This is a genomic window from Ensifer canadensis, assembly GCF_017488845.2.
Classification (GTDB): Bacteria; Pseudomonadota; Alphaproteobacteria; order Rhizobiales; family Rhizobiaceae; genus Ensifer; species Ensifer canadensis.
Genome location: NZ_CP083371.1, coordinates 1,600,116 through 1,657,786, shown reverse-complemented (window position 1 = coordinate 1,657,786; position 57,671 = coordinate 1,600,116). Strand labels below are relative to the sequence as shown.

The window sequence follows — 57,671 nt, the reverse complement described above, 5'->3', positions numbered from 1 at the left end:
ACGAGCAATATGAAGAAGAGGCGTGCGCGGATCGATCGCATCAGATGTTGCTGCCGAGCCGGTAGCCGATGCCCCTGACGGTTTCGATCAGGCTTGAGCCGAGCTTGCTGCGCAGGTGATGGATATGCACCTCGACCGCGTTGCTTTCGACCTCTTCCTGCCAGCCGTAAAGCTTGTCCTCCAGCATCGCCTTCGAAAAGATCGCGCCCGGCTGCGACATCAGCGCATGCAGGATGGAATATTCCCGACGCGAGAGCCGGACCGGCGCGCCTGCCTTTTCCACCGATTGCCGGGCTGGATCGAGCCGGATCGTCGACCATTCGATGAAGGCGGTCGATCGACCGGCGGATCGGCGCGCGAGCGCGCGCAACCGTGCTGCCACCTCATCGAGGTCAAAGGGTTTACCGAGATAGTCGTCGGCGCCCATGTCCAGCCCGCTGACGCGATCGGCGACCGTGTCGCGGGCGGTCAAGAGCAGCACCGGCGTGTCGTTGCGTGCGTCGCGCAGTTTTTTCAGCACGTCCGCACCGGAGCCGTCCGGCAGCATGAGATCAAGGACGACGGCGTCGAACTTGCCTGCGGCCAGCGCCGCGTCGGCGCTCTCCCGGGTGGCGACGGCATCGGTGGTAAAACCGGCGAGCGCCAAACCGACCTTCAGCCCGTCGCGCAAAATGTCATCGTCTTCGACAATCAGTACCCGCACTTAGGTCTCCACGAATTAACCGACGGCGGTTGTTTAGCACCTCCCTTAAGGCAGCCTTAAGGTAGCGCATTCCTTTGGGCGTCATCGTAACAAGCCCCGAGTCGATGAATGTCCGATATAGATGAACTGAACCCGTTACCATCAGCCAGAACCTATTTGCGATCCGGCGGCTCGCTGACGCGCCGCAGCCTTTTCGTTGGCGCGACGGCCATCCTGCTTTCAGGTTGTGCAGCAACCGCGCGCCCGACACCGAAGCCGACGGTGGTCGAGATGACGCCGCCGCTCAAGGGCACCGTTCCGCCGATGTACGACGCGATGCCGGATGAGCAATTTCCCATTCCCGCGGTCGATGTCTCCCAGGTCGATCCGAAGTTCTGGCGCCAGGAAGTCGACTATCCGACACAGGAGCGGCCGGGCACGATCATCGTCGATACGCCGGCGAAACACCTCTACCACGTGTTGCCCGGCCAGCGCGCCATGCGCTATGGCATCGGTGTCGGCCGCGAGGGTTTTGCCTGGTCCGGGCGGGCGGTGGTCGCCTATAAACGGAAATGGCCGCGCTGGACGCCGCCCGACGAAATGGTGGCGCGGCAGCCGAGGCTCGAGCCCTACAGCATCAAGAACGGCGGCATGGGGCCGGGCCTGAAGAACCCTTTGGGCGCGCGGGCGCTCTATATCCATAAGGACGGCAAGGACACGCTCTACCGCATCCATGGCAGTCCCGAGGCACGGTCGATCGGCAAGGCCGTCTCGTCCGGGTGCATCCGCATGCTCAACCAGGATGTGGTCTATCTGCACGCTCAGGTCCGAGACGGTAGCCCGATCGTCGTCATTCCCGATCCGTCGAAGGCGCATCTCGCCACGAGCTGATCGCGGCTTGTCCGGTCGGTCAATATCGACCGATCAGGGAACATGCATGTCTCTGGCCCGGGCAGGGCCAGAGCGTGGCGGCGCCAATGATGCGAGGTCAGTGGCTCGCAGGTCTCAGTCGTCCCCAGATCGGCGCGACGATGTTGCCCATGACGGCGATGGTTGCAGCGCCGACGACGATCGCCAGCAGGGCCTGCTGCGCCGACGTGGCAATCCAGCCGATCAGACCCGGGGCAACTGGGAGCGCGTGGACCACGGCTTCGGAGATGTCGTGGATGATGTGTTCCGGGCCGGCATATCCCATCTGGGCAAGGCCGTGGACGAGAATGCTGCCGCCGACCCAGAGCATCGCCGCAGTGCCGATGGCGGCGAGAACCTTCAGAAAGATCGGCATGCCGACGACCAGGCCGCGGCCGATGGCGCGTAGCGCCGATACGGAGGTCTTGGCCAGCGCGACGCCCGCATCGTCGGCTTTGACGATCAGGCCGACGACGCCATAGACGGCAAGCGTAATGGCGATGCCGACCGCGGCAAGCACCACGCCCTGCATATAGATGCTGGCATCGGCGACGGTTGAGAGCGTGAGCGCCATGATCTCGGCCGACAGGATGAAATCGGTGCGCACGGCGCCGGCGACCTTCTCGTTTTCAAGCGCGACGGGATCGGTCTTTTCTCCGAGCACGGCGGTTTCGTGCTCATGGGCCGCGTGCGGAAAGAAGACGCCATAAAGTTTCTCGGCGCCCTCGTAGCAGAGGTAGATGCCGCCCAGCATCAACAGCGGGGTGATCGCCCAGGGGGCGAAGTAGCCGAGCAGCAGTGCACCGGGCAACAGGAACAGGATCTTGTTCTTGAGCGAGCCGAGCGCAATGCGGCCGATGATCGGCAGTTCGCGTTCCGGTGTCAGCCCGACGACGTAGCGCGGCGTCACGGCTGCGTCGTCGATGACCACGCCTGCTGCTTTTGCGCCGGCCTTTGCGGTCTGTGCGGCGACGTCGTCAAGCGAGGCGGCCGCCATTTTGGCGATGGCGGCAACGTCGTCGAGCAGGGCGATGAGACCAGTAGCCATTGAACGCGAACCCTTTGCGCTGAAATTCCATGGGGCGGGTGCTCCAGGATTCGGCAGTAACCACCGCCGCGTGCCGAGTCAACGACATGCAAATTCTCTGGCGAGCGGACACCATAACGTGAGGCGAAAAGTGGCTCGTTTCGGTTGACGTAGGTCCGCTTTCGATTTACGACTGACGAAATATGAAAATCGTCAGTCGTAAATCGAAAGCGGACTTACATGGATGACAGCATCGACAGCCAGCTGGACGCGACGCGTCAGGAAAACGTCTCGCGGATCCTGGATGCGGCCGAGCGGCTGTTTCGGCATTTCGGCTATTCGAAGACCAATGTGGCCGACATCGCCCGCGATCTCGGCATGTCGCCCGCCAATATCTACCGTTTCTTCGCTTCGAAGGCGGAGATCCATCAGGCGATCTGCGGCCGCATGCTGGCTGCCAGCTATCAGCAGGCTCAGGACATCTGCCGGCAGTCGCTGAGCGCGACCGAGCGCTTGCGGCAATATATCCGCGCGCAGCATCAAATGACGGTGGAGGTCATGCTCGACGACCAGAAGGTGCACGAGATGGTCGTCATCGCGATGGAACGCGACTGGCACGTGATCGACAAGCACATCGATCGTCTGCACGCCCTTGTCGCCGATGTGATCCGCGAAGGCATTCTCGCGGGCGAATTCCCCGAACAGGACGCCGACGCGGCCTCCAGATGTTTCGGCGCCGCGACCGTGATCCTCTGCCACCCGCAGATGGTGGCTCAATGTCTCTCGAAGGAAAATCGGGCGACGCCGGATGAACTGATCGAATTTGCGATCAAGGCACTGAAAAACTGACCAGGCCGGGTAGCGGCCCCCGATGTGTACCGTGTGGCTGATGCCGCCGAGGAGTGCGGAAATGTCTATGCCCGTTCAAACCCGTAGCCGTTTCGCGTTGAGCGCAAGGATGGCTCTTCTTGCCGCGATGTCCCTGGTGCTGGCAGCCTGCTCGCAGGAGCAGGAGGAAGCCAAGCCGGTCGTGCGGCCGGTCAAGGTGGTCGAAATCAGCGATGCCGGACAAGCGCGGCAGATGAACTATTCCGGTGTGGTGCGTGCCCGAACGGAAATGAACCTCGGCTTTCGCATCAACGGCAAGATCACCGAGCGCCTGGTGAATGTCGGCGACCGGGTGAAGTCCGGCGATCCGCTCGCCCGCATCGATGCGACGGACTATGATCTTTCAGTCAAGAGTGCGGCCGCGAACCTTGAGGCCGCCGAGCGCCAGGTCGAGACGACCGCATTGGTTCGCGCACGCGCCGAACAACTCTTTGCCCGGAAAGTCGCCTCCCAGGCGCAGCTCGACCAGGCAACACTCAGCCATAACCAGGCCGTGGCAACGCGCGATGCCGCAAGCTCGGCGCTGTCCCAGGCGAAGAACCAGGTGACCTATACCGAACTGGTTGCTGACCGTAGCGGCATCGTCGCTGCAATTGCTGCCGATGTCGGACAGGTGGTCGGCTCCGGCACGCCTGTCGCCACCGTCGCCGTCGACGGCGAGAAGGAAGTGCTCATCGCCGTCCCGGAAGTCGATGTCGCCAATTTCAAACCGGGCATGGCGGTAAAGGCCGGCTTCTGGTCCGATCAGGGCCTGATCCTCGACGGCAAGGTGCGCGAGGTCGCGGGCAGTGCCGAACAGCCGTCGCGAACTTTTGCCGTGCGCGTCAGTCTGCCCAACGATCCGCGCATTCTGCTCGGCATGACCGCAACCATCCTGGCTTCGGCTGATGACGCCGAGCGCCACATGTCCGTGCCCTTGAGCGCTTTGGCTCAGAAGGACGGTGAAACAACGGTGTGGGTCGTCGACCGTGACAGCGAGACCGTGAAGAGCAGGACGATCACCGTTGCCGACTTTACCGGCGAGGGCGTGCGCGTGGTCGACGGGCTGAAGCGCGGCGATCTGATCGTTGCCGCCGGCACGCAGTTCATGACCGAAGACCTGAAGGTTGCGATATCGGGCGATATCGCCCGCCAGTCCGCCGCGACCGACAAGACCGCAGCCGCCGAAATCGTGCGCTGAACCAACCCAACCGCGGAATGATGCCGATGTCCCTACCGTCAGAAGAAAAACGGCCTTTCAATCTTTCGCGCTGGGCGATCGCCCATCCCAGTATCGCGCGGTTCCTGTTCGGCCTGATCATCATCACCGGCGCGCTCGGTTTGATGCGGATGGGGCAGAAGGAAGATCCGGACTTCACCTTCCGCGTCATGGTCGTGCAGGCTTTCTGGCCGGGCGCCTCGATCCAGGAGATGGAGGATCAGGTCGTCAACAAGATCGAGCGCAAGCTGCAGGAAACCCCGCATCTCGATTTCGTGCGCTCCTATACCCGCGCCGGAAGCGCGATCATCACCCTGCAGGTCGAGGGTGACACGAATGCCCAGCAGGTGGCCGACGCGTTCTATCAGGTCCGCAAGAAAGTCGGTGATATCGCCAGTGAGCTGCCGGAAGGGCTGCACGGGCCCTATTTCAACGACGAGTTCGGCGACACCTTCATCACGCTGCATTCATTGAGCGGCGACGGTTACAGCTATCCCGAACTGAAGAAGTTCGCGATCCAGGCGCGCGACATGCTGCTGACGACACCCGGCGTCGAGAAGGCGGTGATCCTCGGCGATCAACCCGAAAAGATCTATATCGACGTTTCTTCCAAGGTGTTGGCTGCGCGCGGGCTGACGCTCAACGACCTCAGGAATACCATCGCCGGTCAGAACAATGTCGATCCCGCAGGTTCGGTCGATACCGGTTCGCGCTCCGTGCGCATTTCCGTCGAGGGCGGCCTCGACAAGGTCGAGGATCTGCGCAACCTCAGCCTGACGGCCGGTGGGCAGGTCACCCGCCTCGGCGATATCGCCACCGTCTCCTCGGGGCTGGAGGATCCCTATTCTCGCAAGTTCCGCTTCAACGGTCAGGACAGCGTGCAGATCGGCGTGGTGATGGCCAAGGGCTTCAAGGTGACCGATGTCGGTACGGCCGTCGAAGAGACCTATCAGCGTTTCGAGGCGGCATTGCCCTATGGCATGGTCGTCGATCAGATCTCCAACCAGCCGGAAGTGGTCACGGAAGCCGTCGGCGAATTCATGAAGGCGCTCGGCGAGGCGCTGGTGATTGTGCTTGTTGTCTCGTTCCTGTCGATCGGCTGGCGCTCCGGCCTGGTGATCGCCATCACCATTCCGCTGGTGCTGGCGGCGACCTTTGCCATCATGTACGAGCTTGGCATTGACCTGCAGCGCATCTCGCTCGGGGCGCTGATCATCGCTCTCGGGCTCCTGGTCGATGACGCGATGATTGTTGTCGAGATGATGGAGCGCAAGCTGGAGGAGGGGCTGGTCAAGGTCGAGGCAGCAAGCTTCGCCTATTCTTCGACGGCCTTCCCGATGCTAACGGGCACGCTGATTACCACCGCCGGCTTCATCCCGGTCGGTTTTGCCGCCTCGACGGCGGGCGAATATGTCCGCTCGCTGTTCTACGTCGTCGGCATCGCGCTGGTGGTCTCGTGGTTCGTCGCCGTCTACTTCACGCCCTGGCTCGGCAACATGATCCTGAAGCAGCGCTCCCATGCCGGCGGCCATCACGATGTCTTCGACACTCGTTTTTATCGGCGGCTGCGCTCGACGGTCTCCTGGGCGGTTCACCATCGCATCATCGTGCTGTCGATGATGCTTGTCGCCTTCTTCGTCAGCCTGTGGGCGTTCCAGTTCATACCCAAGAACTTCTTCCCGCAATCCTCCCGTCCGGAAATCCTCGTCGATCTCTGGCTGCCGGAAGGCACCAGCATCAAGCAAGTCGAAAGTGAGGCCAAGGCGCTCGAAGCGCGGATGATCGACGATGCGGACAAACGCTTCATCGCGACCTATATCGGCGAGGGCGCGCCGCGCTTCTTCCTGCCGCTTGACCAGCAATTGCGCAATCCGAATTTCGCCCAGCTCCTCGTGATGGCCAATGACGAGCCGGCACGCGAACGGCTGATCGTCAAGCTGCGCAAGATCCTTGCCGAGGATTTCCCGTCGATCCGCTCCAAGGTCGATCGCCTCTTCCTCGGCCCGCCGACCGGCTGGCCGGTGCAGATGCGCGTCATGGGTCCGGACCGCCAGGAGGTGCGCCGCATCGCCGACCAGGTGAAGGCGAAGTTTGCCGAAAACCCGCAGCTTGGTGCCGTGCACGACGATTGGCTGGAGCCGGTGACGGCAATGAAGCTGGTTATCGACCAGGATCGCGCCCGTGCGCTCGGCGTCACCTCGCAGCGCGTCCGGCAGATGCTGCAGGCCACCATGTCCGGCGTGCCGCTCGACAACTTCCGTGATGGCGAGGAGACGGTCTCGATCGTCGCCCGTGAGCCGGATGCGACCCGTGCGCTGCTCTCGTCGGTGGAATCCGTCTACATCCCGACCGATTTCGGCAGCTTCGTTCCGTTGTCTCAGGTGGCCAAGGTCGTGCCCGTGCTCGAGCAAGGCATCGAATGGCGCAGGGACCGGCTGCCGACGATTACCGTTCGCGGCACCTTGCCCGACGGCGTGCAGCCGAACGATGTGGCGTTGAAGATGTATGGCGACATGCAGACGCTGCGCGATGGTCTTTCGCCCGGATACAGCATCAGCATCCAGGGCGGCGCCGAAGACGCGGCCGAAAGCCAGGGTTCGATCGCCGCCAAGGCGCCGATCATGCTGGCGGTCATCGTCGTGCTCTTGATGGTCCAGCTGCAGCATTTCGGCAAGGCGATGCTGGTTCTGGCAACCGGTCCGCTCGGCATAATCGGGGCGGCGGCGGCGCTGCTGATCAGCGGCGCCCCCTTCGGCTTCGTCGCCATCCTCGGGGTTATCGCGTTGCTCGGCATCATCATGCGCAATTCGATCATCCTGGTGGACCAGATCGATCAGGACATTGCCGCGGGCATGGATCGCTCCGAAGCTATCATCGGCTCGGCCGTGCGCAGGTTCCGCCCGATCACGCTGACAGCACTGACCGCGGTTCTGGCGCTGATCCCGATCTCGCGCGGCGTCTTCTGGGGGCCCTTGGCCTATGCGATGATGGGCGGCATCCTTGTCGCCACCGTTCTGACAATTCTGGTGCTGCCGGCCGGTTACGCGCTCTTCTTCGGCCGGGAACCGAAGAAGCAGACATCAGAACCGGAATCCGGTGAAGCGGGCAAGGCCGAGTCTGCGGCGCCGATGATCTATCCGCCTGCGGTTGCTGCCGAGTAGCACTGACCTCCGCCATAGCAGCTACCAGCTCGGCGTCCCCGGAGCGCACTATCGATTGAAGGTGGCCGCGCGATTGTGCGGCCGCCTTTCTCCATAAATCGATGCCGATCTGGAAATTATGCAGTAGGGTCGCCCGCGTTCAGGTGCCTTCCAGGGGATTCGGGTGAAGCGAAGCGTTTTCTTCTGCAGTACGATGGTTTGCGCATTTTCGTTGCCGTGCATGGCGCATGCGGAATGGCAGGCGGTGGAAAAGGTCCGCACCTATGCGATCTCGGGGCAGACCGGCGCCGAGCTTTATGCGTCGATCGGCGAGCGGGGGCCAAAGGTCGGCGGGCTGGTTCGGGCCATCGCTCACACGGACTTCAAGCTGACCTGGACCCGGAAATACGAACCGCAAGGCAACGCCTGCACGCTCGTTTCGGCCAAGCCGAAGCTCATCATCACCTATACGCTGCCGAAGCCGTCGAAGCCGCTGCAGGGGGGCATGGTAGAGAACTGGGAAACCTTTTTCGCAGGCGTTCGCAAGCACGAGCTTGTTCACGGCGACTACATCAAGGATCTGGTGAAGGCGATCAAGACCACATCAGTCGGGCTCTCGGTAGACGCAGACCCCAACTGCCGCAAGATCAGGACTGAGCTGACGAGGCGGCTCGGCGAGCTGTCTGTTGCTCAACGCCAGAGAAGCCGGGACTTCGACCGCGTCGAACTCAGTGATGGCGGCAATATCCATCAACTCATACTCAATCTCGTCAATGGTGCCGGAAGCCGTTGACCGAGGCTCACGGGCATGCGCCATTTCGTGCGCCGCAACGGCATCCCCGACAATCTCTTGCCGGGGCGCATCTCGAAACTACACATGCCGCCCCATATCGCCCGGATGCCGGATATAGGAGACGAGTCAGCCGATTGCAAACCACGGTCAGCAAGCCTTGATCAAAAACACGCCTGCCGGAGCCGCCGTTATTCGCAACGTCTGCCGGTTCGTTTGCTATCGGCGGCTTACTTCATGAATTCTCTGATCTTGTAGGCGACCTCGGTGCGGTTGGTCGCGTTCAGCTTTTTCATGATGTTTCTGATGTGAACCTTCACGGTGCTTTCACACAGATCCATCTCATAGGCGATGATCTTGTTTGCCTTTCCACGGCGCAAGGCTTCGGCGACTTCGATTTCCCGAGGCGTGAACAGACTGTCGGAGCAACGGGCGCCATTCACGACCGAATTTATTGCCTCTCTCATCGTCAGGATACTGCTTGCCGGAACGAAGACGCCACCGGCGCGCGCCAGCGCAATCGCTTCGGCGGCGACATTGATGCCGACATTGCTTGGAATGTAGCCACGGGCACCGCATTCCAATGCCTTAAGAATTTGGCCGAGTTCATCCGTTTCGGCAACAACGATCACCGGGCTGTATTTGAACTTCTCAACCAGAGTTTCGATCTTTTCGCAGACGGCAAGGTCACCCACTTTGCCGCCGCCGACGATGAGAAGAACGGCGGAAGGGTCTGTCTGCAATTTGCGGCCGCGCCACTCGTCAAAGGATCCGACTGTGACGATCGTCAGGCCGGGGTCATAGCCCGTCAGGCTTTTCGACAGGCACTCCCGGTCGAGAGCACGAGGGTCGATGAGCAGGATGTAGTCGAGATCTTCCTCCTGATCGGTCATATCCGAACCCGCCAGACTTTGGGGCAGACGCTGTTCAAGCACGCTTGGGAGGGATGTTGGTCGCGTCGTGGAGGTTCTTGCAATTGTTGCTGTACGAATATCCATTGAATTTTCTCCTTTTTATTCTTATTTTGTTAGGTGTAAATATTCTAGATACAAGTATTGGTGTTGATATTCCCTCGGAGTCCTCTCGTATTTTCTTCTTATAATTTTGTAATCAGATCACATATATTGTCGGTGCGCATTAACACAGGTTAAAGCCCTCGCAATGAATCAACCGGGATTCGTGCTGAGATAGCCCGGATCGAAGTCCACCAATTCGGCCAGGCGTCTGCGATCGAGAAATTCGACGATGCCATTCCTGAACGACAGCAATCCCTTCAACCGCATCTCCTTCAGAACGCGATTGATGTGCACGGTCGACAAGCCGACGGCGTCGCCGATGTCGGACTGCGTCAGCGGGCAATCGAAACCGTCAAATCCCGGCCTGTCGGGTTTACCGGCGCGGACTGCGAGCTCGAGCAAGAGATGCCCGGTACGCTCCAGTGCGTCGCGACGTGCGATGTTTGCCAGCCGCTCGGTCATCCTGACCTGGCGCTTGAGCATCTCGTGCACGAAGTTCTGCTGGATTCTCTGCGACAGATTGGGGCCGCCGGTGCCGGGAGGCACCGCGAACTCGTAGACGGCAACGTCGGACAGCGCCTGGATTGTTTCCTGCGTCATTTCCGACGACAGGGTCCAGAGCATATCTCCGCGCAGCATGAAATCGATGACGATGCGGGTGCCATTTGCCAGAATCTTCCGGCTGACGCACCAGCCGGAGATGAAGAACAGGACGCATGATCGACCTTCGGGCTCGAATAGTATCGAGCCCGCCGGGAATACCCGTTTTCGCGCCACGGAGAGTTCGGACCTCTGCTGATCCGTGTCGAAACTCGACAATTCTCTAAACCGTGACGATCCTATAAATGCCCCAAGTTGCCCCACCATAAAGGCGCACTCTCTCTTCGGTCCATTCGATTGTACTTAAGTATATAGCAAACAACCGGCGGTTAGGAATATTACCCAAGAGGATTAGTAATGGCGGGAAATCACATCGATATGAGCTTAATCCGGCCGGGTGGGTACCGGTCCTAATTAGCTGAAGCATTTGGGTTTTGGACCACTAAGGTGCCGATAACCGCGCGATCAACACTGTGTGACCCGTTACGGTTAGAGACCGTGCGACAACGCATAGCCGGATAAGGCTCTGCCGCTTGGCACAACCACCGGCTGGATCGTCGGGCCTGCGCTGCGGTTTTGGTGCGCCTCCAGGCACTCTCGCAGCTGCGAGATGCCGTTGCGGGCTTGATTGAGTATCGAGGCATGGGCCGTGGGATCGATGCCCTTGCGGGCTGCCTCTTCAAGCAAGGAGGCCACATCGCGAGCGGAGATGTCGGGTCCGTTGGCAAAATACTCCGGTCGGCCAACGAACTGGAAGAAGCCTTCGACTTTCGCATCCCAGCCGAGACCGACCTGCGGCACGCCGAGGGAATAGGCGGCGATGCAGGCGTGAAGGCGATGCGCCAGTATCACCTGCGTCGATGCGATGATGTGGATCAGTTCCTCGGGCGTTTTGGGACGAGGGGCGAGGTAGAGATCACCGCTGTCGATGTGGTCGGCGAGACCGTCACCGCCGAGAATGCGCCGCGCAAAGGTCTGGTCTTCCTGGGCTCCATTGGTGAAGAGGCAAATCCGATATCCGGCATCGAGCATCAGGCCTAGCAACTGGTGATAGTCGTCGGCATGCCGAAAAGGAGTTCCAGCCGAGCCATGGCTGGAATGTCGGCGCAGAATGAGCGGGTCAGTGACGCAGATGCCGATTGCCCGGTCATCTGCCTTCAGTGGCTCGAGCGCGTGGTACGCGACGATTTCCCCGACGAGCAGCCCGGGATCGGGCAGTATCCGGGCGTGCGGGCCGGCTGGAAAGTGGGCGAGCCAGTTGCGGCCGGCGATCGTGTCACGAACCGAAACGTGGACGACCTGGCTCTCATCGATCATGCCGAAAAGCTGCCTTGCCTGCGACGACCAGTCCCGGCTGGTGCCGACGGCATAGACCGCCAGCGGCTTGCCGCTGCGGTTGACACAATCGAGTGCTGCGCCGACTTTCAGCGGGAAGTTCAGGTCGTCGTCCTGAAACAGGTTTCCCCCGCCGATGACGACCGCATCCGCGGCGTCAATCTCCTTTTGCCATTCGACCTGCAATCGACGGAGTGTCGGGCTAAGCGCCTGTCTTACGACCAGCCGACGCGCGAATGACGGCAGCGCTTGCAGTACCTTCAGCAACAGTCGGCGGCGCCCGCCACCGCCGGTGCCGAATGCCGTCCTGCCTGCGAGATCGATCGTCTTGACCTCCAATCCCTTGGCTCCACGCGCCAGCGCGGTCTCCAGGCACTGCGCCAGAATGCCGTCACCCAGGTTTTCGCTGTATTTGACGTTGAAGATGACAATTTTCATCGGGAGCCTCCCATGCGGCGCGGGCTTGTCACACCAACCAGTCGCGGTCGCGGCGCTTCTGCCTCGGCGATTTGCCGGCATGTCAGCGCCGACGCGCTGCCGGCGAGAATGTAGAACATCAGGCCCAGATCATAGACGGTGCCCGATACCAGAGCGGTGCTGAGGGCCGCGATAAAGCCGGCCTTTGCTGCCCGAAGCGCGGCAAGGCTTTCCGCCCGCCGCCCGGCGTCTGGTGCCGCGCGAGCGCACAGAATGGCCGCGACGAAGACCCAGAAGATGACGAGCCCAAGGACCCCGACATTCGAGAGCAGAACCAGTAGGTAGCTGGAGGCGCGGGCGCTCCCCAGGCCGGCCCCCATGCCGGAGGTGTTGACGAACGCCTCATAGGCTGCGGCGTTCCACATCGCGCGCTCGCGGCCGGACTGGCTGTCGGCCTTTGACAGCAGCATCTCATCGAGAAAATCGTAAACAGTCGACACCACCTCCGGGAACAAGTTGACGACCGTGAGGATGACGAGCGGTACGACCAGGAAAAGGGCGGCGAGAAACACCGGACGTCCGGGCTTTCTCCGTTCGAAGACCGTCACAATCGAACGTATCCAGAGAAACGGGAAGACCACGGCCAACCCGAGCAGTGCCGTGGCAGAAGTCGAAAACACCAGGCCGGCAAGCGAGGCGATCGCCAGGAGGGCTGTCGCCCGTGAGCGCACCCGGTCGAGCCAGAGGCTCGCGGTCGCGGCAAACAGGATCAAGGTGTAGTCGGCAAAGGCCGATGCCTCGGGGAACGATCCGGAAATCCGTTTCAACCCACCTTTTTCCACGGCGGTCAGAAGGGCGTAGTTGGCCGTCCGCACCACGCTCAGCAGATACTCGGTGCCGGAGAAATAAGTGAGAATGTCGGCCGCGGCGAAAGCGAGGTTGACGGTAGCGGCAATGAGGATGGCGTGGATGAGGTGCGACGGCGCGGCCGTCCGGCGCAGATAGGCATGGCAGAATCCGAAACAGGCAAGTCCGCCGAGTGCATAGACGGCCTGCGTTATGTTGTTGGACGAAAACCGCAGCGATGACAGCGATATGAAGCTTCTCGCACCAACAGATCGCTCGACCGTCATCACGTCGACGGCGCCCTGGAACAGGCGAGGCGACAGGATCGCCGTCAGCACGCCGAAAAGGGTGAGCACCATCAGCCAGAAGCCGGCACCGGCAGGCACGAAGGCCGCCAGCACCGGACCTTCGCCATAGGCCATCAGGACCCTGAGGCCGAAAAACAGCAGGAAAACATTTGGAACGAGGATGGATGCGCCGCCAAGTGCCGGAAGGCCGATGGCAGCGGCAGAGCCGAGAGCAGTTGAGACGACCATGAACGTCAACGCCCAGTGAATGGGCGCCATCAGCACGCCCAAACCCACAAGCACGGTAACGAAGCCGATCAGTTCAAAGCTCATGCCACCAGTTCCAGTTGCTGAAACGATCCTATCAAAGGGGGCATGTTGCGTATTTACGCCTCCGGCTAAGCCTTTCGCATAAAGCCCCGGCCTGAATCGGTAATGGACCCGCGGTAGCGCCCCGCGTTAGTTTGCACCATGACCCCATCTGTTCGCGAAGTTCGCCCGTATTGGGCATGCCGCCTGCCAGTTCGGCTTTTCGTCCGGCCTGTCGTCGGCTGCCTGTGGCTGATGATGCTTGTGTCGGCGACCCATGCCGATGGGTACACGGCCGGCGACACGGGCGACGAGCTTCCTGTCGACGACATGCCGCTGACCTTTGACGAGACCTTCGATGATCTGAGCGTGTCCGCCTGGGGGCCCGGCACCCGCTGGATCGCGCATACGCCGTGGTCGGGGGATTTTGGTGGCGCCCGCTTTGCCAACCCCGGTGAGCGCTCGCCGTTCAAGACTGAAAACGGCATTCTGAGGATCGAGGCCAAGCGCGACCCGGAAGGTGACTGGCAGTCAGGCCTGCTCGCCTCGGTGGACGCCAAGGGCAATGGCTTTGCCCAGCAATACGGCTATTTCGAAATGCGTGCGCGTTTGCCGGTCGGTCCGGGCGTATGGCCCGCATTCTGGCTGATCGGCAAGGACCGCTCGAAGTCGACGGCCGAGATAGACGTGATGGAATTCTACGGTGACAAGCCGGAAGGATACTCCTCTGTCATCCATGTCTGGCATCGCGATGACAAGGACGATTCCCAATTCAGTCGGATCGAGGTATTTCGCGACGCCGACCCCCAGGATTTTCATACCTATGGGGTGAAGATCGATTCCGAATTCATACGGATGTACTTTGACCGGAAACTCGTGTGGAAGGCCGAAACGCGGCCTGAGCACCGGCAGCCGATGTACGTGCTGCTCAACCTCGCGCTCGTCGAAAAAACCGCCGATCAGGCGCCGGATCCATCCCACATGTTCATCGATTATGTCAGGGCATACGACCTTCAATAGGCGCCCCTCGCCAGGTCGTTTTCACCGCGTTTGATCCGCCAGGGGTGGCGCGGCAGGCGACCTCGAAAAATCCTGCGAAAACAAAAAGATGGAACACGATTCCGGCCGCCGATCGGGCGCCTCGTCCGTGCATTGCCGTGGCTTCCATCCCCTTAAGGACTAAGCGGGCCTAACCCTTTTGATGGCGATGCGTCGGTGCGGCTATCCCAATGATCAGCTGTTCATTTTTCGCCACCATGGAATTCTGGCTGACGACGGCATTGCAGCAAAATTTGCGAGCCGCCCATTGCCGGGAGGGCGTTTGAGCCTTCCCGCCGGGCAGTGACGCGAGAGGGGCAGGCACAGGAGGCGAACGATGGCTGAGTTCCGATTTTCCGGCGCAGAAGATTCGGCGGTGAAGTCCGGGCGCGTGACTGGCCGCTCGCAGGAAACCGTGCACTACGACCCGGAGCACTCGGTTCATGCCGTCGTTCACCGGCACGCCCAGGCGGCTCCGCAGGCGACGGCAATCGTCTTCGACGACCACTCGATCAGCTATGGCGAGCTTGAGCTGATGTCCGATGCGCTTGCCACCTATCTGATCGATGCGGGCGTCACGAAGGGCGATATCGTCTGCCTCTTCGTCCCACGCTCCCTCGAAACGATCGTCGCCATGCTGGCCACCCTCAAGGTCGGCGCCGCCTATCTGCCGCTCGATACGACTTTTCCCGTCGATCATCTCGACTATGTCATCGGCGACTGCGAGCCCAAGGTGGTCTTCGTCGATACCTGCTCGCTTGCCACGATGCGCCTTGTGCCGAGCGTCAAGGGCACGATCGCCGATCTTCACGCGATCGTCGCCGATCTCGCGCAGCAAGCCGAGAGGAAGCCGTTCGAGCCAGTACCCTGCGAAGGCGGCGACATGGCATACGTCATGTACACGTCGGGTTCGACCGGTCGACCCAAGGGCGTCTCCATTCCGCATCGTGGCATTACCCGGCTCGCGCTCGATCAGAATTACGTGCAGATCGGCAGTGCCGACGTGATGTTGCACGCGGCAACAATCGCTTTCGATGCCTCCACGTTCGAGATTTGGACGACATTGACGAACGGTGGGACCATCGCCGGGTTGCCGGACGGAAATTTCTCGGTCGGCCGGCTTAGGGATGTCATCCGTGACAACGGCGTTACCTCCTCCTTGCTGACCACCGGCCTGTTCAACCTGCTCGCCGATTTCTCCTGCGGCGAACTGCCGACGTTGCGGCATATGATGTTCGGCGGCGAAGTCGCCTCTGCCGAGCACATCAAACGCTTTCAGAAGGCGCATCCGGACTGCCGACTGACAAACCTCTATGGGCCAACGGAAATCACTGTTCTGGCCACCGCCTTCGACATCCCCGCGGGGTTCGACGGCAAGGACGTGCCGATCGGCGGCGCCGTCAGCCACACCGGTATACTGATCGTCGACGAGGACCGTCGCCCGGTCGGGCGCGGCATAGAGGGAGAGCTTGTCCTCACCGGCGAGGGCGTCGCCATCGGCTATTTCCGACGCCCCGAGCTGACGGCAGAACGGTTCATCACCATCCGCACCGAACAGGGAGACGTGCGCGGCTATCTGACAGGCGATCTCGCGGTGCTCAGCGACGACGGCATCCTGCTTTTCCGGGGCAGGCGTGACCGGCAGATCAAGCTGAATGGCAAGCGCATCGAGCTTGACGAGATCGAGGCCGCCTTGCGTCGCGATCCGCGGCTCGCCGACGGTGTCGTCATCTGCCAGAATCTGGATCAGTCGCACAAGCGCATCGTTGGTTACCTGTGCCCACGTGAGGGCACCCGCGCAGACGACGCCGAGCTGATCCGCGACGTGATGGAGAGACTGCGCAACAGCCTGCCCGCCTACATGATCCCGAGCGCGGTGATCGTGCTTGACGAATTGCCATTGCATCAATCGGGCAAGGTCGACCGCGCCAGGCTTCCGCTGCCGGTGGATGCGTTGCCGGCCGAGAACGCGCCAGTCGCCAGTCGGACCGAGGCACTCTTGCAAGACCTCTGGCGCAACGTGCTCAGCCAGCAGGCCGTAGAGCTTGATCGCAATTTCTTCGATCTCGGCGGCACGTCGCTGCAGCTGATGCGGGTGCATGCGGCGCTGGAGGTCAACCTCAGCCGGTCGATCGATGTCGTTGCCCTGTTCAAGCACCCGACCATTCACGAGTTGGCGGACTTCCTCGATGGAAAGTCGTCGGCCAGTGCCCGAGCGATGACGGCGGCCGAACGTGCGGCGCTGCAAAAGAAGAACATCTCCCACTTCCGCAGGAGCGCTTCATGACCGTTTTCAACGATGCAGACGACGCCCGCGGCTCGGATCGCAATGACCAGGACGTGACCGGCATTGCGATCATCGGCATGTCCGGTCGGTTCCCGGGCGCTCCGTCGGTGGAGGCGCTTTGGGATCTCGTCTGTGAGGGGCGGGATGCCTTTTTGAAACTGAGGCCGGACGAGATCGAAGACGCATTCACTGACGAGGAACGTGCTGCCGCAAACTACGTTCCAGCCCGGCCGCAGCTCCCGGATGTCGACATGTTCGACGCCGAGTTCTTCGGCATGTTCCCGCGGGAAGCGGCGGTCACCGATCCGCAGCACCGCGTCTTTCTCGAGGTCTGCTGGGAAGCGCTCGAGCGGGCCGGGTACGATCCTCACCGCTATCCCGGCCTGGTCGGCGTCTTCGCAGGCGCCTCGATGCCCACCTATCTCATCAACAATGTCCTGGGTGAGCGGGCGAAGGTCGAGGAGTTCACCTCCAACTACCAGATCGGTTGCTTCCAGCAGATCGTCGGTTCAGTGACGGACGTTCTAGCGACCCGCATCGCCTATAAGTTCAACCTGCGCGGACCGGCGATCGCCATCCAGTCGGCCTGCTCAACGTCGCTGCTGGCCGTGTCGCAGGCCTGCCAGAACCTGCTGACCTACAGCTGCGACATGGCCCTTGCCGGTGGTGTATCGATCACGATCCCGCAACGGCGTGGCTATATCTACCAGGAGGGCGGCATGGTTTCGCCCGATGGCGTCTGCCGGCCGTTCGACGAACAGGCGGCTGGAACGGTTTTCGGCAGCGGCGCGGGCATCGTGCTGTTGAAGCGGTTGGAAGACGCGCTGAGGGATGGCGACAGGATCTTCGCGGTCATTCGCGGCTACGGCATCAACAACGACGGTTCGGACAAGATCGGGTTTACCGCGCCAAGCGTCGAGGGGCAGGCGGACGCGATTTCGTCTGCTCTGGCAAACGGGGGGGTCGATCCTTCGACGATCGGTTATGTCGAATGCCACGGCACCGCGACCCCGCTTGGTGACCCGATCGAGTTCGGCGGATTGCGCAGCGCCTTTGCCGAGGCAGGCGACAAGCGGCAGCTTTGTGCCCTGGGCTCGGTCAAGGGCAATGTCGGTCACCTCGATGCCGCTGCCGGCGTCAGCGGGCTGATCAAGACTGCGCTGGCGCTCTATCACGCCAAGATACCGGGAATGGCGAATTATCAGCGGCCGAACCCGCGCATCAATCTCGACGACAGTCCCTTCTATATTCCCGCCAGCACCACCGACTGGCCGGCCACCGAAGGTCCGCGCCGCGCCGGCGTCAGCTCGTTCGGCGTCGGCGGCACCAATGTGCATCTCGTGCTGGAGCAGGCGCCCGCGTCGCAGGGCAATGTCGACGACGTGGCGCGGGGGCCTCACATTCTGCCGCTGTCTGCCCGCAACGAGGCAGCACTTGCGGCCATGCGGGCGAACCTGCGCGATCACCTGCAGGCGAACCCTGCTTTGCCACTGTCGCAGGTCGCGCACACGCTGCAGACCGGTCGGCGCGCTTTCAGCCATCGCACCGCCATAGCTGCCAACGATATCGAGCAGGCGATTGAGCGCCTCGGCAGCGAGCGCGTAGCAAGTGGCGTTGCCACCGAAAGGCCGCCGATCGCCTTCATGTTCCCCGGCCAGGGCTCGCAATATGTCGGCATGGGCGCGGCACTCTACAGCCGCGAACCGGAATTCACCCGCTGGATTGACAGGGGCACGGAGCTGCTCCGGGCACCTTTAAAAACCGACTTGCGCGATTTCATCTGCCACAGCGGCACGGTGAGCCAGGCCATGGCCGACGAACAGCGCGAGACGCGCATCGCGCAGCCGTGCCTCTATCTCGTCGAATATGCGCTCGCGCGGTTATGGATGAGCCGCGGCTTGAAACCCGATGTCATGATCGGTCACAGCGTTGGCGAATTCGTCGCCGCGACGCTTGCCAACGTCATTTCCTTCGAGGACGGATTGCGGCTCGTGACCGCGCGCGGCCGCTTGATGCAGTCGCAGCCCCAGGGCGCGATGGTTTCCGTGCGGGCGGATGTGGAGACAGTCTCAGCCTATCTTGGCGACGAGGTCGAAATCGCTGCGGTCAACGCCCCGAAACTCTGCGTGATCTCCGGAACCTTCGCTGCCGTCGATGCTGCGTGCGCTGCGATGGAGCGCGCCGGCATCGCCTTCAGCCGGCTTCACACCTCGCATGCGTTTCATTCCGCCATGATGGACGGCGTTACCGAAGCCCTGCGCGAAGAGACGGCAAAGGTCACCTACGGCACTGCCATAACGCCGTATATCTCGTGCGTCACCGGCCAATGGCAGACGATCGAACAGGGCATGTCGCCTGACTACTGGGCGAAGCATTGCCGCGCCGCCGTCCGGTTTTCCGACGGGTTGGCGACCCTTTGCGACGGGCGCAAGCCCGTCCTGCTGGAGGTCGGCCCCGGTCGCACCCTGTCGGTCTTTGCGGCCCAGACGCTCAGCCGCGATGCGGTCACTGCCGTCGTCCAGTCGCTGCCGGAACATGATCGCGCGCATGCCGCCGGTGAAACCCTCGCCGAGGCCCACGGCAAGCTCTGGATGTCGGGCTGCGACCTCAACTGGCCGACGTCGTCCGCGAGCAAAACCCCGCTCATTCTGCCGACCTATCCGTTCCAGCGGCAGCGCCACTGGATTGACGCTCCTGCCTCCGCACGGCGCGGCGAAGGCCGGCCGGCATCGTCGGCCGAGCAGCTCCCTGCCGCCGAGCCATCTTCCACCGACACTCAAGCGCAACCGTTTGACGGGATCAAAATCATGAATGTTGCCACACCAGTTGCTGCTGCCAGCCGTATCCCTGCCTTGCAAACCTCCCTCATCACCCTGCTCAGCGACATGTCGGGGGAGGCGCTCGGACCGGGCGAGGCGGGTGCGACATTCTTGGAGCTCGGCTTTGACTCGCTCTTCATCGGCCAGTTCGCGCAAAGGATCGAGAAAGACTACAAGATCAAGCTCTCGTTCCGGGAGCTGCTGAGCAACATTCCCAGCATCCAGGATCTGGCCGCGCATCTCGACCGGCAGCTGCCGCCCGAGCCGCAGCAGGCGCCGGCATCCGCACCGGTGGCCCTGCCGTCGCTCGCAGTCGCCGCGGCGCCCGCCGTCGCAGCGCAGGCGGCCCTGCCGCTTACCGTTGCCCCCGTCACCACAGCCGCGACTGTTGCCGGCATCGAGTCCGTCCTCCAGTCGCAATTGCAGATGCTGCAGACGATCGTTACGCAGCAGTTGCAGGTGCTCCAGGCGACAGGTTCCGTCGCAGCCCCTTCCGCACAGTCGACCATTGTTGCGGCGGCGATCGCCCCTCCGATCGCGACGATTGAGCCGCAGCTGGTATCGAAGATTGAGGTCGATCGCACCGCCGATCGCGAAATCGGAGCGGAGCGCATCAAGCTCTACCGTCCCGGCGCCAAGAGCCTTTCGACCGAGATGACCCCACAGAAGCAGGCGTTCGTCGCCGACTTGATCGCCGCCTACGAGGCACGGAACGGGAAATCGAAGAGCTTCACCGGCCAGAACCGGAAGTGGCTCGCCGATCCGCGCACCGCTGCCGGTTTCCGCCAGGACTGGAAGGAGATGGTCTTCCCCGTCGTTTCCGATCGTTCGAAGGGATCGCGCATCTGGGACGTCGACGGCAATGAATATATCGATCTGGTCAACGGCATGGGTCAGACGGCCTTCGGCCATGCGCCGGATTTCGTCGTCGAGGCGGTGAAGGCGCAGGCCGACGCCGGATTTGCCATCGGCCCGCAGACGCCGCTTGCCGGCGAAGTCGCGGAACTGATCGCAGAGATGACCGGGCACGAACGCGTGACCTTCTGCAACACCGGCTCGGAGGCCGTCATGGCGGCCATGCGGGTGGCGCGCACGGTGACCGGCCGGGATCGGATCGTGATTTTCGGCAACGACTATCACGGGCAGTTCGACGAGGTGCTGGTCAAGGGCCGGAACCGGGCTGGTGCGCCGGTCGCGATACCGGTCGCCGCCGGCATCCCTGCCGCCTCCGTCGCCAACATGACGGTTCTTCGCTACGGCGATCCGGAAAGTCTTGACTGGATCAAGGCCAATGCCGGCGATATCGCCGCGGTGATCATCGAGCCGGTCCAGAGCCGTCATCCGGAATTACGGCCGGTCGAGTTTGTGCGCGAGCTGCGTGCTATTGCCACGAAATCCGAATTCGCGCTGGTTTTCGACGAGGTCGTCACCGGCTTCCGCGTCGATCCCGGTGGCATGCAGGCCGTCTGGGGCATCAAGGGCGACATGGCGACCTATGGCAAGGTCATCGGCGGCGGCATGCCGATCGGCGTGCTGGTGGGCGACAGCCGCTTCATGGATGCACTCGACGGCGGATGCTGGAATTATGGCGACGATAGCGTTCCGATGACCGCGCCGACCTTCTTTGCCGGGACCTTCGTGCGCCATCCGCTCGTGCTTGCGGCGGCGCGGGCCGTTCTTCAGCACATCAGGGGCGAGGGCGCCGCACTCTATGGCGCCGTCGCCGATCGCACGCAGGCTCTGGTCGCCGAGATCAATGCGGATCTCGCCCGGCGCGGTATCGCCAAGACCATCAACAGCTACAAGAGCTGGTTCTTTGCCGACTTCGGCAGCGACGATCCGCTGGGCTCGCTCCTCTATGCCAAGATGCGCATGCAGGGTATTCATATCCAGGACGGCTATCCCTGCTTCCTGACGACCGCCCACAGCGAGGCGGATTTCCAGGCGATCGCTGCCGCCTTCCGCACCAGTCTTGATGCGTTCCAATCGGTCGGCATCCTCGGCACGCAACGCCAGGCAGAGGATATCGCGCCGGAGCCTGCTGATGTGGCAACTGCCCGACCGTCAACGGCGCCGCTGACGGAAGCGCAAAAGGAAATCTGGTTGGCCGCCCAGGTCGGCGATGAAGCCTCCTGCTCCTTCAACGAGTCCTTCACGATGGTTCTGGACGGGCCGCTGGATCGCGAACGCTTGGGCCGGGCGCTTGATGCCGTAGTCGCACGCCATGATGCGCTGCAGATCCGGTTCGGCCGGGCGGGGGATCATTTCGAGTTCATTCCCGATTTCGTGCTCGATGTCGCCGATATCGACCTTGCCGGCGAGAACGATGCCGAGGCGCTGTTGCAGCAATTGATCGACGAAGATGCGCGCACTCCCTTCGATCTTGCCGATGGGCCACTCGTTCGGGCTTCCATCGTCAGGATGACTCCCGACAGTCACCGCCTGGTCTTCACCGCACACCACATCATCTGCGATGGCTGGTCGATCAATGTGCTGATCGAAGAGCTTGCCGCGACCTATTCCGCCTTGATGCGCAACGCCGAGGCCGGGCTCACGACGCCACTCTCCTTTGCCACCTACGCGACCGATCTTGCTCCCAATGCGGATATATCGAACGCGACCGAACAATTCTGGCTCGACCAATACAAGGACGTCCCCGATCTGCCGGAAATGCCGCTGGACCGGCCGCGGTCGGATCGCCGCAGCTTTGCCGGCGGCACCGTCACCGGAAGCATCGAGGCGGAAACCTACAAAGCCCTGAAGAAGGCAGGTGCAAAGTCCGGCGCGACCTTGTTTTCGACGTTGCTGGCGGCGCTGCAAATCATGATCTCCCGCCTCTCCGGACAGGACGACATCGTCGTCGCCGTGCCTTCGGCCGGGCAGAGCCTGCTCGACGGCCAGACGCTCGTCGGCCATTGCGTCAACCTCCTGCCGCTTCGCCAGACGGTCTCGTCGGACAAGCGCTTCGACGAGCATCTCAAGGCGACGCAGCAGCTTGTGCTCGGTGCGTTCGAGCACCAGGATTACACCTACGGCACGCTCGTCCGTAAGCTCGGCGTCAAGCGTGACACGCACCGCTTGCCGCTGACCGAGATCCAGTTCAACCTCGAGCGGGTTCCTGACAATCTGGAGTTCGGCGGGCTGCAGACGAAGATCGCGTCGAACGCCAAGGCCTTCTCCAACTTCGATATGTTCTTCAACCTGACCGAAAGCCCCAACGGCGTTCGCATCGATGTCGACTACAATGCCGAGGTCTTCGAGCGCAGCACGATCGAGCGCTGGATCGGCCATTTCGCGACACTGGTTGCGGCGCTGGCAGCCGACATCACCCGGCCGATCCACGATCTGCCGCTCCTGTCTGCGGCCGAACAGGCCTGGCTTGCCGAGGGCCTCAACGACATGGCCGCCGACTACGATCGCGACGCATTCGTCTTCTCGCTGTTTGCCCAAAAGGCGGCCGAGCAGCCTTCCGCGATTGCCGTCGAACTCGACGGCAAGACGATGACCTATGGCGAGCTTGAAGGGCGATCCAACCAGTTGGCTTGCCAAATCCAGAAGACCGTCCCGGAGCCGGGCCAGCGCATCGCCCTTCTCGCCGAACGGTCGCTTGAAATGGTGATCGCCCTGCTGGCGATCATGAAATCGGGACATGCCTATGTGCCGCTCGACCCTGCCCATCCTGAGACCCGCCTGTCGCAAACCCTTGAGGTTGCGCGCGTTGCCGGCATGATCTGCGATAGCGACCGGGCAGAGGGACTGGCCGGCAAGGACGTCGCGATCATCCGCATCGATAGCGACGTCGACACGACCGGCGCGGCAACTGCACTGCCGAAGGTCCCCACGGACGCGGCGACGCCGGCCTACATCATCTTCACGTCGGGATCGACCGGCGCACCGAAGGGGGTCGAAGTCTCCCATCGCGCCCTGGTCAACTTCCTCACGTCGATGGCGCGGGAGCCGGGGCTTGACGATCGCGATACGATCGTCGCGGTGACGACGATCTCCTTCGACATAGCCGGCCTTGAACTCTACCTGCCGCTGATCACAGGCGCGAAGGTGGTGCTTGCCGGCCGGCACACGGTGCGCGACGGTTTTGCTCTGGTGCGGCTCGTCGAAAGCTGCGGTGCGACCGTGCTTCAGGCGACGCCGACACTCTGGCAGATGCTGGTCGAAGCCGGCCTCAGCCGCTCGAACCTCAAGATGCTGTGCGGCGGCGAGCCGCTTCCCAAGGCGCTCGCCTCTTCATTGCTCGGCCTCGGGGGCGAGCTGTGGAACATGTACGGCCCGACCGAGACGACGATCTGGTCGTCGGTACAGCGGATCGAGGATGGCGAAAAGCCGATCACCATCGGCCATCCCATCGCCAACACGCAGCTCCTCATCCTCGACGGGGCCAACCGCGTCGCCGCGATCGGCGTCACGGGCGAACTGCATATCGGCGGTGAGGGCCTTGCCAACGGTTACTTCGCCCGCCCGGATCTGACCGAGAAGGCCTTCGTCGATATCGACATCGGCACGGGAACGGTTCAGCGTCTTTACAAGACCGGGGACGTCGGTCGGCGGCTCGCGGATGGTTCGCTACAATTGCTCGGCCGGCGCGACCAGCAGATCAAGCTGCGCGGTTTCCGCATCGAGCTTGGCGATATCGAGGCTGCGATTTCCAGCGCCGCCGGCGTTCGCCAATGCGCCGTCGTCGCCGCCCCGAACAGCAATGGCGACAAGCAGCTGGTCTGCTATGTCATCCCGGAAGACCAGAGCAGCAAACCCTCGACATCCATGCTTGTCACCCATGCGGAGGCCAACCTGCCGCCGCATATGGTCCCCGGTTTCTGGGTGCTTGAGGAGGCTCTCCCCCAGACGGCCAACGGCAAGCTTGACCGCAAGACGCTCGAACAGCGTGGTTTGCCGCAACGCGAGACCACGGCCATCAGGGTGCCGCCGCGCACCGCCATGGAAACGCAGCTTTGCGAGATCTGGCGCGAGGTTCTGAACGCGCAGGAGATCGGCGTCGAGGACAACCTCTACGCGCTCGGCGCGGATTCGCTGATCATCTTCCGCATCGCCGCCCGCATGCTCGACAGCGGTCTGCGCCTGGAGGCCAAACATCTGATGATGCATCCCTCCATCGCAGAACTCGCCACCTTTGCCGAGACACGCGACGACATCGATCCGAACGGCACCCAGCCGCAGGTCCCTTCGCTGAGAGATTTCCGCAATGGCGCGCGGCGCCGGTTTGAGCAGGTATCAAGAGTATGAAAGAGACAAGCAACACTGCACCTGTCGCCGAACCCACCGTGATTGCGGAGTTCCCCTGTTCCCAGACCCAGTTGCGCTGCTGGATCCTCGACCAGCTGAAGCCAGGCAATCCGGCGCTCAACGTCGCAGTCCGATGGGAGATCCGAGGCGCATTCCGATCCTCGACGTTGGAGGCCGCCTTTCGTACAGTCATCCAGCGTCATGAGGCCCTTCGCACCCGGTTCGTCGAAGTCGGCGGTAGGCCCTGCCAGCAGGTGGTCGACCAAGTCGACTTCAGGATGTCGGTCATCGACCTGCGAAACGTACCTGCCGATCAGCGCGATCAGCGTATCCTCTCGATCGGTGAGGAGACCGCGCGCGCGCCGTTCGACCTCAGAAGTCCCTACCTCTTCCGCGTTTCGCTGCTGATGGTCGAGAACGAGCGGGGCTTTCTACTGATCACCGCCCACCAGAGCTGCTTTGATGGCTGGTCGATCCGCGTGCTTGGCCGCGAGGTCGGCGAGATCGCGGCGGCGCTTGATGCCGGCCGGCAGCCGGCTGTTCCGGACCTGCCGTTGCAATACGGCGATTTCTCGCTGTGGCAGCAGGAGTATCTGAACAGCTACGGTTTCGAGACCGAGAAGTCATTCTGGCGCGAACAGCTGACCGGAGCGCCCTATTTCGAAGTTATTCCCGACACGCCGCGCGGACCGGTCAAGACCAGCCGCGGCAATATCCTGTCCGTCAACAACCCGAGCGAGTTCAGCGAGCGGATCGACGCCGCCGCCCGCGCGCATAGGGTCTCGCTCTACAGTTTCGGGGCTGCCGTCGTCAGCGCGTTGCTGCATCGCTATACCGGACATGACACCGTCATGTTCGGCTCACAGGTCGCCGGGCGCGACGAGACGGATCTGGAGAACCTTATCGGGGTCTTCATCAACAATGTTGTTCTGCGGTTCGACATGGCCGGTGACATTTCCTTTGCCGAGCATGTGCGTTTAGCAACCGCAACGGTGACGGCTGCCCTCAACCATCACAGAATGCCGTTCAACAAACTGGTCGAACTGGTCAATCCGGTGCGCGATCCCTCGCGCAACCCGCTGATCTCGGTCAACTTCAACCTGCAGAAGGCGTTCCTGGAAGACCATCAGTATGGAGGTTTCGAGCTGCTCAGCGCGCCGTCGCAATCGCCGGGTGTCATCTACGATCTGAGCTTCATCATGATCGGCAGGCCGAGCGGATGGCGCATGTCGATCGAATACAATGCCGACCTGTTTGAAAAGAGCACGATCGAATCTCTTCTGCGGCTTTGGCAGGAGGCCTATGAAGCGGCGCTGGAACGGCCCTCGGCGCCCCTTTCCTCACTGGTCATCCCTCCGAGGGAGATCAAGGCGCTGCGAGTGGAGACGGGGCCGGCAACGGCGATCGAACTGATGCTTGCGGCCCATCCATCCGTCGGTTCGGCCGTGGTGCTGGTCGAAGGCGATGGCAAGCGCGTGCATGCTTTCGTCACGCCGGCGCCGACGATCACCGAACCGCTCGATCGCCTGCCTGATGGCCTGATGGAGTATCTGAGCCGGCAGCTGTCGCAATCCGCGATGCCGGGTGGTGTCAGCGTGCTTCTCAATTTTCCGCGCGATGCCAGCGGCACCATCGATCGAACCGCGTTGCGGATACCGGCGCCGCCGACCATCCTCGCCAAGGCTGTGGCCGATCGCGTTGAACCAACAGATGTCTCGGCACCAGTACCGGCGGCGCGAACCGACCAGACCAAGGCTCTTGCTGCGATCTGGGCAGAGGTGCTCGGCGTCCCGACGGTCGCGCCCGGCGACAACTTCTTCGCGCTCGGCGGTCACTCGCTGCTGGCTTTGCGCATGCTCTCCGGCGCCAGATCGAAGCTTGGGGCAAAGGCCGACCTGGAGCTGCTCTTCAAGCAGCCGACATTCGGGGGCTTTTCCACTGCGCTGTTTGGCGAAGCGCAGCCGAGCGGCACCGATCTGGAACCCGCAAGCGCCAATCCCTGGAGCGTGGGGGCTTGCGGGCGCACCGACGCGCCCTATACGCTCTACACGCTCAATCATCCGTTCCTCTACTACCGGCTTGCGACCGATCTTGGCGATGCCGTCTCGGTCTATAACGCCAACATGTTCCATGCGGATCTCACCGGCGATCTCGCTTCCATGTCGCTTGAAGAGATCGCCGGGCATGCCGTCGACAGCATGGGCGCAGATATTCTGAAAGGCCCGGTCGGCGTGATGGGGCTCTGCGTCAATGGCGTGCTGGCGGTCGAAATTGCCCGCCAGCTGCGCGAGCGCGGCGCCGATCTTCGCTTCACGGCGGTCATCGATGCCTGGGCACCGGGCTATGTCAAGTCGCAGCCCCGGCTCCGGCGCCTTCGCTGGAACAGCGAGCGCCGCGTGAAGCGCATAGGCTACTTCACCCGCAAGCTCTTTTCCGGTCGCATCAGCTTCATCGACTATCTCAGGGAGTTCAACTTCACGCTTGCCCTGCTCAAACATCTGGGCCTGCGGGCGGGGACCTATTCCCAGGAAGAAGCCGTCAATGCCGACGTTACCGACCTGCTGGTCAATGCGGCCCGTCAGTATCGTCCGCCATCGACGAACGAAAAGTCGGTGCTTTTGTTCCGCAGCGAAGCCACCCATCGCCGCGCGCGCAAGCTGCTCTTCGGCTGGGGTGGTGCAATCACCGCGGACAGCGAGGTTTTCGACCTCGAGGGCTGGCACGAGGATAGCCTCAACAGCAACAGCATTCAGGCCCTGGCGACCATCGTCATCAACAGGTTCCGCTCCGACGAGAGCTGAACACGACGTGCGAAGGCAACATCCATGCGTGTCACAAGCCTACCATTGCGCATCGCCGTCCTGGTCGAACAGAACGAGCACTTCGAGAATTGGCAACTGATGGTCTTCGATCGGATCGTGGCCGATCCGCGATACGCCCTGACCGCCTTGCTCGTTCATCCGGCACCCTATGGGGTCGGCAGGAGTTCCATCTTCTTCAAGCTCGCCCATCGGCTCGAGCAGGCGGCGTTCGGCCGCCAGGCGGCTTATAACCCCTGCAACTTCGATGCGCACAAACAGCGGATCGTGCCATTGGCATCGACGCAGCCTGGGGCCGTCCAGGCGCAGGTGGCCGAGCTTGGTCTCGATCTGGTGGTCCGCATGACGCCGAACGGTCTGCCCGACGACGCCGTGCGCGAGCTGCCCTATGGCGAATGGGCGCTCTCGTTCTCCGACCAGAAGTCGGGGGCGGGCGAATGGTTCAGCTATCTCGAAGTGGCCAGCGGCGCGCCGGCCGTGGATCTGGCGCTCTACGTTCGGCTCGGGGCTTCCGCTTCCTCGGTTGCCATCGCCTCGTCCTCCTTCAACATCAAGTTCAGCGCGGTCAGGAACATCAACTTCATCAAGGAGCGCGCCGCCACCCTGCTGCTGCGCGAACTGTCGCGACTGGCCGATACCGGCGAGCTCATCACCACGCCGCTGCCGGCGCGCCGGCAATCCGCGCCGCCCTCGATTGACGAGTTGGGCCGGTATCTCGGCATCCTCAGCGGCCAGCTCGTCGCGCGCGCGAAAAAGGCCGTGCAGCACAAGGCCGGCACGGGCTCGGCCGTCTGGACGCTCTTTACCGGCAGCGGCCGCATCGACGATTTCGAGCCAGGCGTTTCCGTCGAAATCCCGCCGACATCGACGGACATCAAGGCGGATCCGTTTCTGCTTCAGCATGAAGGCGAGTGCTACCTGTTCTACGAGGCCTATGCCGATGGCGACCGCAAGGCGCATATCGCGGTCGGCCGCTTTGACGGCGATCGGCTTGAGCCGGTGGGTGTCGCGCTGAACTGCGACTACCACCTGTCCTACCCGTTCGTCTTCCGCGACGGCGACGACATCTTCATGATGCCAGAGACGCATCAGTCCAGGCGCATCGAGATCTGGCGCTGCGTCGAGTTTCCGCTGAAGTGGGAGCTGCATGCGACCGCGCTCAATGGCATGTCTGCCGCCGACAGCGTGCTGACGCGCCATGACGGGCGGTGGTGGCTGTTTACGAACCTCTCCGAGTTCCACGCCTATGAGGATCACTGCAGCGAGCTTCACATCTTTGAAGTCGATGGGCCGGGGCTGGCGCGCATCACGCCGCACAAGCGCAATCCGGTGGTGCTCGGCAGCACGTTTGCCCGCAATGCCGGCCGGATCTTTGCGCGCGAGGGCCGTGTCTTCCGCCCATCGCAGCACAATGCGCACGGCATCTACGGCTACGGGCTGAATATCATGGAAATCGAGCAATTGGACCTGGAGAACTACCGGGAGCGGTGCATCAGAACGATCAAGCCCGATTTCAAACCGGGATTGCTCGGCTGCCACCATTTTGACGCTGCCGGGGATCGGTATGTGCTGGATGCGCGACTGACGCTTTGAGCGCCAGGACATTGTGATCGCTATAGCGAAGATGGACGGCATTGCCGAGGGTGAGCGCTGCCAGGGTGCCAGCGAAACCAGGCGGGCTCGCGAGGTCGAAGAGGCTCCAGTTCAGCGGCGCATCTCTGTCACCATCAAGGGATTCGAGCCTTGGACGGGAGGCTGCGTCGACGGTGACGTCGAATGAGTCCAGCGGCAGCGACAGCCCGGCGCCATGAGCCTTCACGAAAGCCTCCTTGCGCGTCCAGCAGCGATAGAACGCGTTGAGATAGTCGTCGCCGGCAAAGGCCGCGAGAGCCGCGCACTCGCGCTTCGAAAAGAAATGTCCGGCAATATCCTCTTTCAGCGGCTTGATTGCTTCGACGTCGATGCCAACGGGGTAATGGTCGGAGACCGCCAGCATAGCCACATCGGCGCTGTGGCTGAGATTGAAATGCAGCAACTCCGATGCGCCGGCGATGCGCGGCTTGCCGAAGACGTTGTAGGTCAGACCGATGCGGTGCGGCGGCAGGTGGAGGTAGTGGCCGAGCACGAGGCGCAAGCCGGCACGGCCGGCTATGAAGTGTTGGCGATGTTCCGGATAGACGAAACGGGAGGCTCGCGCCTTCTCCTCACCGCTCAGCATTGGGAACAAGCGGTCAATTTCACACGGGGCCGGATCAAGGCTCCAGCGCCAGATGTCGATGAAGTTGGGACCGATCCGATCCAAGCTAGGTCGCATAGACGAGGCTCCCCTTCGAAGCGGGTCGCTGGCGCACCATGCGTCGGGCGAAATAGGTCATGAGCGGCAAGGGATAGTTCTCGCCGAGCCCGATACGGCAGGTCCTCTTCAGGATATCGAGCGACCGCGGGCACATATCCGGCGAGTACTCGATCTTGCGGGACGCCCAGGCATAGGGGTTCATCTTCGGATTTGCCGTGCGTTGGTCCAGCACCGGCAACCAGTTGCTGTAGACGTGCCGGCTGGAATCGTAGGGCCGATAGACGCCGCGCTTGTTTTCGGCAGCAAAGGCCCGCGCCTCCTCGGCGGTATCGAAGATCACGTGCAGGCCGGCAGCATGGTCCCGGTCGTTGTGCGGGCCGATGCGCATCGCATTGCTGGCCGACAGGATCTCGGCAATCGCATCGTAGCGGCGGCGCATGCGGCGGATCATCGGATCCAGCTTCTTCAACTGGACGTTCAGCATGGCACCCTGGATCTGGCTGGCCTTGAGATTGATGCCGAGCATGGGCGGCTCGTTGGCATTGTCGAGGTGGCCGCGAAACAGCGCGCCGATATCGTGATACATGCGCGCCCTGGCGAAGAGCCGGTCGTCGTCGGTGACGACGGCCCCGCCTTCGCCGATGTTCATGTTCTTGAACTGGTTGAAGCTGAAGGCCCCGGCATCACCGATCGTGCCCACCCGCACACCCTTGTAGGTCAGCCCGACCGCCTGGCAGGCATCCTCGATGACAACGAGCCCGTGCTGGCGGGCAATCTGCATGATGCTGTCCATGTCGCACACCATGTTGGCCATGTGCACGGGGACGATGGCGCGCGTGTGGGGCGTGATCTTTCGCAGGATATCTGCCGGGTCCATTGTCAATGTCTCGTCGATCTCGACGATAATGGGGACGGCGCCGACGGCCAGTGCGGCGCCGGCCGTGGCAATCCAGGTATAGGCGGGCACCAGCACCTCGTCGCCCGGGCCGATGCCGGCAGCAGCCAGAGCGGCGATCAACGCGCCCGTGCCGCTGCTGACGGTCAGCACATGGCCTGTGCCGAACTTGGCCGAGAAATCCGCCTCGAAGCGCGTGAGCGGCCCGTTGCCGTCGCCGCCGAAGCGGGCAAGCTCCCCTGACGCAAAGACCGGAGCGAGAGCCAGCCATTCCCTGATACCTACACGCGCCATACCGCACCCTCCGATCCTCGCCGGCTCCGTGTGCGCCGACCATCGGCGTCCAGGGATGAAGACAAATCGCCTGCGGGGTACCGGCCCCAATGATCAAGCCTAGTCGTGTCGCGATATCGTTTCAAAATGGACTTCCGGCCAGAGCCTGAGCAAAGTGTGCAGGCTCCAACTAGCCGAAATCAGTAGTTACCCTACTCCCCTATGCATATTGGGAGATTTCGGCGCGATAGCGCTGGTGCTACGACCTGTATGTAGCACGTGGGAGTTCTTTTCATGCCGATCCGCGATCTCCGATCAGCGCCCTCAGGCACCGAGTTTCGTCCGGATGTGGCAATCATCGGCGGTGGTCCCGTCGGGCTGACGATCGCCCGGGAATTCGCCAACAGCCGCTGCCGGGTACTGATCATCGAAAGCGGTGGCGCCGACTTCGAGGCCGCCCAGCAGACGTTGAATGCCGTCGTCAATGTCGGCGAACCCGTCGTCCGAGACGGCGTCGAAAGTCCCGGCCGCGGCTATAACGGCAGCCTCGAATGGCTGAATGACATCCCCCCTTTCGAGCTGCGCAACCGGGTGCTCGGCGGCAGCACGCATACCTGGATCGGCAAATGCGCGAGCTTCGACGAAATCGACCTGGAGCGCCGGCCCTGGCTGCCGGTCTCCGGTTGGCCGATGACGCGCGAAAGCCTGGCGCCGGGGCTTGATCGCGCGGCGCGCCTGCTCAATCTCGGACCCAATCTCTATGACGAGAGGCTCTTTGGCCGGCTGCACTCGCCGCCGGACGAACTCGGTTTCGACCGCGATCTCCTTCGCCCGTTCTTCTGGCAGTTCAGCCATGAGCGTGATCGGCACGGCGAGCCCATGCGATTTGCCAATGTGGCTGCCGAGCTGGTGGCGGCGAACATCGAGATCCTGACGCATGCCACGGTCACGGCGATCCATCTTGACGAGAGTGGCCGTCGCGTCGCATCGCTCGATCTGCGGAGCCTTGACGGAGCTTCCGCAAGTGTACGGCCCGAGACCGTCGTTCTGTGTGCCGGCGGCATCGAGAACGCCCGCCTGCTTTTGGCTTCGACATCGGTGATGTCGAGCGGTGTCGGCAATGGCAGAGGTGTCGTCGGGCGCTACCTCGCCGACCACCCCCGCTCGACGCTTCTGCAGTTCGAACGGCGGGATATCAACGCCGTGGCCCGGCACTTCAATTTCTACGGCCTGTCCGATAAGGGGGCGACCCGGTTCTATCTCCACGGTCTGCGCCTCAGTCCCGCTGTGCAGAGACGCGAAGAGCTCGTCAACTGTGCGGCCTATCCCGTGCAGATTCATTCGGCTCGTGATCCCTGGGCGGCGCTGAAGCGACTGATGCGGGGCGACCGCACGCGACTTGCGAGTGATCTTGCTGTTGTCGCGCGGTCGCCTGCCTTCCTGGCAGCAGGTACCTTCCGCCGGAAGGTGCAGAAGCGGGGAATGATGCACCGGTCCGACGCGCTGCGCTTCGATGTCATGGTCGAGCAGAAACTCGACGCGGAGAGCCGCGTCACCCTGTCTGATCAACGGGACGAGTTCGGCGTGCCGATACCGCGCGTCGACTGGAAAATCGGCCCAACAGAGGTTGAGAGCGTCAAGCGGCTCGCGCGGTCACTGGCCTCCGAATTCGTGCGCAATGGCCTTCCACAGCCGCGTCTGGTCGACTGGATAGCCGAGGACGACGATGGGAAGGCGGCGTTCACCGACATGGCGCATCCGTCCTGCACGACGCGCATGGGGAGCGATCCGACCACCAGTGTCGTCGATGCGAATTCCATGGTGCATGGAGTGGACGGGCTCTTTGTCGCCGGCAGCTCGATCTTTCCGACGCCCGGCCACGCCAATCCGACCTTGATGACGCTTGGCCTGGCGATGCGTCTTGCCGATCATCTGAAGATGCGGCTGGAAAGACGCCCGGCAGCGACGGTGACGTCTCGTGCGGTTGCGGAGGAAACGGTCGCCGTACCGGGAATTTGATGCCTATCCCTTCGCCTACGGGCCCTTGGTCGTCATTGCAGGCGGAAATAGAAACCGGCGCTTTCGCTCGGCCCCAGCTCGGGATGTGTTTCGATCACATGTGAGAGCGACGGGATGGACCAGCGGTCGACGAGGCGGTAGCCGAGTCTCTCGATGTCGCTGCGGAACACCTCTTCGTTCCGCATCTGGTAAGGCACGATGGCCGTGCCGATGCGCTCCAGCGTTACAACGGCGCCGCCTTTTCTCAGGGCCACCTTGTTGAGCAGGAGGTGGCGGGGCAGGGCGGGCATCCGCCCCAGCAGATCGGACAACTGGATATCGAGATATTGCAGAAGGCCTGAGCCGAGGAACAACGGCACAGGGCCGGCATCGACGATCCGATCGACGAAATGCAGATTGTCGAGCTTGTCCTGTTCGGCCCTGCGTCGGCCGACCTGCACGATTGCCGGCAGGTCGTAGACCACCCATCGGAAGGATCTGTCGAGCGAGAGTAGGTCGCGAAACGCCCGGTATTTGGTGCCCATGTGGCCGCCGGCATCGACGAGACCATCGATCTCGTCGATGACCTGCCGCATCCAGAAAAGCACCGGATAGTCCCAGGGGGCGACCTTGCACATCTTCTCGAAGGCGACCTGGGCGATCTCCTCATGATCGTAGCCGGCAAGCCCGTTGGAGCGGGCGGCAGCGATGGCGTCTTCGAACGACGCGTAGGCGCCGGTGAAACGCTGCGGAAAAGGCGAGAGATATCGCAGGCGTCCACCGGCCACCTTCAGCGGTGTCAGGGAGCGATTGAGGCTACGCATCGCGCTGCGCAGAAGCGGGTAAGCTGTGTTCCTGATATCGCTGGTCAGCACGGTGCGTCTCCCCTGGTTGTCGCGCCTGCGTCGTTCCGTCGGTTTCTCATCCGTGGCGGCCGAAGGCGAAGATCGGCCGCAGGGCGTCGCTCCATCGCTGCAGCACGGCGAGTGCTGCGACATAGATCGCCGCGCCGGCAACCACCTGCAGCGCGATCGTCGACATCTGCTTCAGCGACGACGCTTCGGCTATCCGGCCGAACAGAAAGACGGCGGCCGCCATGGCGCAGACGGCGATCGCCACCAGGCCGCAGTCGCGAAGGACGCGGTTCCAGGCAAGTTCGCCCTCGCGTGATTGAAGCCGCATGGATATGTTGAACGAGAACACCGCGGCAACGCATTGTCCCAGCGCCGTCGCAACCGCGCCGAACGGGGTTAGGAGAATGATCAAGCCGACGGAGATCGCCCCATTCAACATGACGGCCCTCGGCATCCGATGAATTTTGCCGCTCAGTGAAAGCAGCGGTTCGGTCACATAGCCGGGGATCAGAAGCGTCTGTTTCGCGGCGAGGATTGCGACGAGGATCGCCGCCGGCGCCCATTTCTCACCCAAGACGACGTCGATCAATTCTGCCGAGATCAGTGCGAGACCGAGATAGATCGGCGTCGAGATGGCCATCAGTACGGTCATGAAGGTGGTGGCTGTCGCCCCGATCGCGGTCCGGTCGACATTGCCCTTGTCCTTGCCCGCCACGCGGCCGAAGAGGATCCAGGCAAGCATCCGGGCGGGCTCGCCCATGAGCTCGGAGAAGGCGGCGACGATCCGTTCCGCCGCGCGGTAGTAGCCCGCTTCGGCCAGGCCGAGGAAGCTGCCCACCACCAGCGTGCCGGCGTAGGAGCGAAAGAACACCACGAGCCGGTTAGCGACGATATGGCGTGAGAATTCCAACACCTGCACGGCGTATGAGCGGCGCAGGCGCAGACGCGGCAGCCATCGCACCAGGATCATCGACGCGGCCAGGATCGTCAGTTGCTGCGCCAACCGTCCGCAGATGAGCGCAACGATGTTCCACTGCAAGGAAAGCCCGCCGATCGCCACGAGTAGCCCGATGATCTCGGCAGCGATCCTGATGATGGATTGGCCGCGCAATCGACCTTGAGAGATGAGAATGCCGTCGTAAACTGTCGACAGCGATGCCGGCAGATACCAGGAGCTGAAAAGGGCGACCAGCAGTGCATTCCAGCCGTGACCCAGCATGAACATGGTTGCAGCGGTACACAGGCCCAGGATCGTGGCGATAAGCCCGGACAGCATCGACAGGGTCGCAAGCTGATCGATATCCGTCTTATCGGCGCCGCCTTTCATGATGAACTCGCCCCATCCACCCTCGGCGACGACGAGAACGAAGATGGCGAAGGAGGATGCGAACGCAAAGAAGCCGAACTCGGCCGCCGCCAGAACATGTGCCGCAACGATGAAAATCGACAGCTGGGCAGCCTGCGAGATGACTTTGGCGCAAAGGGCGGCAAAGCCGTCGCCGATCAGGTCGGGCAGGCGCAAGGCGCGCGGGGAGCCTGGCAACAGGCGTCGTAGCGGGAGGATTGCCGTCTCGATCCAGCGGGGCATCATTGCACCACGACTGGGAAGAAATGGCGCTGGCGGAAGGGTGGTAACGGGTCGGGCTCAACCGCTTGTGGCGCGCGTTGCGTATCGACTTTTGCGAAATTTCCCCGTTTTGCTGAAAATTCGCAACTCCTAAGGTATGGTGTGCGGTGTCGCTCTGATTCGGGTATAGCCCGTTTTGAACGACAGAGTGGGCGATGGCGTGAACGGTGGCGCCCGCAGTTCGCCTGAATTCCGTGGCCTATTGCGGCTAGGGAGAGAGCGGCGACGCAAGCGGGAGAGGGGAGCTCGCAGCAGATGTTGAGACGGATGTCGTTGGACAAAGAGGGCGCCATGACCAATCGGCCTGCATGGAACACGAAGCTGGCCATTCGCTGGTCCGTGGTCGTGCTGTGCCTTGTCTTTTGGGCGGCCGTGTTCTTTTTCATCTGGTGAACGCCCCTCAGGTCTCGTTTGTTGCAAAGAGGACGACACCTACCGTCTTTACGATGATCACGATGTCGAGGTAGATCGATCGGGACTGATAGTACTCGATGTCGAATTGGACCCGCTCGTCGTAGGTTGTATCCGGCCGTCTTTTCACCTGCCACATGCCGGTGATACCGGGCTTCAGTCCCGTGTAGTAATGCAGGTTCTGCCCGTATTTCTCGGTTTCCTCAGGTGAAATCGGGCGAGGGCCGACAAGGCTCATATCCCCACGCAGCACGTTATAGAACTGCGGCAGTTCGTCGAGGCAGGTCATCCGCAAGATCTTGCCGAGCCAATGGACACGCGGGTCGCCGACGAGTTTGCGCTTCTCCATCCACTCCCTGTTTCGCTCGGGGTCGGAGGCCAGCAGTTCCGCAAGCCGTTCCGCGGCATCGAGGCGCATGGATCTGAACTTGAGACATTCGAACATCTCTCCCTGCGCGCCGACACGGGCCTGCCGGAAAAGGATGGGGCGTCCGTCGACGATCATTAGCGCGATTGCAATCAGCGCCAGGGCCGGCGCAAGGAAGATCAGCGCCAGGATGGAGACGGTCACGTCGATCAGACGCTTGGATCTGCTAGCGCGCCGTGTTGCGATGGTCCCGCGCGCGGTATGCCTCTGTCGTGCAACGCCATCAGAAACGGACAGCATATCTCTCACCCCTCCAAACACCGTTCGCCCTTAACAGGCTGCCAGCGGGCGCCTTAATTTACAATCGACCCTGATGGGCAGGACCTAGTCCAATGGAGGTACACGCCGGGCAGGAATACAGAAACGTTGCGTAAACCTCCTAGTCGGGAGGTGGCAGAACGGCTCGGGGCTTCGCCAAGCGGTCGCAGCCTTTGCCGCAAGAGTACTCCGCCCACTGACCGAAACCGTTTCATAAGGCATCTCCACTGCGCAAATCATCGAGCGTCACTGTCTTTGTCAGTCGATGCTGCCGGAGATCGATCGTGGTCCGGTAGGCACGATGCAGCACGCGACCGTAGAGATCGACCAATGCGTCCGCCCAGGTTTCGGGCGTATGGGCGAGCGTGGCTGCCTGCCTGAAACAGTTCTCGCTCATTTGCCGGATCAGTGCGTCGTCGGTGGCAAGGGAGCGCATCGCAGCGGCAAGATCCTCGATGTCGGCGATGCGGAATTTGACGCCGCAGCCGAGGGCTGCGATCTCGTCGGCGAGCAACGCCGCATCGGTCAGGATGACCGGTATGCCGCTGGCGATGGCTTCGAGGGCCGCCAGCCCGAACGGTTCCGGCACACGCGACGAAACGACGACAGCACGAGCGCTGCGGATGATATCGCGCATTTCGTCCCTGGTTTTCCAACCGTGAACGGTCGCCTCTGGATAGGTTTTCTCGATGAGTGCGCGACCGGCACCATCACCGATGAAATGCAGCGGCACCTTGGCAAGGCTCGCCGCCCTGGCGGCGTCCTCGAAACCCTTTTCGGGTTCGAGCCGACCGACGAATACGAAGTTGCGGTTGGTCCATGGCTGAAGCCCGGGACCGACGAAGGGAAGGACGGGATTGCGGACCGTTTCCACTTGCGTGCCGTTCATGCCGGCACGGTCGAAATAGGCTCGCATCCTCTCATGCACGACGATGATGTTTGCGGCCGCTCGTTTGGTCGGGAAGAAGTGCTCGCGCAGCATATGTCGCGCCGAGCGCCAGGCCTTCTCATGCAGGCCGCGCTTATCGCACTGCGTCGTCAGGCAGCGGCCGGACATCGGCTTCAGCTCACAGACACGATTGGTCCGGAAGTTGACGAAACCGCCATTGGGGCAGGCGAGGAAATAATCGTGAGCGTGAAGGACCACACGGTCGCGTACCGGCGCGAGCGCACGAAAGATCGCCGGCGACAGGATCTTCGACCAGCCATGAACGTGGTAGATCGTCGACGGGGTGTCGCGGCTGGCAATCAACCCGTTGAGGGCCTCGTAGACGATCGGATCGTAAAGACCGAGCCGCAGTGCATCGCTCCTTTGTCGCTCCAGCAAGGGAACTGCGTCCAGATTGATCGTATCGGCGGCCGGTCGGTCGACGGGCGCGCTGTCCCCGGCAAAGAAGGTCACCGGTATGTCGCGCCGTTGCAGCAACTCGGCCGAGAGTATGGCGAGGTTCGTGGCGCCGCCAACCCTGATGGAACGATCGTTGATGACGACGACGCGGTCGGGTGAGAGGGCCGTCATGGTCTTATTCGAGCCTTTCGACGTTTCGCGGCGCCAGCCGGCCGGTCAGCAGGTCCAGGAATGCGCGGGCATTGCCGCGCAGGCGACCTTTTCGATCGACCCAGGGCTCCGGGTTCCAGACCTTGACCAAATTCGCCACCAGATTGCGCAGGATCTGCACGCCGGCATGCCGAATGCTCATCGTGTCCTTGCGGATCAGGTAGATCGGATTGGCGATCTGCGAATAGCCGAACTTGATGCCTGGCGTGCGCGCCTTTTTGGTTCCGAGGTGAACGCCGACGAGATTGCCGGATTGCACCACGCGGCCAAGGTCGGCGGCCATCCGGCTGAAGTCGACGTCCTCAAGCCAACCGTAAAGCGGCAGGTTCTCGTCGAAGGCGAGGTCAGCTTCGCGAACAGGGCCGGTTCGAACCGCCATGTTGCAGCCATAGGCGTTGTAGATCGGCCTGAAGGCTTGCGTCGACTTTGGCAGACGTTCGTCCGCCTCGATCAACTCCAAGCCACCGTCGACCGAAATGCCCGGCCCGATGATGCCATCGGCAACCAGCGTGCCGGTGGCGACGACAATGTCGTCGTTCTCGGAAAACAGGCGCTCGACTTCCTCGACGTAGGATGGCGCCATCAGGAAATCGTCGTCCAGAAAGAGGATAACATCCGACTTGGCGGCGGCGAGGATGCGATTTCGCTGTCGACAGCTGCCGCGCTCGGAGATGATGACGATGACGCGGACCGCAAGCCCTTCGGTGCAGCAAGGGTCCATATCCTCGGGCGAGGTGAGGCAAACGTAAATCTCGTCCGGTTGGCGGGTCTGCCGGGCGATCAGGGGCAGGACGGCGGAGAGAATGTCCCTGCGCCCGCAGCTCGGTATGCCGATGGCAACCGTGACCGGACGATCTTCGGCGTAATCCTTTGTCGCCTGCATCATTTTCTGAACTTGCGCCATTGTTTTCGGTCCCAGCGGATGTTGGTACGGCGAGGGCCGTCGCTTCTGTTTGAAATGACGCCGAGCAACGCGACGCGTGATTTGCCGAATGTTGCCAAGGCCTCGCCCAACCGTTCGACGGTCATCTTGTCGGATTGTCCGAGAACCACGACGATGCCGTCGAGATAGGTACAGATCACGCGCGTATCGGCCGAATCCTCGAAGCCGGACATGTCGACGATGATCACCTTGTAGCGCTGTCTCAAAAGCTCGAGCTCGGATTTCAGCGCCGGCAGGTGGCCGTAGCGCTGATGCGCGACGGCTGCCTTGCGTGTCTGGTCGACGGTCAGAACCGGCACGCAGCGAACGGCCTTGCCGTCGAATTCCTCGACGTGCTGAGGCGCCTCCGATCTGCGCCTGGAGTATTGGCCGGCGATGCCCAGGATCCGCAGGCTCTCCATGCCGAAGCCCGCACCGTCCTCGGTGGTGACGCGGCTGAGCCGCGAGCCGACGAAATCCGCATCGACGAGCAGGACCGAGGTCCCTTCGTTCATGTAGAGCTGGGCGAGGTTGGCGGCGATCGTGGTCTTGCCCTCGCCGGGGCCGACCGAGGTCACGCCGATCACCGCCGTCGCATTGGCAGGAAAGGCGGAATCGACCGAATTCTTGACGCCGCGCAGTGCCTCGGAGAAGCGCGAATAGGGCATGTCCAGGACCGATCTAAGCGGCAGCATGGTGGAGGCGATTGGAGGCTGATGGGGACGTGGGCTGCTTCTGAACATCGGCACGTGGCCGAGCGACGTTATCCCGAGCTCGGCGCGAAGGCGCTCGCTGGAGCTGACGCGCCGGTCGAGACCGTCGCGCAGCACCGACAGCATCAACCCGGTTGCCAATCCGAACATCAGCGAAAACGGCATGATCGTCGAAGGTTTCGGCCAGGTCTTGCCCAGCGGCGCCGTTGCCGCCGTCACGATGCGTGCCTTGCCGAGGGGGAAGGATTGCTTTTGCAAAGCGCCGATGAGCTGCTGTAGAATGCCCTCGTACATGCTGCGGTAGGTGGTCGCGCGGCTTTCCATCTCGGAGAGTTCGACGCGGGCAACGTTTTTGCCGGCACCCGCCGCCGTCAGGCTGGCCAGCTCGCTTTCCAGCAGCTTTTCCCGGGTCTTGGCGATGTCCACATTCGACTTGTAGAACTGTTCGATGCGCAGGAATTCGTTGCGAAGAGAGGCATCCAGCCGCGCAATATCTGCCTCGGCGGCGACAATGGCGGGGTTTCCGCGGTCGTATCGAGTCTTGAGATTGTCGAGCTTGGCGGATGCCAGGCGCATTTCTTCGTTGAGCTTCTGGATCTGCGGGTTGTCGAGACTGTCGTTGACGGTCGCGACCAGCGTATCTTTCGACATGAGCTGTTGCAGCGTCATCAGCTTGGCCGATTCCGCTGCGGTCGCGGCGCGCGCTGCCAGCATCTGGCTGCTGAGTTCGGAAAGCTGTTGCTGATCGAGCGTCGACGCGGTGCCGACCGTTGTGATGTCGTTCTTGGCGCGGAACTCCTCCACGGTCATGGCGGCTGCGCGGGCCTGCGCGCCGACTTCGATAAGGCGACTTTCCAGCCACTTGGCGCCGCTTCTCGCGGCGTCCGATCTCTCGTTCATGCCCGTGCGGATATAGGCTCCAGCAATGGCGTTGGCGGTCTTGGCCGCCTTTCGCGGGTCCGTGGAAGAGTAGCCGATCTCAAGCACGTAGGATTGGCCGACGCGCCGCACGGTTACGCGCGAGAGAAAGGCGGCCATCGTGCGCCGCATCAGATACTCGTCGTCGACCTTATCATCGTCGGAATTCTTGGCCCCCGACGAGAACAGCGAGCCGATCATGCCGCGGATCGAGACGCCGCCGCCGACAATTTCCGGATCATTGGTCAAGTCGAGCTGTTCGATCACGGCGCGGGCAATCGCCTCGGATTTGACGATTTCGACTTCGCTGGCGATTTCGGCTGCTTCGATGATGATCGTTCCGGTCGAGGCATCCTGTGAGGCGATGCGACCCTGCTCGGGATCGATCACCAGGCGGACGGTCGCGGTAAAGGTCGGTGCCGTGTTGAGTATGTAGAAGGCGCCGAGCGCCAGCCCGATCACGCCACAGATCCCAATGCGAATGAGGTGCCGCCGCAGGAAGTCGGAAACATCGCGGAAGGATATGCTCTCCTGGCCAGATGAACGCTTGGCCTCGAAGTTCTCATCCAGCACGATTTTTGAGATGTCATGCACGACCATTGGTGTTCCCCATGAAAATACGCTGCGCCACAGTCGATCTGTCGTTGCTATTGGGACTGCTCGATGCCCACCGATGTCAGAAGCTTGTTATCCAGCGCTGCCGTCAGCGCCGAGCGCACGTCGAGCACGTCGCCCGGAACCAGCAATGTTGCTTCCGTAACTCTCACGGCCGGGTCGGTGCCGCCGCCGTGTGTTATCCAGTACTCCAGCGGCTCCAGGTCCATTGCCTTCCTGTCGGCGAAACGGGAAAGCGAAGCGCCGTTGATCTGCAGCAGTTGCAGTGTCGTGCTGCGCTTGAGCTTCAGATCTTCGATCGCGGCTTCCGTCGTCTGCAGGTCGCGGCCGGCTTCGGTTCGGCGCTGACCCTGCAAGGTCACGGCATCGCGTTCGGTTTCGCTGAGTTTCTGCTTGGCGCGCATGGCGGCCACCTGGAGGTCGAGCTTGTCGCTTTGCAGCTCTGCGACGATCCGCTCGAGCGACGTCTGCCGCGACTTCGTCACCGTCTGTTCGTTCACCAGCTTCGATATGCCTTTGAGCTCGTCCTGGGCGATCTCGATCTGACGCTGCTGGACGGCCGTCTTTTCATCGAGCACATCGATTTCGTTCTTGAGCAGCGTGCCGAGCTCGGCAAGGGAATCGAGCTGGCGGCGCATGGCTTCGATCCGGGCATCGAAGAGCGTGCTCTCGTCGCGTACGATCTGCTGGATGGCGGCGCTATCGGCGGCCTTGAGCGCCTGGGGAAACTCGATCTTGGGGCCGTCGGTGAACTCGGCCCTCAGCCGCGCCCGACGGGCGGCGAGTTGCATCATCTCAAGTTCCATCCGGTTCAACTCGCCGGTGTAGCGGATCTGCTCCATGTCGGAGTAGCCGCCGGCAGGGTTCGTACGGCGTTCGCGCCCGCCCGCCATGGCCACCGCCTGCATCACAGTCATGCCCGGGCGGAATTCCAGCTCGCTCGGCCGGTCCACCAGACCCGTGACATAGATCATCGGGTAGCGGACAACTTCGACGGATGTCTCCGGCGCCTTGCTGAGGCCGGTGCGCTCCTTCAGGAGGTCGGCGATCGTGGCTGCCAGTTCTGCGGGTGTCCGATCCTTGGCCTTCACTTCGCCGACCAGCGGAACCGAGATCGTGCCGGCGGGGGAAACGACATATTCTCCGTTGAGCGCGGTCCATTCCTTGTATTCCCCGGTCGCCGCGACCCATTCCACGATTGCGACCTTGACCCTTGTCTGGGGTTGCAAACGGAACACGGGCTCGGCATGGGCCTGATGGATGGGAGCAAGAGTGCTCAGGCCGATCGCCAGGTACAGGGTCGAGACACGCCCAAGCGACGACAGGCGATGTAGAATACGGTGATCGGCATGGGGCATGGGGCCTCGCTGATGTTCCAGCGCGCCACGGTACCGGACAGCTCGGCTTGGTGTGGCGCGTCGGATTGATTGTCGGCCCAAAACGTTCGAGGTAAATTCCCTGCGGTCTAATCGCGGGTAATCCCTTTAGGGGAATATCCCTAAACCGGCGGCACCATCGGATAGGATTGCCTCGGCCTATGGCTAAGCCCGGGTGGGCCGTCACCGGCAGCTAAACCTTTCGGGTAGGACGATCGTTCCTTCGGATGCACCCCCGGACCGATCTTGGCTCTGTGCACGCGCACCTTGTGTGTCCCATGCTGCGGCAGGATCGTTTCAGAGGGGAGCACTATGCGCGTCGCAATCGTTCATTATTGGCTGGTATCGATGCGCGGCGGGGAGAAGGTGATTGAATCGCTTTGCGACCTCTATCCCGAGGCCGACATCTTCACCCTGGTTTATGATCCGGGCCGCGTGTCCGACACGATCAAGAAGCACAAGGTCACCTCGTCATTCCTACAGCGCATTCCGGGAGCGATCGGGCACTATCAGTCGCTGCTGCCACTGATGCCTTTTGCGCTCGAGAGCCTCGATCTCAGCGGCTACGACCTGATCATTTCGAGTGAGTCAGGGCCAGCGAAGGGGATCATCCCGCCGCCACATGCAGCACACATCTGCTACTGCCATTCTCCCATGCGCTATCTCTGGGATCACTACCATGCCTATCGGTCGAGCGCGGGCCTGTTGTCACGGATGATGATGCCGGTGCTGGCGCCGATGCTGCGCAGTTGGGACGTCAATACCAGCATGCGGGTGGATCGGTTTGTCGCCAATTCCCATCATGTTGCGGCACGCATCGGCAAATACTACCGACGTCCGGCCACGGTCGTCTATCCGCCTGTGAGCACGGAGGACTTCGCACCCTCGACGCAGATCGAGGATTTCTATCTTTGTGCGGGGCAGATCGTTCCCTACAAGCGAATTGACCTCGCGGTCGAGGCGTTCACGAAGATGGGCAAGAACCTGGTCGTGATCGGCGACGGCAAGGAGCAGGATATCGCCAGGCTGAAGCGCATGGCCGGTCCTACCGTCACCTTCCTCGGGCGCGCGCCCTTTGCAGTGCTGAAGGAAAAGCTCTCGCGCTGCCGCGCCCTTGTCTTTCCCGGAGAGGAAGACTTCGGCATCGTGCCCGTCGAGGCCATGGCGAGCGGCCGTCCGGTCATCGCCTTTGGCGCCGGGGGGGCGCTTGAAACCGTCGTGCCCAATCTGACGGGCATGCTTTTCGAGCAGCAGAGTGTCGACGCGCTGATCAAGGCGATCTACGCTTTCGAGGCGCGCGAAGATACCTTCCGGCCCGACGTCATCAGGACACACACTGCCCAGTTCAGCGTCAGGAAATTCAAGTCCGGCATGCAGGCGGTGATCGATGACGAGCTTCGTCAGCGCCGCGCGCTGCCGTTCGGCGACGGAAAACTGGCGATCGGCGGTTTTCAATTGCGCGACGCGGAAAGCGCGACGCCGCTGCATTGAGGGCGGGCGAGGCTGCGTATCGACCGCCAGTCGCAGCAACGACTGGCCAGCGATGTTCAAACGGGAATTGCCGGCGCGCCACCTTGGCTTGCCGTCGGCCGGAAGAGGTGGACATGCGTTTTCTTGTTCGTCGGCTGGAGGCTTTCAATCGGGATGAGCTGCCCGCTTGGCGTGGTGCTCAATCGCTGCCGAGACAGGCGCTGCTATTCGTGCCGCGCATCCTCGAATTCCTCGTGATGTATGCCGTCGGTCTGCTTGCCCTTGCGGCAATCCTCGTTCTGATGACGGTTGGGTGGCTGACGGGGCTTGACCGCAAGGCAGGCTGACGGATGGGCGGTTGAAGCGACGCTCCCGGTGGCGGCACCTTCTGCAGATCTGTCTCGCTATGCGGCTTTCGAGCCACACTGGTCCGACGCCATCGCCATCCTGTGTCCATATTGGCGCAACTGCCTTTCGGCAGGTGTCCGCAGGCGATTGGTGTTCTCCATCAGCAACAGTCCGCCGCAAACTTGCATACGGGTGCTTGCGCCCGGAGCGGTGCCTTCGAAATGTCCGATCGGCGTTCAACGGTGACGTCTCTGTTGCTCGATTCGTTTTCCAAAAGACCGAGTGCTGTTGATCAATAACGATCCGAAAAGGAGCGAACTATGAAAAAGAGTCTTGCGATGGCGCTTACTGCTGCAACCCTGGCGTCTGCCGGTGCGTGGGCCGTCAATGCCGCCGACCTGCCGACCTACAAGGACACCTACCGGGAGCCGGACGCGCGCGGTGGCGTCAAGATCGGTTACCTCGACTGCAACATTGCCGGCGGTGCCGGCTATGTCCTGGGTTCGGCCAAGGAAGTCCAATGCGTCTTCCGTTCGACCGTCGGCGCGGAGGCTTCCGACCACTATGCCGGTGCGATCCGCAAGCTCGGCGTCGATGTCGGCTTCACCACCCGCAGCCGGCTGATCTGGGCGGTGTTCGCGCCGACCGCCGGCTATCACAAGGGCGCGTTGAGCGGCATCTACCAGGGTGCGACCGCCGAAGCGACGCTCGGTGCAGGCGTCGGCGCCAACATCCTCATCGGCGGTACGGCCGGTGCCATCCACCTGCAGACGGTCAGTGTGACGGGTCAACTCGGCCTCAACGTTGCCGCGACCGGCACGTCGATGACGCTCACTTCGGTGAACTGATCTGCGAGCGGCGCGCGGCTCTGCTGCGCGCCGGTGCTTCCCCATCCTTCTTCGCCGCCTCCACATCTCAGGATCGCCGCGCTGCCTCAGCCGAAGCTGGCGTCGAGCAATCGTGTCGCCGGACCACGCATCGGCGTTGTTTCCGCAAGGCTGACTGCAGCCCATCTCCTGCACTTCCGGTCGAACGGCTGGCTTCCAGCGCCGACCACATGTGGCGCACCCTGTCTTCAGCGAGATTCCAGGCTGCAAACTTTGGGCGGGTTTTTCTCTCATCCCGCCCCGAAATAGAAATGCATTTCTTATAATGCATATTGTCTATGTGTTTTATGGAGTAATGGCGACCAGTACGGACGCTATGACAATCTGGAACACTCGGCATGTCCTATCTTCTCAGTCTTCTCGACAAGAGCCCGATCGATCCGGGAACCACCGCAACTGACGCGTTGCAGGCAACCGCCAGGCTGGCGGCGAAAGCGGAAGAGTGGGGCTATCACCGCTTCTGGCTGGCCGAGCATCACAACATGACAGGGCTGGCAAGCTCGGCGCCCGAAACGCTGATTGCCTATCTCCTGGCGCGCACATCCAAGATCCGCATCGGCTCCGGCGGCGTCATGCTGCAGCATTACAGCGCCTACAAGGTCGCCGAAACGTTCAACCTCCTGGCATCACTTGCGCCCGGACGGGTTGATCTCGGTGTCGGCAAGGCGCCGGGTGGCTTTCCTCTCTCGACAAGGGCACTACAGATCGGCATCGATCCCGAGCGCAAGCCGGGTTTTGCCGAACAGCTGAGCGATCTCAACCACTATCTTGCGCCCGGAAAATCCGACGACGGAGCGTTGCTGGCAACGCCCTTGCCCGTCCATGCGCCTGAAAGGTTCCTGCTTGGGGCCAGTGTCGAGAGTGCGGAGCTTGCCGCTGCAAAAGGCTGGCAACTGGTGTTTGCCGCGCATCTCAATGGTGATCCGGACAACATCGAGCGAACTGTTGCGGCTTACGAGCGCGCAACGGGCGGTGGTCGGCCGATTTTGGCAGTCGCGGCGCTGGCAGCGGAAAGCGAGGAGCGCGCCCGCGAGCGCGTCGCCGGCCTTCGTATCTTCAAGGTTTTCCTCGGCAACGGCCAAAGCGTCAATGTCGGCAGTGAGGAACAGGCGGCCGAATTCGCGCGCCAGGCGGGCGTCAGCGACTACCGGGTCGAGGAAAAGAGCCCGAGCGTGCTGCACGGAACGCCGCGGCAGGTCCGCCAGGAGCTTGATGCGCTTCACCGCCGCTACGGCGTCAAGGAATTCGTGATCGACACGCCAGCCCTTCCTGCGGCCGAACGCTTCGCATCGATCGAACTCATCGCCAGAGAGCGGCTTTCGCTCGTCGCCTGAACATCCGCACAAGGATCTCGTCCATGCCCCAGAAAAATGTCACCTTCGGTATCATGCTGCAGGGCCCCGGCGGCCACATGAATGCCTGGAAGCATCCGAGCGGTCCCGCCGACGCTAGCGTCAACTTCGGATTCTTCGTCGACACGGCGCGCAAGGCGGAAGCCGCCGGTATCGCTTTCGCCTTCGTCGCCGACGGCCTCTATATCAACGAACAGTCGATCCCGCATTTTCTCAACCGCTTCGAGCCGCTGACCATTCTGTCTGCGCTTGCCGCATCGACCTCGAAGATCGGGCTCGTCGGTACCGTTTCGACCTCCTACAGCGACCCCTTCACCATCGCCCGCCAGTTCGCTTCGCTCGACCTGATCAGCGGCGGGCGGGCCGGATGGAACGCGGTGACCTCGCCGTTGGAGGGCTCCGGCCGCAACTATGGGCGCGAGCATCCGGAACATGAGCTGCGCTACGAGATCGCCGACGAGTATCTGGATGCGACCAAGGGCCTCTGGGACTCCTGGGACGACGATGCCTTTGTCCGTGACCGTCAGGCTGGCGTCTATGTCGACAAGGCCAAGATGCGCCGTCTGAACCACAAAGGCCGTTTCTTCCGCATCGAAGGGCCGCTCAACATCAGCCGGTCGCGCCAGGGACAGCCGGTGATCTTCCAGGCAGGGGCTTCCGATTCAGGTATCCGTCTTGCCGGCAAACATGCCGATGCCGTCTTCACCAATGGCGGCCCGATCGACGATGCTCAAGCCTTCTACAAGCAGATCAAGCAGAGTGCGATTGCTCAAGGCCGAAGGGCGGCCGATATCGGCCTCTTCCCCGGCATCGCGCCGATCGTCGGCTCGACGGCCGCGGAGGCGGAGACCAAGTATCAGGCAATCCGCGCGCTGGTCACGGTCGAGGAGGCGCTGCTCTATCTCGGCCGGTTCTTCGATCACCATGATTTCAGTGCCTATCCCCTGGACGAACCGTTCCCCGACATCGGCGATATCGGCAAGAACAGCTTTCGCGCGACGACCGACCGCATCAAGAAGACGGCGCGCGAGACCGGCCAGACTCTTCGCGAGATCGCGCTTGATGTTGCGACGCCGCGGACCGCCTTCATAGGCACCGCAGACCACATCGCCGACGAGATCATCCGTTGGGTCGATGGTGAGGCGGCAGATGGCTTCATCCTCGGCTTCCCGGTCATTGCCGAAGGCCTGCAGGATTTCGCCGCCCACGTGCTGCCGATTCTTGAAGAGCGCGGCTATTTCGACCCGCATCTGAAGGGCGAGACGCTGCGTGATCATCTGGGGCTGCCCTACAGGGAGAGCCGCTATGCGGCGGCGGCGGAAGAGATCGAGCAGGGAAGGGCCGTCGGCGCTTGAGGCGTCGACGGAGCCGCCGATGAACATGATCGTCAAGGACACACAGGCGGGGGACGCGGTCGAGCGAGGCATCGGCGCCTATCTCGATGAGATCGTCGCGCTACGCCACGATCTCCACCGCCATCCGGAACTTGCGTTTCACGAACACCGCACCAGCGAAATCGTCGTCAGTCGGCTCTCTTCCTGGGGCTACGAGGTGGCAACGGGAATTGGCGGAACCGGTGTCGTCGCCACCTTGAGCCGGGGTGAAGGCCAACGCAGCATCGGCATCCGTGCCGACATGGACGCCTTGCCGATCGAGGAGGCAACGGGTCTTGCCCATGCCAGCGTCCATCGCGGCGTCATGCATGCCTGCGGGCACGATGGCCACACGGCAATCCTGCTTGCCGCCGGACGCTATCTGGCGGAAGCAGGCCGCTTCGACGGCACCGTGCGGCTGATCTTCCAGCCGGCCGAAGAGATCGGCGCCGGCGCGCGCAAGATGCTGTCCGAAGGGCTGTTCGAACGGTTTCCAGCCGACGCCGTCTTCGGCCTGCACAACTGGCCGGGCGTTCCAACAGGGCAATTCGGCTTCGTTGCCGGTGCCGCCATGGCTTCGGTCGACCAGTGCAACATCACGATCGTCGGCAAGGGTGGCCATGGGGCGGAACCGCAGCTGACCGTCGATCCGGTGCTAGCGACCGCGTCGCTGATCACCGCCCTGCAGAGCGTGGTTTCGCGCAATGTCGACCCGCAGGAGATGGCGGTGGTTACCGTCGGCTCGATCCATGGCGGTTCGGCATCCAACGTCATTCCTGAAAGCGTGGCGCTGAAGCTGACCATGCGGGCCTTCAACGAGGCGACCCGCGCACTGCTCGGCGAGCGGGTACCTGCACTGGCGTGCGCTCAGGCCGAAAGCTTCGGCGCCACCGCGGAGGTGGATTATCGCCGCGGCTTCCCGGCTCTGATCAATCACCGCGCCGAGACGGAGCTTGCCCGCAGTGTCGCACTAGAAGCCTTCGGCCCCGGCCAGATCGTGAGCAACTTCAAGCCGCGCACGGCAAGCGAAGACTTCGCCTTCATGCTGGAGGAGAAGGCCGGCAGCTATCTCTTCGTCGGCAATGGCGACAGCGCGTCGCTCCATAGCGCCAACTACGACTTCAACGACGCAATCATCGCGCCTGCCGCCCGCTATTGGGTGCGGCTGGTCGAAACCTTCCTCGCATGATGACGACAACGGGATTGGCGAAACCATGAGCGATACGTTTCTCTACACCACCCCCCTCGACCCGCGTGCCAAGCCGCTGATCGACGAACTGATCATCGAATATGACAGCCGTTACGGCAACTACTTCAGCGACGAGGGTGCTGCGGCAGAACTCAACCGCTATCCACCTGATGCCTTCGCGCCGCCGCATGGCAATTTCGTGCTGCTGATCCGCAACGGCGAGACGATCGGCGGCGGTGCGTTCAAGCACTACGACGACCGCACCGCGGAGTTCAAACGCATCTGGACGCGCTCCGACCTGCGCCGCCAGGGATTGGCGCGCAGGGTTCTGCTCGAACTCGAAGCGCAAGCAGCAAGGCAAGGCTATTCCCGCATTTATCTGACCACCGGCTTCCGGCAGCCGGAGGCAGTGGGTCTCTATCTCGTCAATGGCTACACGGCGCTGTTCGACGTCGCTGCCGATCCGGAGGTCTACAAGACGCTGCCGTTCGAGAAGGACATCACCCATCTCGTCGCGTCGCTCGCGCTTCTCGGAGAGCCGCGCCCATCGCATCCGCAGGCAGTGAGCCACCCGTAACGCCGGCGTCCAACGGGCGCCAACCATCCAGAGAGGATGCATCATGGCCATTTTGACCGATTATGCCGGCGTTGCCGGAACCGGGCGAGCAAGCGAACCCAATCCGGGCTACGCGCATTATCGCATCGTGCCGGCCCGCCATCCTGGCAGGGCGCTCGGCACCCTGTTTGCTGCGCTCGTCATAACCGGCGTGCTTTATTCGGTGCTGACCAATCCTCGCTGGGGCTGGCCGGTCTTTGCCGAATGGTTCTTTGCAGAACCGGTGCTTGCGGGCCTTGGGCGGACGCTGCTCCTGACGGCACTTGCGACCGTTTCAGGCTCGCTACTTGGAACGGCTCTGGCGCTCGCCCGGGTGTCGAAGTCGCCGCTGCTCGGTGGCCTGTCCTTCGGTTACATCTGGCTGCTGCGCTCCATTCCGCTGATCGTGCTGCTGCTCGTGCTCAACAATCTCGGCTATCTCTACGAGACGATCTCGGTTGGGATTCCTTTCACCGACACGACGCTCTTCAACTACCCGACGACCCAGCTGCTGACGCCGTTTGCAGCAGCCTTTCTCGGTCTGACGCTCAATCAGTCGGCCTTCTTTGCCGAGATCGTGCGTGGCGGCATTCTCTCCGTCGATCACGGGCAACACGAGGCCGCGGCTGCACTCGGTCTTCCCCGTCATCGCCAGGCATTCCGTATCGTGCTGCCACAGGCGATGCGCTCGATCCTGCCGACCGGCTTCAACGAGATCATCGGGCTCGCAAAGAGCACATCAATGGTCTACGTGCTGGCGCTGCCGGAGCTCTTCTACACCGTTCAGGTCATCTATCGCCGCAATCTCGAAGTCATTCCGCTCCTGATGGTGGCCACCGTCTGGTACCTGGTGATCATGACCGGGCTGTCGATCGCCCAGCACTATATCGAACGCCATTTCTCCAAGGGGGCCGTTCGCAATCCGGTGCCGCTGCCGTTCCAGGCCTTCTTCTCGCGGTTTCGGCGTCCGCTGGCCGAGGTTGCGAGCAGTGGTGCCATCGCCCGCAAGACCGGTTTTCATGACGCGACTGCATTCCGCGCCGGCGGTGCCGTCCGCATCCATGGCATCTCGAAGAGTTTCGGTCCGCTGAAAGTGCTAGATGACGTCGAGCTGAGCTTGCCTGCCGGCAGCGTCACGGCGATCCTCGGGCCATCGGGTTCGGGTAAGTCGACTTTGCTGCGCGCCATCAATCATCTGGAGCGGGTCGATGACGGCTTCATCTCGATCGACGGCGATCTCGTCGGCTACAGCCAGAAGGGCAACACGCTCTATGAACTGAAGGAGAAGGATATTTTGAAGCGCCGCGCCGACATCGGCATGGTGTTCCAGAATTTCAATCTCTTCCCGCATCTGACGGTGCTGGAAAACCTCATCGAGGCACCGTTGCAGGTGCGCGGCCTCAAGCGCGACGACGCTGTTCGGTTGGCGCAGGAACTGCTGGCGCGGGTCGGCCTCAGCGACAAGATCAACGCCTATCCCCGGCAGCTCTCGGGCGGCCAGCAGCAGCGCGTGGCGATCGCACGGGCTCTGGCCCTTAAGCCGAAGGTCCTGCTCTTCGACGAACCGACCTCGGCACTCGATCCGGAACTGGTCGGCGAAGTGCTTGATGTCATCAAGGAACTGGCCCGCACCGGCACGACGCTTGTGATCGTCACGCACGAGATCGGGTTTGCCCGCGAGGTTGCCGACACCGTCGTCTTCATCGAGGCGGGCCGCATCCTGGAGGCCGGGCCGCCGTCCCGCATCTTCACCACCGCGGAACATCCGCGCACCCGCGAATTCCTCGCCAAGGTTCTCTGAAAATTCCAGGCGTGCATGGGCACGCTGGATCGCGCCGACACAATCTGCAACCCAAAGATGAAATGGAGTTTAAGTACATGGCATTTTTCGATAGAGCAAAACTGCTTTTGGCAGGAGCGGTCGCCGCAGCGACGCTCGGTACGGCCTCGGTTCAGGCGCAGGAGAAGTTCGATCTCAGCCCGGATACGTCCAACCGCGTGCGGGCCGAGCGGAACGAAGCGGCCATCAAGGCGATCGCGCCCGACTTCAAGTTCGTAAACCCAGGAAAATTCACCGTTGCCGTCAACCCCTGGGATCCGCCGATTGCCACCTACGCATCGGACTCCAAAACGGTCGTCGGCGCCGATCCCGATCTCGCCTCGCTGGTGGCCGATTCCCTCGGCCTCGAACTGGATCTCGTCGCGGTCGCCTGGGCCGATTGGCCGCTCGGCGTCGCCTCCGGCAAATATGATGCGGTGATCAGCAACGTGACCGTGACCGAGGAGCGCAAGGAGAAATTCGACTTCTCCACCTATAGGCGCGACGTGCTCGGCTTCTTCGTCAAGTCCGACAGCCCGATCACATCGATCAAGGAACCGAAGGACGTGGCGGGCCTGAAGGTGATCACCGGGGCCGGCACCAATCAGGAAAAGATCATTCTGGAATGGGACAGGCAGAACGTCGCCGCCGGGCTGAAGCCGATCGAGGTGCAATATTATGACGACCGCGCGGCTGGTGACCTGGCGCTGCAGTCCGGCCGGGCCGACGTCGAATTCAACCCCAATGCGACGCGCGCCTATGCCGCCTCGATCGGCAACGACACCAAGGTCGTCGGCATCGCCAGCGGCGGCTGGCCGCTGACCGCCGAGATCGCGGTGACGACCCGCAAGGGTGGTGGCCTTGCCGACGCGATCACCCTTGCCATCAACGACCTGATCAAGGACGGCAAATACGGCGAGGTGCTGAAGCGCTGGAGCCTGACCGACGAGGCGGTCGACGCGTCGCAGACCAACCCACCGGGCCTGCCGAAGAGCGGCTCCTGATCATTGCCTGTTGCGGGTCGGCGCCTGCTTTTGCCGCCGCCCGTTCGTTCAACATCCCTTCCGGAGACGACAGAAATGCTTGGTCTAGCTGCATTACGCCCCTCGTTCATCGCCGCATTTGCGACGGCACTTTTCCACCTTGCCCCGGCGCTGGCCGCCGACGGCTTCGATTTCAGCCCTGAACAACCGGGGCGCATCCGTGCCGAACGAAACGAGGCGGCGATTGCGGCGATACCGCCAAGCTTCAAATTCGTCACCCCCGGCAAATTCACCGTTGCCGTCAGCCCCGGCGGCCCGCCGCTTGCGACCTATGCGAACGATGCAAAGACCGTCATCGGCGCGGATCCGGAATATGCTTTGGCCGTCGCCGATAGTCTGGGGTTGACGCTGGAGCTCGTGCCAATCGCCTGGATCGATTGGCCGCTCGGCCTGACCTCGGGCAAATACGATGCGGTGATCTCCAATGTCGGCGTGACGGAACAGCGCAAGGAGAAGTTCGACTTTTCGAGCTACCGTCAGGGATTGCATGGCTTCTTCGTCAAGGCCGACAGCGCAGTTACATCGATCAAGGAGCCGAAGGATGCCGCTGGCCTGAGGATCATCGTTGGCGCCGGGACAAACCAGGAGCGCATTCTTCTCAAATGGAACGACGAGAACGTCTCCGTCGGGCTGAAGCCGCTCGAGCTGCAATATTATGACGACGAGGCGACGAGCCTTGTCGCATTGGCTGCAGGCCGCGCCGACGTGATCGTCCAGCCGCATGCGCAGCTCGTCTTCATTGCCGCCCGCGACCGGAACATCAAACGCGTCGGCACCTTGAGCGCCGGTTGGCCCGAGCGATCCGACGTGGCGATCACCACGCGCAAGAACAGTGGCCTAGCCGACGCCTTGACCGCCGCCACCAACGGCCTCATTGACAATGGCACTTACGCCAAAATTCTCGAGCGCTGGCACCTGGCGGAAGAGGCGCTGCCGAAGTCGGAAACCAATCCACCCGGCCTGCCGAAATCCTGAGGTGAGCAACGATGACAGAGCATAAGATCTCGATCGATCATATCGGCTTTCTCACTCCCGGAAACTACGCGAGCGACGATCCCTTGGCGGGGCTGGAGCAGACGCTGCGCCTTCTCGAATATGGCGAGAGGCTCGGCTTCGCCAGCGCCTGGGTGCGGCAGCGCCACCTGGAGCCCGGCATCTCGTCGGCGGCCGCCTTTCTGGCGGCGGCGACCCAGAGAACCGATCGCATTCAGCTCGGCACGGCGGTGATCCCGATTGGCTATGAGAACCCCTACCGGTTGGCCGAGGACCTTTCGACCGTTGACGTGTTGTCGCGCGGCCGCCTGAATATCGGCCTGAGCGCGGGCCGCCCGCCACATGTGGACCTCATCGGTCCGCTCGCCTTTGACGGAGACTGGTCTGCCAGCGATTTCTCCCATCAGCGGGTTCTGCGTTTTGCAGATAATCTGCGCGGGGCATTTCTCGGCGACGAGCATACCGTCATCAAGACACCGTTCGGCCCGCAGCGCCCACGGTTGCAACCCCATGCCAAGGGGCTTGTCGACAGGCTGTGGTACGGTGGCGGCTCCTTGCGCTCCGCCCGCTGGGCCGGCGAGAACGGCTTCAATCTCCTGATCGGCAACGTCACGACAGGCGAGCAGACCAACGACTTTTTCGAGGCGCAGGCACGCCAGCTCGAAACCTATCGGCAGGCTGGCGGCGCAGAGAAACGCGTCGCGCTCGGGCGCGTCATCGTTCCGCTCGATGGCGCCAACGCCAGCACCCGGCGCCGCTATCTCGACTACGCCGCCAGCCGGCATGAGCGCACGCTGACACCACAGGGCGAGCGGCGCACGCTGTTTGCCAGCGATCTCGTCGGTACGTCCGAGCAGATCCTCGAACGGCTGTTGGCCGATCCGATCCTGCCGCATGTGCGCGAGCTCAGGCTCGAACTGCCCTACGAATTCGAACACGACGAGTATCGCCAGATCCTCGATGATGTCTTTACGCGCATCGCACCGGAGCTTGGCTGGTCGCCGACGAAGGGCGAGGCCGCTCGAACGCTGCCAGCGAACCCGGCGGCGGCTTAGGCCGCTGCCTACAATCCCAGATCCAAAACCCATGAGGCAGATCTGACAGTGACAAAAAGCATCGACTACTTCTTCTCGATCGGCTCGCCCTGGTCGTTCATCGGGCTTGAAGCCTTTGCGGCTCTCGCACGCCGGCACGAAGCGGCAATCACGCCCTACATGGCCACGGTGGTCGAGGAAAACGGCGGCATCTTCTCGCGCAATCGGCCGCAGGCGCGACGAGCGTACGGCACGCGCGACCTGAAGCGCTGGAGCCGTGTGCGGGGCAGGGAACTTCTGCTCGACGGCCGTCCGCCGCTCGCCGATCCCACGCCTGCGTCACGGATGGTGATTGCCACCTATCTCGACGGCAAGGACTGGTTCGCCTTGACGGAGATTTTGCAGGAAGCCTTCTGGGTCCGAGCCGAGGACATCGGCCGGTCAGAGGTGCGCGAGGCAGTAGCAACGCGCGCAGGCTTCGATGGCAGTGCCTTGCTTGCGCGGGAAAGTGCCGCAGACGTTGTCGAGAAATGGGCGTCCGATCGGGAGCATACTCTCAAGAGCGGCGTCTTCGGGTTCCCGACGTTCGGCTATGACGGCGAGAGTTATTGGGGCCAGGACAATCTGCCGTTTCTGGAGCAACAGCTGCAAGGCGAGCGGCCTTAGGCATCGGCGGGCGCGGAGATCGAGCGCTCGCGGCACGCCGTCGGATCACTTTTCCAAGCCTGGTACGATCTTTGGGTCGAGGTTCCTTTAATCCACTGTTTAACTCGATAATTTTCAGGATGCTTGAAGCCGAGCAGTCGAATGAAACCTTTTCCGTTGTTTGCGCATTTCCTAGACAACGATGGCTTTTGATGAGGTGTGCCATGAGTGTCCTGCGGCAATATGAACGCCTGAGCGCGATCCGAGATGTCCTGCAAGGCAAGCTTGAGCTTTACGAAGCGCGGGATTGTTTCGGGATCGATGATTTCGAAGACGGAACAACGAACGAACTTCGAGACCGCATCGCAGAGCTTTCGGACGAGATTTCCAATCTCAACCGTCGGCGCGAACGGTACGAAACCTGGTGATTTCGATTGCGGCTGAAGGCTGAAACCAACGCCACGACACAGGAAAGCCATGACCATCGAAATCAATTCGCGTATCGCCGGCCACCCGATCAACCCGCTCTTTCTCGAGCGTTGGTCGCCGCGCGCCTATGCCGGAGCGGAGATCTCCGAAGCCGAGCTGTTCGGCATCCTGGAGGCGGCGCGCTGGGCGCCGTCGGCCTATAACGCCCAGCCCTGGCATTTCATCTACGCCCGCAGAGGCACCGAGCATTGGGACAAACTGTTCGGCATTCTCAACGCATTCAATCAAAGCTGGGCCAAGGAGGCTTCCGCACTGATCTTCGTGCTGTCGAAAACGTCGCTGCTGCCTCCTGGCGCCAGCGAGGAAGTGCCTTCCTATACGCACTCGTTTGACACGGGGGCCGCATGGGGTGCGCTCGCGCTGCAGGCCGCCTATTCCGGTTGGCAGGCGCACGGTATGGCCGGCCTCGACTACGACAGGGCGCGGACCGAGCTTGGCGTGCCGTCCGATTACCGCGTTGAAGCCGCCGTGGCGATCGGCAGGATCGGCGACAAGGCGCAATTGCCCGAGGGGTTGCGGGAGCGCGAAGTGCCGAGCCCGCGGAAACCCCTGACGGAGATCGTGTCCGAGGGTCGTTTCGAGCGGTCTTGAACGCATTGCTCCGATGACTTTGCCGAGGGCGGGTCTCGCCCTCGGCCGCAATTCGGCTGACAGGTCACAATTGCCGTCTTACCTCAAAGTGGCTCTTCAATGGGTGTGTCATGGCCGGACGCGCCGTGCAGGGTCGCACCTGAAAACAGCTCGGAACCATAGGCCTGCTGCGCAACGATCGACGGAAAGCTCACGTCCCGGACGTCGAAGGACGGCATCAGGCTCATCATCGGAAGGATGCGCTCGAACACAGCACCGCCGAGCGGGGCGGCATTCCAGCCGGAGGTGCGGAAGCCATAGGTTTCCGGCAACCCTTTGGGCTCGTCCAGAATGGTCAGGAGCAGATAGCGCGGATCGTCGGCCGGAACGACACCCATGAAGGACGTGAGATTGAGATCCTTGGCATAGCGTCCAGCGACGACCTTTTCGGCCGTGCCGGTCTTGCCGCCGATGAAATAACCTTTGACTTCGGCCTTTCGCGCCGATCCGGTTCTGGCATTGAGGCGGAGCAGAAAACGCATGGCCTCGCCGGTTTCCGGCTTGATGAGGTCGGCGGCCAGCACCCGCTCTTCGACATCAGAGCCTTTGATCAATGTCGGCCTGATCAGGCGCCCGCCGTTGACGAGGGCCGCAACCGCAATGCTCGCCTGCAGCGGCGTCACGGCAATGCCGTGGCCGTAGGATGCGGTTGCCGTATCGATCTCGCGCCAGGAGCGCGGCAGTTGCGGATGCGCGCTCTCCGGCAACTCGGTCGTCAGTCGCGACATCTGTCCGAAACGAGAGAGAAAGGCGCGGAAGTTCTCAGGGCCGAGCGCGATCGCCATCTTGGCCATCGCGATGTTGGAGGAATAGATGAAGGCTTCCGGCAGGCTGAGCGGCCGGTATTTCCCGCGATAATCGCGGATGCGGAACCGGCCGAAGGCCAGCGGCCTGCTGGCATCGATGACGGAGCGGATGTTGAACTGCCCGGAATCGAGCGCCATGGCCGTCGTCAGGGCCTTGAAGGTGGAGCCCATCTCGAAGGTGGCGGCGGCAATGC

General features: G+C 62.4%; 42 protein-coding genes (2 of these 42 cut by a window edge). 24 read left to right on the top strand and 18 right to left on the bottom strand.

The window, feature by feature from the left end; translation table 11 throughout:
- Positions 1-41: the 5' end (the start) of an ATP-binding protein gene (locus J3R84_RS27325; protein ID WP_203528774.1), read on the bottom strand. 1,315 nt of this gene lie to the left of the window's left edge; 41 of the gene's 1,356 nt are visible here — the first part of the coding sequence; its start codon is at positions 39-41; its stop codon lies off the left edge, out of view.
- Positions 41-703, bottom strand: a complete 663-nt coding sequence (locus tag J3R84_RS27320) for a response regulator (protein ID WP_203528776.1) — start codon at positions 701-703, stop codon at positions 41-43. The genes J3R84_RS27325 and J3R84_RS27320 overlap by 1 nt, the downstream gene beginning before the upstream one ends.
- Before the next feature lie 108 nt (positions 704-811).
- Here J3R84_RS27320 and J3R84_RS27315 point away from each other — a divergent pair, with 108 nt between their 5' ends.
- Complete coding sequence (locus J3R84_RS27315) at positions 812-1,573, top strand: L,D-transpeptidase (protein WP_203528778.1); 762 nt, start codon at positions 812-814, stop codon at positions 1,571-1,573.
- A 97-nt stretch (positions 1,574-1,670) separates the two neighbouring features.
- On the opposite strand, the gene J3R84_RS27310 is transcribed toward J3R84_RS27315, so the two are convergent.
- Positions 1,671-2,639: a DUF808 domain-containing protein gene (locus J3R84_RS27310; protein WP_025428335.1), complete on the bottom strand. Its 969-nt coding sequence runs from the start codon at positions 2,637-2,639 to the stop codon at positions 1,671-1,673.
- A gap of 219 nt (positions 2,640-2,858) precedes the next feature.
- Here J3R84_RS27310 and J3R84_RS27305 point away from each other — a divergent pair, with 219 nt between their 5' ends.
- The 4 genes from J3R84_RS27305 (at position 2,859) to J3R84_RS27290 (ending at position 8,637) form a co-directional block, all read left to right on the top strand.
- Complete coding sequence (locus J3R84_RS27305) at positions 2,859-3,467, top strand: TetR/AcrR family transcriptional regulator (protein ID WP_057212998.1); 609 nt, start codon at positions 2,859-2,861, stop codon at positions 3,465-3,467.
- A 67-nt stretch (positions 3,468-3,534) separates the two neighbouring features.
- Positions 3,535-4,686, top strand: coding sequence for an efflux RND transporter periplasmic adaptor subunit (locus J3R84_RS27300; protein ID WP_203528824.1), 1,152 nt, complete (start codon positions 3,535-3,537; stop codon positions 4,684-4,686).
- Positions 4,687-4,712: 26 nt separating this feature from the next.
- On the top strand, positions 4,713-7,865 hold the full coding sequence (locus J3R84_RS27295) for an efflux RND transporter permease subunit (RefSeq protein WP_203528780.1): 3,153 nt from the start codon (positions 4,713-4,715) through the stop codon (positions 7,863-7,865).
- Between the two features lie 193 nt (positions 7,866-8,058).
- Positions 8,059-8,637, top strand: a complete 579-nt coding sequence (locus J3R84_RS27290; RefSeq protein ID WP_203528825.1) for a DUF922 domain-containing Zn-dependent protease — start codon at positions 8,059-8,061, stop codon at positions 8,635-8,637.
- Between the two features lie 227 nt (positions 8,638-8,864).
- Here J3R84_RS27290 and J3R84_RS27285 read toward each other — a convergent pair whose 3' ends face one another.
- The 4 genes from J3R84_RS27285 to J3R84_RS27270 form a co-directional block, all read right to left on the bottom strand.
- Positions 8,865-9,527, bottom strand: coding sequence for a response regulator transcription factor (locus tag J3R84_RS27285; protein ID WP_025428340.1), 663 nt, complete (start codon positions 9,525-9,527; stop codon positions 8,865-8,867).
- A gap of 273 nt (positions 9,528-9,800) precedes the next feature.
- The gene (locus tag J3R84_RS27280; RefSeq protein WP_239637586.1) at positions 9,801-10,427 is read right to left on the bottom strand and encodes a Crp/Fnr family transcriptional regulator; all 627 of its coding nucleotides are present in this window, start codon (positions 10,425-10,427) and stop codon (positions 9,801-9,803) included.
- A 312-nt stretch (positions 10,428-10,739) separates the two neighbouring features.
- Positions 10,740-12,023, bottom strand: coding sequence for a polysaccharide pyruvyl transferase family protein (locus J3R84_RS27275; RefSeq protein ID WP_203528782.1), 1,284 nt, complete (start codon positions 12,021-12,023; stop codon positions 10,740-10,742).
- Positions 12,020-13,468, bottom strand: coding sequence for a hypothetical protein (locus J3R84_RS27270; RefSeq protein ID WP_225906403.1), 1,449 nt, complete (start codon positions 13,466-13,468; stop codon positions 12,020-12,022). The genes J3R84_RS27275 and J3R84_RS27270 overlap by 4 nt, the downstream gene beginning before the upstream one ends.
- Positions 13,469-13,606: 138 nt before the next feature.
- On the opposite strand from J3R84_RS27270, the gene J3R84_RS27265 reads away from it, so the two are divergent.
- From J3R84_RS27265 to J3R84_RS27245, 5 genes are all read left to right on the top strand, one after another.
- Positions 13,607-14,464, top strand: a complete 858-nt coding sequence (locus J3R84_RS27265) for a glycoside hydrolase family 16 protein (protein ID WP_225906404.1) — start codon at positions 13,607-13,609, stop codon at positions 14,462-14,464.
- Between the two features lie 355 nt (positions 14,465-14,819).
- Complete coding sequence (locus J3R84_RS27260) at positions 14,820-16,769, top strand: non-ribosomal peptide synthetase (protein WP_203528784.1); 1,950 nt, start codon at positions 14,820-14,822, stop codon at positions 16,767-16,769.
- Positions 16,766-24,844, top strand: a complete 8,079-nt coding sequence (locus tag J3R84_RS27255; RefSeq protein WP_203528786.1) for a non-ribosomal peptide synthetase/type I polyketide synthase — start codon at positions 16,766-16,768, stop codon at positions 24,842-24,844. The genes J3R84_RS27260 and J3R84_RS27255 overlap by 4 nt, the downstream gene beginning before the upstream one ends.
- Positions 24,841-27,645, top strand: coding sequence for a condensation domain-containing protein (locus J3R84_RS27250; RefSeq protein WP_203528788.1), 2,805 nt, complete (start codon positions 24,841-24,843; stop codon positions 27,643-27,645). Before J3R84_RS27255 ends, J3R84_RS27250 begins: the two co-directional genes overlap by 4 nt.
- Before the next feature lie 24 nt (positions 27,646-27,669).
- Complete coding sequence (locus tag J3R84_RS27245; RefSeq protein WP_038577754.1) at positions 27,670-29,256, top strand: glucosamine inositolphosphorylceramide transferase family protein; 1,587 nt, start codon at positions 27,670-27,672, stop codon at positions 29,254-29,256.
- Here the strand turns inward: J3R84_RS27245 and J3R84_RS27240 are convergent.
- The gene (locus J3R84_RS27240) at positions 29,177-29,977 is read right to left on the bottom strand and encodes a 4'-phosphopantetheinyl transferase family protein (RefSeq protein ID WP_225906405.1); all 801 of its coding nucleotides are present in this window, start codon (positions 29,975-29,977) and stop codon (positions 29,177-29,179) included. The genes J3R84_RS27245 and J3R84_RS27240 overlap by 80 nt on opposite strands.
- Complete coding sequence (locus J3R84_RS27235) at positions 29,967-31,148, bottom strand: DegT/DnrJ/EryC1/StrS family aminotransferase (RefSeq protein ID WP_025428350.1); 1,182 nt, start codon at positions 31,146-31,148, stop codon at positions 29,967-29,969. Before J3R84_RS27235 ends, J3R84_RS27240 begins: the two co-directional genes overlap by 11 nt.
- A gap of 273 nt (positions 31,149-31,421) precedes the next feature.
- Here J3R84_RS27235 and J3R84_RS27230 point away from each other — a divergent pair, with 273 nt between their 5' ends.
- Positions 31,422-33,146: an FAD-dependent oxidoreductase gene (locus J3R84_RS27230; protein WP_025428351.1), complete on the top strand. Its 1,725-nt coding sequence runs from the start codon at positions 31,422-31,424 to the stop codon at positions 33,144-33,146.
- A 32-nt stretch (positions 33,147-33,178) separates the two neighbouring features.
- On the opposite strand, the gene J3R84_RS27225 is transcribed toward J3R84_RS27230, so the two are convergent.
- From J3R84_RS27225 to J3R84_RS27195, 7 genes are all read right to left on the bottom strand, one after another.
- On the bottom strand, positions 33,179-34,000 hold the full coding sequence (locus tag J3R84_RS27225) for a methyltransferase, TIGR04325 family (RefSeq protein ID WP_225968520.1): 822 nt from the start codon (positions 33,998-34,000) through the stop codon (positions 33,179-33,181).
- A 46-nt stretch (positions 34,001-34,046) separates the two neighbouring features.
- Positions 34,047-35,567 (bottom strand): oligosaccharide flippase family protein, encoded by a 1,521-nt coding sequence (locus tag J3R84_RS27220; protein WP_203528790.1) that lies wholly within the window; start codon positions 35,565-35,567, stop codon positions 34,047-34,049.
- A 439-nt stretch (positions 35,568-36,006) separates the two neighbouring features.
- Entirely contained in the window at positions 36,007-36,684 is a 678-nt protein-coding gene (locus tag J3R84_RS27215; RefSeq protein WP_025428354.1) for a sugar transferase, read from the bottom strand.
- Between the two features lie 229 nt (positions 36,685-36,913).
- A complete protein-coding gene (locus tag J3R84_RS27210) occupies positions 36,914-38,221 on the bottom strand; it encodes a glycosyltransferase family 4 protein (RefSeq protein ID WP_025428355.1) in 1,308 nt (435 codons plus the stop codon).
- Between the two features lie 4 nt (positions 38,222-38,225).
- Positions 38,226-39,164 (bottom strand): glycosyltransferase family 2 protein, encoded by a 939-nt coding sequence (locus tag J3R84_RS27205; protein WP_225906406.1) that lies wholly within the window; start codon positions 39,162-39,164, stop codon positions 38,226-38,228.
- Positions 39,143-41,413: a GumC family protein gene (locus tag J3R84_RS27200; protein WP_113567786.1), complete on the bottom strand. Its 2,271-nt coding sequence runs from the start codon at positions 41,411-41,413 to the stop codon at positions 39,143-39,145. The genes J3R84_RS27205 and J3R84_RS27200 overlap by 22 nt, the downstream gene beginning before the upstream one ends.
- Positions 41,414-41,460: 47 nt before the next feature.
- Positions 41,461-42,786 carry a polysaccharide biosynthesis/export family protein gene (locus tag J3R84_RS27195; protein ID WP_113567784.1) on the bottom strand — a complete coding sequence of 442 codons (1,326 nt, stop codon included), beginning with the start codon at positions 42,784-42,786 and terminating at the stop codon, positions 41,461-41,463.
- A gap of 330 nt (positions 42,787-43,116) precedes the next feature.
- On the opposite strand from J3R84_RS27195, the gene J3R84_RS27190 reads away from it, so the two are divergent.
- The 12 genes from J3R84_RS27190 (at position 43,117) to J3R84_RS27130 (ending at position 55,573) form a co-directional block, all read left to right on the top strand.
- Positions 43,117-44,295 (top strand): glycosyltransferase, encoded by a 1,179-nt coding sequence (locus J3R84_RS27190; RefSeq protein WP_203528792.1) that lies wholly within the window; start codon positions 43,117-43,119, stop codon positions 44,293-44,295.
- A gap of 113 nt (positions 44,296-44,408) precedes the next feature.
- On the top strand, positions 44,409-44,621 hold the full coding sequence (locus tag J3R84_RS27185) for a hypothetical protein (protein ID WP_057224026.1): 213 nt from the start codon (positions 44,409-44,411) through the stop codon (positions 44,619-44,621).
- A 321-nt stretch (positions 44,622-44,942) separates the two neighbouring features.
- Positions 44,943-45,470: a DUF992 domain-containing protein gene (locus J3R84_RS27180; RefSeq protein ID WP_057224028.1), complete on the top strand. Its 528-nt coding sequence runs from the start codon at positions 44,943-44,945 to the stop codon at positions 45,468-45,470.
- 377 nt (positions 45,471-45,847) lie between these two features.
- Positions 45,848-46,843, top strand: coding sequence for an LLM class flavin-dependent oxidoreductase (locus J3R84_RS27175; RefSeq protein ID WP_025428362.1), 996 nt, complete (start codon positions 45,848-45,850; stop codon positions 46,841-46,843).
- A gap of 23 nt (positions 46,844-46,866) precedes the next feature.
- On the top strand, positions 46,867-48,216 hold the full coding sequence (locus J3R84_RS27170) for an LLM class flavin-dependent oxidoreductase (RefSeq protein ID WP_025428363.1): 1,350 nt from the start codon (positions 46,867-46,869) through the stop codon (positions 48,214-48,216).
- Positions 48,217-48,235: 19 nt separating this feature from the next.
- On the top strand, positions 48,236-49,423 hold the full coding sequence (locus tag J3R84_RS27165; RefSeq protein WP_057224086.1) for a M20 aminoacylase family protein: 1,188 nt from the start codon (positions 48,236-48,238) through the stop codon (positions 49,421-49,423).
- Between the two features lie 25 nt (positions 49,424-49,448).
- Positions 49,449-50,000, top strand: coding sequence for a GNAT family N-acetyltransferase (locus tag J3R84_RS27160; RefSeq protein ID WP_057207543.1), 552 nt, complete (start codon positions 49,449-49,451; stop codon positions 49,998-50,000).
- Positions 50,001-50,043: 43 nt separating this feature from the next.
- Positions 50,044-51,819 (top strand): amino acid ABC transporter permease/ATP-binding protein, encoded by a 1,776-nt coding sequence (locus tag J3R84_RS38625; RefSeq protein ID WP_081788921.1) that lies wholly within the window; start codon positions 50,044-50,046, stop codon positions 51,817-51,819.
- A gap of 77 nt (positions 51,820-51,896) precedes the next feature.
- Positions 51,897-52,841: an ABC transporter substrate-binding protein gene (locus J3R84_RS27145; protein WP_203528794.1), complete on the top strand. Its 945-nt coding sequence runs from the start codon at positions 51,897-51,899 to the stop codon at positions 52,839-52,841.
- Positions 52,842-52,916: 75 nt separating this feature from the next.
- On the top strand, positions 52,917-53,855 hold the full coding sequence (locus tag J3R84_RS27140) for an ABC transporter substrate-binding protein (protein ID WP_203528796.1): 939 nt from the start codon (positions 52,917-52,919) through the stop codon (positions 53,853-53,855).
- 11 nt (positions 53,856-53,866) lie between these two features.
- The gene (locus J3R84_RS27135; protein ID WP_203528798.1) at positions 53,867-54,928 is read left to right on the top strand and encodes an LLM class flavin-dependent oxidoreductase; all 1,062 of its coding nucleotides are present in this window, start codon (positions 53,867-53,869) and stop codon (positions 54,926-54,928) included.
- 48 nt (positions 54,929-54,976) lie between these two features.
- Positions 54,977-55,573 carry a 2-hydroxychromene-2-carboxylate isomerase gene (locus J3R84_RS27130; RefSeq protein ID WP_203528800.1) on the top strand — a complete coding sequence of 199 codons (597 nt, stop codon included), beginning with the start codon at positions 54,977-54,979 and terminating at the stop codon, positions 55,571-55,573.
- Here J3R84_RS27130 and J3R84_RS38835 read toward each other — a convergent pair.
- Positions 55,570-56,037: a hypothetical protein gene (locus tag J3R84_RS38835; RefSeq protein WP_156407918.1), complete on the bottom strand. Its 468-nt coding sequence runs from the start codon at positions 56,035-56,037 to the stop codon at positions 55,570-55,572. The two genes, J3R84_RS27130 and J3R84_RS38835, sit on opposite strands and share 4 nt — an antisense overlap.
- Here J3R84_RS38835 and J3R84_RS27120 point away from each other — a divergent pair.
- Positions 56,036-56,632 (top strand): nitroreductase family protein, encoded by a 597-nt coding sequence (locus J3R84_RS27120; protein WP_171520963.1) that lies wholly within the window; start codon positions 56,036-56,038, stop codon positions 56,630-56,632. The two genes, J3R84_RS38835 and J3R84_RS27120, sit on opposite strands and share 2 nt — an antisense overlap.
- Before the next feature lie 83 nt (positions 56,633-56,715).
- Here J3R84_RS27120 and J3R84_RS27115 read toward each other — a convergent pair whose 3' ends face one another.
- On the bottom strand, positions 56,716-57,671 hold the 3' portion of the coding sequence (locus tag J3R84_RS27115) for a peptidoglycan D,D-transpeptidase FtsI family protein (RefSeq protein ID WP_203528802.1). Its footprint extends 784 nt past the window's final position; only the last 956 of its 1,740 coding nucleotides appear in the window; its start codon lies off the right edge, out of view — the gene reads right to left on this strand; the stop codon is at positions 56,716-56,718.

Bases quoted from the DNA above. Each gene is read 5' to 3' on its own strand.
- J3R84_RS27185 (WP_057224026.1), top strand. From the start codon at position 44,409: ATGCGTTTTCTTGTTCGTCGGCTGGAGGCTTTCAATCGGGATGAGCTG.
- J3R84_RS27300 (WP_203528824.1), top strand. From the start codon at position 3,535: ATGCCCGTTCAAACCCGTAGCCGTTTCGCGTTGAGCGCAAGGATGGCT.
- J3R84_RS27245 (WP_038577754.1), top strand. From the start codon at position 27,670: ATGCGTGTCACAAGCCTACCATTGCGCATCGCCGTCCTGGTCGAACAG.
- J3R84_RS38835 (WP_156407918.1), bottom strand. From the start codon at position 56,037: ATGGTCATGGCTTTCCTGTGTCGTGGCGTTGGTTTCAGCCTTCAGCCG.
- J3R84_RS27310 (WP_025428335.1), bottom strand. From the start codon at position 2,639: ATGGCTACTGGTCTCATCGCCCTGCTCGACGACGTTGCCGCCATCGCC.
- J3R84_RS27160 (WP_057207543.1), top strand. From the start codon at position 49,449: ATGAGCGATACGTTTCTCTACACCACCCCCCTCGACCCGCGTGCCAAG.
- J3R84_RS27220 (WP_203528790.1), bottom strand. From the start codon at position 35,567: ATGCCCCGCTGGATCGAGACGGCAATCCTCCCGCTACGACGCCTGTTG.
- J3R84_RS27205 (WP_225906406.1), bottom strand. From the start codon at position 39,164: ATGGCGCAAGTTCAGAAAATGATGCAGGCGACAAAGGATTACGCCGAA.
- J3R84_RS27285 (WP_025428340.1), bottom strand. From the start codon at position 9,527: ATGACCGATCAGGAGGAAGATCTCGACTACATCCTGCTCATCGACCCT.
- J3R84_RS27265 (WP_225906404.1), top strand. From the start codon at position 13,607: ATGACCCCATCTGTTCGCGAAGTTCGCCCGTATTGGGCATGCCGCCTG.
- J3R84_RS38625 (WP_081788921.1), top strand. From the start codon at position 50,044: ATGGCCATTTTGACCGATTATGCCGGCGTTGCCGGAACCGGGCGAGCA.
- J3R84_RS27260 (WP_203528784.1), top strand. From the start codon at position 14,820: ATGGCTGAGTTCCGATTTTCCGGCGCAGAAGATTCGGCGGTGAAGTCC.
- J3R84_RS27235 (WP_025428350.1), bottom strand. From the start codon at position 31,148: ATGGCGCGTGTAGGTATCAGGGAATGGCTGGCTCTCGCTCCGGTCTTT.
- J3R84_RS27305 (WP_057212998.1), top strand. From the start codon at position 2,859: ATGGATGACAGCATCGACAGCCAGCTGGACGCGACGCGTCAGGAAAAC.
- J3R84_RS27275 (WP_203528782.1), bottom strand. From the start codon at position 12,023: ATGAAAATTGTCATCTTCAACGTCAAATACAGCGAAAACCTGGGTGAC.
- J3R84_RS27200 (WP_113567786.1), bottom strand. From the start codon at position 41,413: ATGGTCGTGCATGACATCTCAAAAATCGTGCTGGATGAGAACTTCGAG.
- J3R84_RS27240 (WP_225906405.1), bottom strand. From the start codon at position 29,977: ATGCGACCTAGCTTGGATCGGATCGGTCCCAACTTCATCGACATCTGG.
- J3R84_RS27290 (WP_203528825.1), top strand. From the start codon at position 8,059: ATGGTTTGCGCATTTTCGTTGCCGTGCATGGCGCATGCGGAATGGCAG.
- J3R84_RS27175 (WP_025428362.1), top strand. From the start codon at position 45,848: ATGTCCTATCTTCTCAGTCTTCTCGACAAGAGCCCGATCGATCCGGGA.
- J3R84_RS27210 (WP_025428355.1), bottom strand. From the start codon at position 38,221: ATGACGGCCCTCTCACCCGACCGCGTCGTCGTCATCAACGATCGTTCC.
- J3R84_RS27135 (WP_203528798.1), top strand. From the start codon at position 53,867: ATGACAGAGCATAAGATCTCGATCGATCATATCGGCTTTCTCACTCCC.
- J3R84_RS27190 (WP_203528792.1), top strand. From the start codon at position 43,117: ATGCGCGTCGCAATCGTTCATTATTGGCTGGTATCGATGCGCGGCGGG.
- J3R84_RS27255 (WP_203528786.1), top strand. From the start codon at position 16,766: ATGACCGTTTTCAACGATGCAGACGACGCCCGCGGCTCGGATCGCAAT.
- J3R84_RS27180 (WP_057224028.1), top strand. From the start codon at position 44,943: ATGAAAAAGAGTCTTGCGATGGCGCTTACTGCTGCAACCCTGGCGTCT.
- J3R84_RS27295 (WP_203528780.1), top strand. From the start codon at position 4,713: ATGTCCCTACCGTCAGAAGAAAAACGGCCTTTCAATCTTTCGCGCTGG.
- J3R84_RS27140 (WP_203528796.1), top strand. From the start codon at position 52,917: ATGCTTGGTCTAGCTGCATTACGCCCCTCGTTCATCGCCGCATTTGCG.
- J3R84_RS27250 (WP_203528788.1), top strand. From the start codon at position 24,841: ATGAAAGAGACAAGCAACACTGCACCTGTCGCCGAACCCACCGTGATT.
- J3R84_RS27195 (WP_113567784.1), bottom strand. From the start codon at position 42,786: ATGCCCCATGCCGATCACCGTATTCTACATCGCCTGTCGTCGCTTGGG.
- J3R84_RS27270 (WP_225906403.1), bottom strand. From the start codon at position 13,468: ATGAGCTTTGAACTGATCGGCTTCGTTACCGTGCTTGTGGGTTTGGGC.
- J3R84_RS27170 (WP_025428363.1), top strand. From the start codon at position 46,867: ATGCCCCAGAAAAATGTCACCTTCGGTATCATGCTGCAGGGCCCCGGC.
- J3R84_RS27230 (WP_025428351.1), top strand. From the start codon at position 31,422: ATGCCGATCCGCGATCTCCGATCAGCGCCCTCAGGCACCGAGTTTCGT.
- J3R84_RS27165 (WP_057224086.1), top strand. From the start codon at position 48,236: ATGAACATGATCGTCAAGGACACACAGGCGGGGGACGCGGTCGAGCGA.
- J3R84_RS27145 (WP_203528794.1), top strand. From the start codon at position 51,897: ATGGCATTTTTCGATAGAGCAAAACTGCTTTTGGCAGGAGCGGTCGCC.
- J3R84_RS27315 (WP_203528778.1), top strand. From the start codon at position 812: ATGTCCGATATAGATGAACTGAACCCGTTACCATCAGCCAGAACCTAT.
- J3R84_RS27215 (WP_025428354.1), bottom strand. From the start codon at position 36,684: ATGCTGTCCGTTTCTGATGGCGTTGCACGACAGAGGCATACCGCGCGC.